Annotated in this window: 51 protein-coding genes and 3 pseudogenes; 19 read left to right on the top strand and 35 right to left on the bottom strand. The window is 35.1% G+C overall.

What is annotated here, in order from left to right; translation table 11 throughout:
• Positions 1-97 precede the first annotated feature (97 nt).
• The 5 genes from lepB to dacB all read right to left on the bottom strand — a co-directional run bounded on the left by lepB (position 98) and on the right by dacB (position 4740).
• Positions 98-655: a signal peptidase I gene (lepB, locus tag QRN68_RS09980; RefSeq protein ID WP_285396722.1), complete on the bottom strand. Its 558-nt coding sequence runs from the start codon at positions 653-655 to the stop codon at positions 98-100.
• A 372-nt stretch (positions 656-1027) separates the two neighbouring features.
• Entirely contained in the window at positions 1028-1123 is a 96-nt protein-coding gene (locus tag QRN68_RS09975; RefSeq protein ID WP_285396720.1) for a transcriptional regulator, read from the bottom strand.
• Between the two features lie 327 nt (positions 1124-1450).
• On the bottom strand, positions 1451-2386 hold the full coding sequence (locus tag QRN68_RS09970; protein WP_285396718.1) for an LCP family glycopolymer transferase: 936 nt from the start codon (positions 2384-2386) through the stop codon (positions 1451-1453).
• 237 nt (positions 2387-2623) lie between these two features.
• Complete coding sequence (locus QRN68_RS09965) at positions 2624-3058, bottom strand: MarR family winged helix-turn-helix transcriptional regulator (protein ID WP_285396717.1); 435 nt, start codon at positions 3056-3058, stop codon at positions 2624-2626.
• Positions 3059-3306: 248 nt separating this feature from the next.
• Entirely contained in the window at positions 3307-4740 is a 1434-nt protein-coding gene (dacB, locus tag QRN68_RS09960; RefSeq protein WP_285396716.1) for a D-alanyl-D-alanine carboxypeptidase/D-alanyl-D-alanine endopeptidase, read from the bottom strand.
• A 390-nt stretch (positions 4741-5130) separates the two neighbouring features.
• Here dacB and QRN68_RS09955 point away from each other — a divergent pair, with 390 nt between their 5' ends.
• Positions 5131-5499 carry a hypothetical protein gene (locus tag QRN68_RS09955; protein ID WP_285396714.1) on the top strand — a complete coding sequence of 123 codons (369 nt, stop codon included), beginning with the start codon at positions 5131-5133 and terminating at the stop codon, positions 5497-5499.
• Between the two features lie 100 nt (positions 5500-5599).
• Here QRN68_RS09955 and QRN68_RS09950 read toward each other — a convergent pair whose 3' ends face one another.
• The gene (locus QRN68_RS09950) at positions 5600-7333 is read right to left on the bottom strand and encodes an ABC transporter ATP-binding protein (RefSeq protein ID WP_285396713.1); all 1734 of its coding nucleotides are present in this window, start codon (positions 7331-7333) and stop codon (positions 5600-5602) included.
• Positions 7330-9072 (bottom strand): ABC transporter ATP-binding protein, encoded by a 1743-nt coding sequence (locus QRN68_RS09945; protein WP_285396712.1) that lies wholly within the window; start codon positions 9070-9072, stop codon positions 7330-7332. The genes QRN68_RS09950 and QRN68_RS09945 overlap by 4 nt, the downstream gene beginning before the upstream one ends.
• A gap of 750 nt (positions 9073-9822) precedes the next feature.
• Here QRN68_RS09945 and QRN68_RS09940 point away from each other — a divergent pair.
• The 4 genes from QRN68_RS09940 (at position 9823) to QRN68_RS09925 (ending at position 12366) form a co-directional block, all read left to right on the top strand.
• Positions 9823-10308, top strand: coding sequence for a YfbM family protein (locus QRN68_RS09940; RefSeq protein WP_285396710.1), 486 nt, complete (start codon positions 9823-9825; stop codon positions 10306-10308).
• 1000 nt (positions 10309-11308) lie between these two features.
• Positions 11309-11671: a fluoride efflux transporter CrcB gene (gene crcB, locus QRN68_RS09935; RefSeq protein ID WP_285396708.1), complete on the top strand. Its 363-nt coding sequence runs from the start codon at positions 11309-11311 to the stop codon at positions 11669-11671.
• Positions 11668-11997 carry a fluoride efflux transporter CrcB gene (gene crcB, locus QRN68_RS09930; RefSeq protein ID WP_285396706.1) on the top strand — a complete coding sequence of 110 codons (330 nt, stop codon included), beginning with the start codon at positions 11668-11670 and terminating at the stop codon, positions 11995-11997. Before crcB (QRN68_RS09935) ends, crcB (QRN68_RS09930) begins: the two co-directional genes overlap by 4 nt.
• A 21-nt stretch (positions 11998-12018) precedes the next feature.
• Complete coding sequence (locus tag QRN68_RS09925) at positions 12019-12366, top strand: hypothetical protein (RefSeq protein WP_285396704.1); 348 nt, start codon at positions 12019-12021, stop codon at positions 12364-12366.
• Between the two features lie 145 nt (positions 12367-12511).
• On the opposite strand, the gene QRN68_RS09920 is transcribed toward QRN68_RS09925, so the two are convergent.
• From QRN68_RS09920 to QRN68_RS09910, 3 genes are all read right to left on the bottom strand, one after another.
• Entirely contained in the window at positions 12512-12907 is a 396-nt protein-coding gene (locus QRN68_RS09920; protein ID WP_285396702.1) for a VOC family protein, read from the bottom strand.
• Positions 12908-13261: 354 nt separating this feature from the next.
• Entirely contained in the window at positions 13262-14098 is an 837-nt protein-coding gene (locus QRN68_RS09915; RefSeq protein ID WP_285396699.1) for a CbrC family protein, read from the bottom strand.
• Positions 14099-14129: 31 nt separating this feature from the next.
• Complete coding sequence (locus QRN68_RS09910) at positions 14130-14441, bottom strand: antibiotic biosynthesis monooxygenase family protein (RefSeq protein ID WP_285396698.1); 312 nt, start codon at positions 14439-14441, stop codon at positions 14130-14132.
• Between the two features lie 163 nt (positions 14442-14604).
• On the opposite strand from QRN68_RS09910, the gene QRN68_RS09905 reads away from it, so the two are divergent.
• Together QRN68_RS09905 and QRN68_RS09900 are read left to right on the top strand one after the other, a co-directional pair.
• Entirely contained in the window at positions 14605-15276 is a 672-nt protein-coding gene (locus QRN68_RS09905) for a response regulator transcription factor (protein WP_285396696.1), read from the top strand.
• Complete coding sequence (locus tag QRN68_RS09900; protein ID WP_285396695.1) at positions 15276-16511, top strand: sensor histidine kinase; 1236 nt, start codon at positions 15276-15278, stop codon at positions 16509-16511. The genes QRN68_RS09905 and QRN68_RS09900 overlap by 1 nt, the downstream gene beginning before the upstream one ends.
• A gap of 41 nt (positions 16512-16552) precedes the next feature.
• On the opposite strand, the gene QRN68_RS09895 is transcribed toward QRN68_RS09900, so the two are convergent.
• The 4 genes from QRN68_RS09895 to QRN68_RS09880 are packed head-to-tail and all read right to left on the bottom strand — an operon-like array spanning position 16553 to position 18916.
• Positions 16553-17107 (bottom strand): ferric reductase-like transmembrane domain-containing protein, encoded by a 555-nt coding sequence (locus QRN68_RS09895; protein ID WP_285396693.1) that lies wholly within the window; start codon positions 17105-17107, stop codon positions 16553-16555.
• Complete coding sequence (locus tag QRN68_RS09890; protein ID WP_285396692.1) at positions 17108-18007, bottom strand: FAD:protein FMN transferase; 900 nt, start codon at positions 18005-18007, stop codon at positions 17108-17110.
• 13 nt (positions 18008-18020) lie between these two features.
• Positions 18021-18263 (bottom strand): hypothetical protein, encoded by a 243-nt coding sequence (locus QRN68_RS09885; RefSeq protein ID WP_285396691.1) that lies wholly within the window; start codon positions 18261-18263, stop codon positions 18021-18023.
• 11 nt (positions 18264-18274) lie between these two features.
• Positions 18275-18916, bottom strand: a complete 642-nt coding sequence (locus tag QRN68_RS09880; protein WP_285396690.1) for a copper amine oxidase N-terminal domain-containing protein — start codon at positions 18914-18916, stop codon at positions 18275-18277.
• 302 nt (positions 18917-19218) lie between these two features.
• Here QRN68_RS09880 and QRN68_RS09875 point away from each other — a divergent pair, with 302 nt between their 5' ends.
• The 3 genes from QRN68_RS09875 to QRN68_RS09865 all read left to right on the top strand — a co-directional run bounded on the left by QRN68_RS09875 (position 19219) and on the right by QRN68_RS09865 (position 20731).
• Complete coding sequence (locus QRN68_RS09875; RefSeq protein WP_285396688.1) at positions 19219-19686, top strand: LytTR family DNA-binding domain-containing protein; 468 nt, start codon at positions 19219-19221, stop codon at positions 19684-19686.
• Between the two features lie 81 nt (positions 19687-19767).
• Complete coding sequence (locus QRN68_RS09870; protein ID WP_285396687.1) at positions 19768-20280, top strand: DUF6622 family protein; 513 nt, start codon at positions 19768-19770, stop codon at positions 20278-20280.
• 64 nt (positions 20281-20344) lie between these two features.
• Positions 20345-20731: a DUF3021 family protein gene (locus QRN68_RS09865; RefSeq protein WP_285396686.1), complete on the top strand. Its 387-nt coding sequence runs from the start codon at positions 20345-20347 to the stop codon at positions 20729-20731.
• Positions 20732-21084: 353 nt separating this feature from the next.
• On the opposite strand, the gene QRN68_RS09860 is transcribed toward QRN68_RS09865, so the two are convergent.
• From QRN68_RS09860 to QRN68_RS09845, 4 genes are read right to left on the bottom strand one after another with little or no spacing between them, the layout of a single operon-like run.
• Entirely contained in the window at positions 21085-22548 is a 1464-nt protein-coding gene (locus tag QRN68_RS09860) for a sodium:solute symporter family protein (protein ID WP_285396728.1), read from the bottom strand.
• Positions 22549-22555: 7 nt separating this feature from the next.
• Positions 22556-22762 carry a DUF3311 domain-containing protein gene (locus QRN68_RS09855; protein ID WP_285396685.1) on the bottom strand — a complete coding sequence of 69 codons (207 nt, stop codon included), beginning with the start codon at positions 22760-22762 and terminating at the stop codon, positions 22556-22558.
• A gap of 30 nt (positions 22763-22792) precedes the next feature.
• Positions 22793-24082, bottom strand: a complete 1290-nt coding sequence (locus QRN68_RS09850) for an amidohydrolase (RefSeq protein WP_285396684.1) — start codon at positions 24080-24082, stop codon at positions 22793-22795.
• Entirely contained in the window at positions 24079-25302 is a 1224-nt protein-coding gene (locus tag QRN68_RS09845) for a MalY/PatB family protein (protein ID WP_285396682.1), read from the bottom strand. The genes QRN68_RS09850 and QRN68_RS09845 overlap by 4 nt, the downstream gene beginning before the upstream one ends.
• A 225-nt stretch (positions 25303-25527) precedes the next feature.
• Here QRN68_RS09845 and QRN68_RS09840 point away from each other — a divergent pair, with 225 nt between their 5' ends.
• Positions 25528-25989, top strand: coding sequence for a MarR family winged helix-turn-helix transcriptional regulator (locus QRN68_RS09840; protein ID WP_285396680.1), 462 nt, complete (start codon positions 25528-25530; stop codon positions 25987-25989).
• A 331-nt stretch (positions 25990-26320) separates the two neighbouring features.
• Here QRN68_RS09840 and ltaS read toward each other — a convergent pair whose 3' ends face one another.
• Positions 26321-28273 (bottom strand): lipoteichoic acid synthase, encoded by a 1953-nt coding sequence (gene ltaS, locus QRN68_RS09835; protein WP_285396678.1) that lies wholly within the window; start codon positions 28271-28273, stop codon positions 26321-26323.
• A 469-nt stretch (positions 28274-28742) separates the two neighbouring features.
• On the opposite strand from ltaS, the pseudogene QRN68_RS09830 reads away from it, so the two are divergent.
• Positions 28743-28975 (top strand): annotated as a pseudogene (locus QRN68_RS09830) (MarR family transcriptional regulator); the annotation flags it as partial.
• Between the two features lie 81 nt (positions 28976-29056).
• Here QRN68_RS09830 and QRN68_RS09825 read toward each other — a convergent pair.
• The 3 genes and pseudogenes from QRN68_RS09825 to QRN68_RS09815 form a co-directional block, all read right to left on the bottom strand.
• Entirely contained in the window at positions 29057-30322 is a 1266-nt protein-coding gene (locus QRN68_RS09825; RefSeq protein ID WP_285396676.1) for an MFS transporter, read from the bottom strand.
• Positions 30323-30583: 261 nt separating this feature from the next.
• Complete coding sequence (locus QRN68_RS09820) at positions 30584-32005, bottom strand: anion permease (protein WP_285396675.1); 1422 nt, start codon at positions 32003-32005, stop codon at positions 30584-30586.
• Positions 32006-32463: 458 nt separating this feature from the next.
• Positions 32464-32745 (bottom strand): annotated as a pseudogene (locus tag QRN68_RS09815) (VOC family protein); the annotation flags it as partial.
• Positions 32746-32900: 155 nt separating this feature from the next.
• On the opposite strand from QRN68_RS09815, the gene QRN68_RS09810 reads away from it, so the two are divergent.
• On the top strand, positions 32901-33800 hold the full coding sequence (locus tag QRN68_RS09810; RefSeq protein WP_285396726.1) for a LysR family transcriptional regulator: 900 nt from the start codon (positions 32901-32903) through the stop codon (positions 33798-33800).
• Positions 33801-34008: 208 nt separating this feature from the next.
• On the opposite strand, the gene QRN68_RS09805 is transcribed toward QRN68_RS09810, so the two are convergent.
• Together QRN68_RS09805 and QRN68_RS09800 are read right to left on the bottom strand one after the other, a co-directional pair.
• Entirely contained in the window at positions 34009-34998 is a 990-nt protein-coding gene (locus QRN68_RS09805; RefSeq protein ID WP_285396673.1) for an aldo/keto reductase family protein, read from the bottom strand.
• A 1144-nt stretch (positions 34999-36142) separates the two neighbouring features.
• Positions 36143-37090: a bile acid:sodium symporter family protein gene (locus QRN68_RS09800; protein WP_285396672.1), complete on the bottom strand. Its 948-nt coding sequence runs from the start codon at positions 37088-37090 to the stop codon at positions 36143-36145.
• Positions 37091-37238: 148 nt separating this feature from the next.
• Between QRN68_RS09800 and QRN68_RS09795 the strand changes: the two genes are divergently transcribed.
• Positions 37239-38264, top strand: coding sequence for an S-layer homology domain-containing protein (locus QRN68_RS09795; protein ID WP_285396671.1), 1026 nt, complete (start codon positions 37239-37241; stop codon positions 38262-38264).
• Between the two features lie 298 nt (positions 38265-38562).
• Here QRN68_RS09795 and QRN68_RS09790 read toward each other — a convergent pair whose 3' ends face one another.
• Positions 38563-39453: a LysR family transcriptional regulator gene (locus QRN68_RS09790; RefSeq protein ID WP_285396669.1), complete on the bottom strand. Its 891-nt coding sequence runs from the start codon at positions 39451-39453 to the stop codon at positions 38563-38565.
• Positions 39454-39565: 112 nt separating this feature from the next.
• On the opposite strand from QRN68_RS09790, the gene QRN68_RS09785 reads away from it, so the two are divergent.
• Together QRN68_RS09785 and QRN68_RS09780 are read left to right on the top strand one after the other, a co-directional pair.
• Positions 39566-40123 carry a flavodoxin family protein gene (locus tag QRN68_RS09785; protein ID WP_285396668.1) on the top strand — a complete coding sequence of 186 codons (558 nt, stop codon included), beginning with the start codon at positions 39566-39568 and terminating at the stop codon, positions 40121-40123.
• Positions 40124-40556: 433 nt separating this feature from the next.
• Entirely contained in the window at positions 40557-41021 is a 465-nt protein-coding gene (locus QRN68_RS09780; RefSeq protein WP_285396667.1) for a DUF4429 domain-containing protein, read from the top strand.
• 219 nt (positions 41022-41240) lie between these two features.
• Here the strand turns inward: QRN68_RS09780 and QRN68_RS09775 are convergent, their stop codons facing one another.
• Positions 41241-41393, bottom strand: a complete 153-nt coding sequence (locus tag QRN68_RS09775; RefSeq protein ID WP_285396666.1) for a hypothetical protein — start codon at positions 41391-41393, stop codon at positions 41241-41243.
• A gap of 376 nt (positions 41394-41769) precedes the next feature.
• Between QRN68_RS09775 and QRN68_RS09770 the strand changes: the two genes are divergently transcribed.
• On the top strand, positions 41770-42900 hold the full coding sequence (locus tag QRN68_RS09770) for a CamS family sex pheromone protein (RefSeq protein WP_285396665.1): 1131 nt from the start codon (positions 41770-41772) through the stop codon (positions 42898-42900).
• Positions 42901-43310: 410 nt separating this feature from the next.
• Here QRN68_RS09770 and QRN68_RS09765 read toward each other — a convergent pair whose 3' ends face one another.
• Complete coding sequence (locus QRN68_RS09765) at positions 43311-43733, bottom strand: pyridoxamine 5'-phosphate oxidase family protein (RefSeq protein WP_285396664.1); 423 nt, start codon at positions 43731-43733, stop codon at positions 43311-43313.
• Positions 43734-43894: 161 nt separating this feature from the next.
• On the opposite strand from QRN68_RS09765, the gene QRN68_RS09760 reads away from it, so the two are divergent.
• Positions 43895-44521 carry a YczE/YyaS/YitT family protein gene (locus QRN68_RS09760; protein WP_285396663.1) on the top strand — a complete coding sequence of 209 codons (627 nt, stop codon included), beginning with the start codon at positions 43895-43897 and terminating at the stop codon, positions 44519-44521.
• Between the two features lie 531 nt (positions 44522-45052).
• Here QRN68_RS09760 and QRN68_RS09755 read toward each other — a convergent pair.
• The 7 genes from QRN68_RS09755 to QRN68_RS09725 all read right to left on the bottom strand — a co-directional run bounded on the left by QRN68_RS09755 (position 45053) and on the right by QRN68_RS09725 (position 54293).
• A complete protein-coding gene (locus tag QRN68_RS09755; RefSeq protein ID WP_285396662.1) occupies positions 45053-48259 on the bottom strand; it encodes an AAA family ATPase in 3207 nt (1068 codons plus the stop codon).
• A complete protein-coding gene (locus QRN68_RS09750; RefSeq protein ID WP_285396661.1) occupies positions 48256-48885 on the bottom strand; it encodes a hypothetical protein in 630 nt (209 codons plus the stop codon). Before QRN68_RS09750 ends, QRN68_RS09755 begins: the two co-directional genes overlap by 4 nt.
• The gene (locus QRN68_RS09745; RefSeq protein WP_350224345.1) at positions 48878-50302 is read right to left on the bottom strand and encodes a hypothetical protein; all 1425 of its coding nucleotides are present in this window, start codon (positions 50300-50302) and stop codon (positions 48878-48880) included. The genes QRN68_RS09750 and QRN68_RS09745 overlap by 8 nt, the downstream gene beginning before the upstream one ends.
• Entirely contained in the window at positions 50281-51519 is a 1239-nt protein-coding gene (locus tag QRN68_RS09740) for a DUF2399 domain-containing protein (protein ID WP_285396660.1), read from the bottom strand. Before QRN68_RS09740 ends, QRN68_RS09745 begins: the two co-directional genes overlap by 22 nt.
• 160 nt (positions 51520-51679) lie before the next feature.
• Complete coding sequence (locus QRN68_RS09735) at positions 51680-52306, bottom strand: 50S ribosomal protein L25/general stress protein Ctc (RefSeq protein ID WP_285396659.1); 627 nt, start codon at positions 52304-52306, stop codon at positions 51680-51682.
• Between the two features lie 208 nt (positions 52307-52514).
• Positions 52515-53429: an S-layer homology domain-containing protein gene (locus QRN68_RS09730; RefSeq protein WP_285396658.1), complete on the bottom strand. Its 915-nt coding sequence runs from the start codon at positions 53427-53429 to the stop codon at positions 52515-52517.
• Between the two features lie 159 nt (positions 53430-53588).
• The gene (locus tag QRN68_RS09725) at positions 53589-54293 is read right to left on the bottom strand and encodes a YjjG family noncanonical pyrimidine nucleotidase (protein WP_285396657.1); all 705 of its coding nucleotides are present in this window, start codon (positions 54291-54293) and stop codon (positions 53589-53591) included.
• A gap of 258 nt (positions 54294-54551) precedes the next feature.
• Here QRN68_RS09725 and yfkAB point away from each other — a divergent pair, with 258 nt between their 5' ends.
• Positions 54552-55664 (top strand): radical SAM/CxCxxxxC motif protein YfkAB, encoded by a 1113-nt coding sequence (yfkAB, locus tag QRN68_RS09720; protein ID WP_285396656.1) that lies wholly within the window; start codon positions 54552-54554, stop codon positions 55662-55664.
• 156 nt (positions 55665-55820) lie between these two features.
• Here the strand turns inward: yfkAB and QRN68_RS09715 are convergent.
• Positions 55821-56044: pseudogene (locus tag QRN68_RS09715) on the bottom strand (hypothetical protein); the annotation flags it as partial.

The raw sequence follows: 56044 nt of genomic DNA, 5'->3' as shown, positions 1-56044 counted from the left end.
CACATCAGAAAAGCGCGAGAAATCAACGTTTCTAAAATTGATTTCTCGCGCTTTTCTAGGTTTTGACCAGTTATGTTCCAGCCTCTTTTTCACTAATTTATTTTGGACCGAAATGGAAATGACTAAATGGATATAGTGTTACTTTAGCTTCACCATAAATGGCATCTTCAGAAATTAAACCATAATGACGGCTATCGTAACTTTTCAGACGGTTGTCCCCTAGTACAAAATACATACCTTCAGGCACTTTTTTCTCTTTTAGTAATTGCTCTAACGTGAAATTTTCTGTAATGCGTAATTGATTAGGATCATCTGTTTGACGATTTACATAATCTTCTTTATAAGCTTTACCATTTACATACAATACGTCGTCCTTCATTTCAACTGTATCACCTGGCAAGCCAATTACTCGTTTAATATATAGTTCATCTTCTGTTGGTGATTGAAAAACAATTTGATCAAAGCGATCAATTTTACTCATTTTACTTACAATAATAATATCCTTATCATGATAAGTCGGGTACATAGAAGCACCCTGCACTTTAATCGGTGCAAATAAAAATTGCTTACAGCCTAAAACAACTACAGCAGTAATGACAATAATTTTAAGATAAGATAGTAATTCTTTTTTAAAACTTGTTTTCTCTTCTTGCATGTTCATTCCCCGATACTGTTTTTTTATAGTATAACATTTTCTACAGTATATTGACGAATTAATCACATAAATTGTTTCAAGTTCAGAAAAATGGTTTATCACCATATCCTGAGGTTGATTTCCTTCAGTGGGGCATCCGATAAACCGCTTCGCTCAATCAACTTATATATGGCTCATCACCATAACGAGGGGTTGATTTCCGTTCCGCCTGTGGGCCCCCAGGCGGAACGAAGATCAACTAATATACAGCGCATATATTTCAAAAAAATGTCAGCCTTAACTTTTGATAATTAGCCAAAAAAATAGACAAAGCTACATTAACTTTGCCTAGATATCTTCTATTTTTTTGTTTTCACGATTATGAATGGTTTTTTACGTAGTAGAGTGATGCTGCTCATTCCATAAATCTACTGCTAAAACAATACCTGCATGTAATGCAACTGCTAATAAAATTGTGCCTATAATCATCACAATCACTCCCTCAACCATTTCTAAGATGATTATACACCTAATTTTCTGATATTTCAAATAAAATAAAAAATCATTCAACTAGGCATGCACCCTACCTGAATGATTTTTTATATTTCACATGAAAATTTTCAAGCACAATAGTTGTAAATGTCGGATAGCTGAACTGACTGGATTTTTTTGAACTTTGCGTTTAGGCACATAGCTTTGCATGCAATTATTGAGAGCTGTATACCTAAGCACCTGGGTCCTCCCATTCATTCATCTCCCTCCCTTCATTGCCAAAAGTTTCACAACTATTATGCTCAAATCCTTACTTCTTACAATTTATTGCAAATGGGCTTTTAATTCCGATTGAATTTTGCCGAGCTCTGTCTCATCAGGAACGTAATACCATATGTTATTAACTCTTTCGCCACCCTCTGCTTCAAATGATAGCTGATCAATATTGCCATCCATTTTTTTATAAATACTTTGTAGCTGGATTAAATCCTTCATCGTAAAATTCATACGGACATTATCGCCTACTACATCAAGCATATCTGTAGCCTTTAATAATATTGATGGTGTCGTCGAAGCTTTTTTCAGAACTGCCTCAATAATTTGTCGTTGGCGAATTTGACGACCAAAATCACCGCGGGGATCTTCATAACGAATACGTGAAAAAATTAGTGCCTCCTCACCGTTTAAAGTAATCTCTCCCTTTGGATAATGATGCTTATCATAAGTTAATTCCATGTCATTATCAATCGTTATCCCACCAATTGTGTCGATAATTTGCAGGAAGCCCTCCATATTAACATACACATAATAATCAATGGGAATATCTAAAAAATGCTCCACCGTATCCACAGCCATTGGGACGCCTCCAAATGCATAAGCATGATTAATTTTATCAACGGAATCATGGCCGATAATTTCTGTACGAGTATCTCGTGGTATACTAAGCATCTTCATTGTTTGTTTTTCAGGGTTCACCGTAACGACAATCATCGTGTCTGAACGTCCACTATCATTTTTACGTTCATCCACTCCAAGCATTAACACAGAAAATGGTTCTTTTTTTGTCACTGTTTTTTGTTCTTGTGCTTCACCATCTGTCGTTTCTAATAATGGTGTATTTATTTTATTCATCGTTTTCTGGATTGTATAATAAGCAGTACCAATAAAAATTAAAAAAATTGCTAATAAGCTGCCTACTATCCAAAGCCAGATTTTTTTCTTACTCTTTTTTTCCTTAGAACGCTTCATATTTTTTTCCATACATAAGTCCTTTCTTGCTTATCAAATTTACCCCTCTTTTTGACGTTTTAAGTTGGAAAAAAGTTTATATAGTCTATTTATATGCATACTGGACGAAAAAAAGACGTACACTAGTATTTACTATATGTACAACAGACTATTCTTTGATTGTTAACTTATATAAAAGACATACATTTTAACAAATATCGTCATTTTATCTCCAACAAAAAGCCGTTTCACACCGAAACGACTTTTAATTTACACGCCTTTGTCTTGTATTCCTTGCACTAATTTTTCTTGAATCAGCAAATATTGTGCGATTTCTTCATCATTCAACACTTCAAAAAGCTGTATAAAAACTTCTTGTCCAATTGATTGAGCTTTCGCTAAGGCTTTTTCACCTTCATCCGTTATTTGTAAACGAATTGTACGACGATCAGATGGATCATATAATCTTTCTGCTAAACCGAGCTTTACTAATTTTTCAGCAATACTCGTCATTGCCCCTTTTGTATAGCCAAGCGTTCCTGCTAACTCAGCCTGCTTCTGCGGACCTTTTGCGTGTAACTCACTTAATACTAAAATGGGTGATATCCCTAACGGATATGGAAACGCTTTTGTAAAACGGATAATATTAGCATTATTCATCTGTTCAATCATATGGATAAGCTTAAAAATATTTGTTTGTGTCAAAAAAATCCTCCTTGAACCCTAAGAAATTAGTGAAACATCACTAAACCCCGTTCAGTATAATTGACATTGAGAATTATCTGGAGCTAAAAAAACAGCTGCACGTCTATTCTTATTGAAAAAGCGACTAAGCGGATTTTATTTTTAGCCGCTTCATAATACTTAACCTTGTACACCTATGAATTAGCAGGTGATTAATATGCATTTAGTTTAACATTAACCAAATGCAATAAAACTACGCTGTTCAAATCTTACATTTCATTTGCAATCTGCTTGACAATCTCGTCGATGGATGGGATAGCTGAAGTTTTGTTGGCTTGTGTTAAAATACTAAAAATATACCACTTGCCACTTTTACCTTTTACGTAACCACTCAAAGAATAAGTTCCAGAAATATAGCCCGTTTTTGCAGATACACTATAGCCCTTCATACGATTTTCTAAAGTTGCACCAACAAGCGCACCCTTTCTCCCTGCATGCGGTAATGCATCTAAATATGAGTAATACCAGGGTTTACTTCGAACTTTATATAATAATAGACTTTCTTGCATACTACTTACTCGATTTTGATGACTTAAACCTGAACCATCTTCAAAATACCATTGATCCATATTGAGCCCAATATCATTACCGTATGTACGAATTGCTTGAATGCCTGCAGACCAGCTTCCTTCACCAAGTAGTTCTCGTCCGATCTGTTTTGTAAACATATCACCCATACCATTAAGACTTAGCTTTAAAAATTTAAAGTTAATATCCTGTAATGGCTTTGAATAGGAAATACCTACTCGTTGTGCATTTTCAGGTACCTTCCCAATTTCAAGTGGCATTGTTTGGATACCTTTTGCTACTAATTTTTCCCGAAATACATCAAGTGTATACAGAGTTGGATCAAAGACAGTTACATATGTATTCTTCTGAGAACCTGCTGGTAAGTTACCTGTTATAATGATTCGATCTGTACCATATTCTCTTGTAATTTTCACAGTACTTTTCTCGCCCTTTTTAACAATTTTTGTTTTGTTAACAACAGGAATGGTACTTGCAAACGGAACAAGCTGAACATTAGCCGTATTGCCAACCTTTGAGCCTGTCACTTTCACTTGCACAGTTGCAATATCATATTGCTCATTTGGCGAAATCGTTAATGCCGAAATACGTGAAGCATAAGGTAATGCCTCTTCTTGCGGTACAATTCCCTTCGGTAAACGATCTGTATCAAACCACGTATCATCCGCAATTAAGGAACCTGTAACTTTCGATATCCCCATTTTCTTCAGTCCATTAGCAAGTGATTCTAAATGGATAGGCAAAAGCGTTGGGTCTCCCCCGCCCTGTAAATAAATATTGCCTTGAAGTACACCGTCTTCAATTGGACCATCGACATAGACTTTCGTTTCAAAGCGATAATCAGGTCCAAGTAAATCTAATGCAGCAGCACTGACCAAAATTTTATGAGAAGAAGCAGGACGTATCATTTTTTCACCATTTTTATTGTAAAGTACATCCCCTTTTTCCGTATCTCGTACGGTAATGCTGTACTCGTTATTCTTCCAATTTTTCGCAATGATGTTATTCACTTTTGTTGTCATTGTTTGCTCACTTGCTTCAGCCTTTTCAAGAAAAGTTATTGGTAAGCAACAAACCATAATAGTCATCGTTAAAAAAATTATTTTCCTTTTCATAGACCCTCCTAATAGCAAATTTCTACATGGTTTTATTTTACGGAAAAATTTAGCATTTTTCAACAAATCAATTATGCCTAGGCATAATTACGTCCGCTTTCGCCACAAAAAAATATTTACCAAAATAAGTTAAACTCATTTTTCTACGCAAAAAACTTTCATGGATTGGGTTTACAGCCCGAAAATCCATGGGTGTTTTATTTTACAAAGAGGCACTTCACAAAAATATGTACGCGTCGAGAGTCGGCATGGCCTAAATGTCTTTTATACTAGCTTATTTTTTTAGATTTTAGTATGAACCCTGACAAATAACATGGCATCTTTTTATTCGATAAGAATAAACTGTAATAGCTAGCTAGCAAATCACTTTCAGGAAAGGAGTTGGTTACAATGGGTGCTAAATGGATAAAGATTTCTGTCATGTATTTGGTGATTGTTTTGGCTTTTGGACTGTTTATGCATTATACAATTCAACTTCAATGGACGGCTACACATGCCCACATTGGTGTGTTAGGTTGGCTGACAACTGGTTTTATTGGTTTAATTTATTCAATTTATAAGAATGCAGCCGAGACCGGGCTGGCCAAGGCACAATATTGGCTTTACAATATTGGATTGCCATTCCTCTTAATCGGTATGATGATGGTTTATCTTGATGTGCCACGCTGGTTATTTGAGCTCTTCGTATCAGGTGGGGGCATCGCTGTAGCAATTTCAGCACTATTATTTGTTGTCAATGTCTTTAAACATGTAAAATAGTACATTTTAAATAGCAAGGCCCCACTTTTTTAGCAAAGTGGGGCTTTATTCATACCATTAGTAAGTGTTAATAACGATTTCGCAACAACTATTCAACTTATTATTGCAATGAATTCGCCTGCATTTGATACATCTTTTCGTAAATACCGCCCTGTTCTAAAAGTTCGTCATGTGTGCCACGCTCAACAATTTTACCTCGGTCTAAAACAAGAATACGATCCGCATTTTTAATAGTAGAAAGTCGATGAGCGATAATAAATGTTGTACGTCCTTTTTTCAACACATCCATTGCATGTTGAATAATCTCCTCTGTTTCCGTATCAATATTAGACGTAGCTTCATCTAATATTAAAATAGCCGGGTCAAAGGCAAGAGCACGTGCAAAGGAAATTAACTGACGCTGCCCAGATGACAATGTGCTCCCCTTCTCAATAACAGGCTCATCATAGCCATTTGGCAAATTCGTTAATACACGTTCCCCACCAACAGCCTTTAATGAGGCTTCTATCTTTTCACGTGAAATTTTAGGGTTGTTTAGGCTGACGTTTGAAGCAATAGTACCTGTAAATAAGTATGGATCCTGAAGAACAATGCCCATATGTTCACGCATTGTTTGACGAGGAACCGAAGTAATATCAATTCCATCAATCGAAATTTTCCCTTTAGATGGGTCATAGAAGCGGAACAATAAGTTCATAATCGAACTTTTCCCAGATCCTGTATGGCCTACTAAAGCAATTGTTTCGCCTTGATGTGCCTCAAAAGATAGATTTTTCAATACATATTCATCATTTTTATAAGCAAAGGAAACATCTTCGAACACTACATTTCCTTTATAACGAGGTAAACTTTTTTCAGATACAGGTTCCCCGTTAATATCTAACACCTCAAACACACGCTTTCCTGCAACAAGCGAGCGCTCAAGCTGAGAAAATTGATTGACGATATTCGTTATTGGATTAAATAATCTCGTTAAATAATCAACAAAGGCATATAAAGTCCCTGCAGAAATAGCTTCTGTTGCCGTAAATGACTGTGTACCAAAGTAGAGAATAAAGATCGTAAACATAATGAGTCTTAATGTATTAACAAGGTTGAAGGAAGTTGCAGAATCAAGGAAAAGTAGCTTGCGTTCATATGCATAATGCTCATTATTCATGTCATCAAATTCCTTCGTCATTTGTTGCTCACGGCGGAATGCCTGAATAATCGTCATTCCTTGAATAGATTCATTTATCATTGCGTTAATATCGGCAATTTTCGTTCTGATCACATCATTATATTTCGAGGCAACTTTACGATATAAAATCATCCATAAATAAACGACCGGTACCATCGTTAATGCTAGGAATGCCATTTTCCAGTTTAAAATGAAAAGTGCGATATAAACACCCACAATAGAAATTAAGCTCGTAACGAAGTTTGAAAGTACCTGTACATATAAATTACGAACAGCCTCCGTATCATTCGTTACACGTGCGACAATTTTCCCCGCTGGTAAATTATCGAAGTATTGAATTGGCAATGTTTGAATATGCTCAAAGACATCCTTACGTAATTTTTGTACAACACGGTTCGCACCCATTTGTAAATAGATATACATAAAATAGCGTAAAACAGCTGTAGCTATTGCTAAAATTAAATAGACAAGTAACAGCCAAGTAATTGGTTTTAATTTGATGTTTCCAATTGTCATGTAATTATCAATGATGTGCTTTGCAATAAATGGTCCAACAAGCTCCGTAAAAACGGCGATTGTTAAGAAAAATAATCCAAGTAATATCGGTTTTTTAAAATACATTGCGTAGCGTATTAAACGTTGATTCGTACTCATGAGGCACCTCCTTCTAGCTGCTGACGGTCAAATTGCTCTTTATACCATCCTTGTTGTGAAAGAAGCTGCTCATGTGTTCCCTGCTCTACAATTTGGCCTTCATCTAGCACGATAATTAAGTCAGCATGCTGGATTCCTGATAAACGGTGTGTTGTAATAATCGTCGTTTTGTCTTGTCGTTCTCGCTGTATATTTTCAATAATTTTTGCCTCTGTCTTTGCGTCTACGGCCGAAAGTGAGTCATCAAGCATTAAAATTTCAGGGTCCTTAATAAGGGCGCGCGCTATTGACACACGTTGCTTTTGACCACCCGAAAGAGATACACCCTTTTCACCAACAAGTGTCTCAAGACCCATCGGTAAATTTTCCAAATCCTTTTCAAAGTATGCTGCACGAATCGCCTGCTGCAATTCAGCTTGTGTCGCATCTTCTTTCCCAAATAAAACATTTTCACGAATGGTACGTGAGAATAGAACATGATCTTGTGGTACATAACCAATCCAGTCGAGTAACTGCTCCTTCGTCTGTGCAGTAATATCGACTCCATCAATCGATAGCTGCCCCTCGCCGATTGGATACTCGCGTAATAATTGTCGTAGGAAGGTCGTTTTCCCCGCTCCAGTTTTACCAACAATCCCAAGTGTTTGCCCCTTTTTCAACGACAACGAAATTTGTTGAAGGTTTTTCACCTGACTCATTGGATATTTGAATGTTAAATCATCAAAGCCAATCGCATTTGGCGTCGCAATCGTTTGTGGATTCGCAATATTCCGAACATCTGCCTCGTAGTTTAGCGTTTCCTGTACACGATCAAGAGAAGCGCTTCCTTGCTGCATCACATTGATCAGTTCTCCAATTGCAAATATTGGCCAAACTGCTAGCCCTAAGTAAACATTGAACGTTACAAGCTGCCCAACTGTCATAGCCTCAGTCGCTACTAAATGAGCACCGTAGCCAAGGGCAACAACATAACTAATCCCAGTACCGACCTTTGTAATCGGTCCAAATAAGGCGTTTATTTTTGCAGTATGCATATTTTTTTCATACACAATCTCGCTCATCTCTGCAAAATTTGCCTCATCCTTTTTTTCTTGCACATATGCGCGCACAACTCTCACACCTGCAACGGACTCTAGAACACTGTCATTCAGCTCACCAAAAACATCCTGTGCCTTCATATAACGTTCATGCACAATTTTCCCTAAATATTGAATAAGGATGGCCATGACCGGCACTGGCAACATTGCAAAAAATGTAAGCTTCCACGAAATCATATAACCCATGGCAAAAATAATACAACCCATATAGATTGTAGAATCAATTAGTGTCATAATTCCGAAGCCCGCAGTTAGTGACACTGCGTTTAAATCGTTCGTCGCACGTGCCATTAAATCTCCAGTACGATTTTTTTCATAAAACGTTGGCGTCATGCGTAGAAAATGCTGCATAAGGTTCCGACGTAAAATTTTCTCTAGGTTAATAGCCCCTTCAAATAGTCTGAATTGCCATACAAAATTAAGGGCATAACCGCTAATAATGATGCCAACAAAAATCAAAATATACTTTGTTAAAATAGCTGGTGTCATTTCTCCAGCAGTCAATATATCAATAATTGACCCTAGTAAATACGGTGGAACAACTTCCAAGCCACTGGCAATTATTAAAAGTACAATTGCTAGAGTATATTGCTTCCAGTACTTCTTAAAAAACCAGCCTAATTTACTTAAAACATCAAACATACATTATAACCTTCTTTCTCCATTGCTGTTGAGGCTTTACTACCCACTATCTAGACATTCCTTTTTGAAAATCATTTTTAGTACTGTGTTTCGCATACTACATACACTCCTTTTTTTGTTATCACTACAACCTTTTTTGCAATAAAAAAGACACATACCCCTAAAAAAGAGCATGTGTCTCTTAATAAAAGGCAAGGTGTAACCCATACCTTTTGCTGCAATGTAAAATATGAAGCTAGAAGACATGGACAATGTATGTAGTTGTTTGTTTATATGATACTGGTAAAACTAACATTGTCATGACCTCCTTCGCTTAGTTTGTTATAGTGTTCTTGAAGATTATCACACTTTAGAAATATCTGTCAACTAACCCACTGTTATTTTTTACTTTTTTCAGAAAATTATTAGCACTTTAAAGCAATGAATTACTACAGCATAATCTTATGTTTAGCATGTTAATTCTTCATAAACAAAAGGTGTGTTAATTAACCATATCTATCCAAAATTATAGAGGTTGATTCTGCCAATCTGAAAGTCACTCAATGATGTGCCATTACTTTAACTAATTACTTTTTTATCCTACCGCATTTCTTAAAACAAGAACATATATTTCGTTTACACAAAAACATGCTTTGATTATTTAGCAAGAAAATTAATTGGAATTTTTATAAAAAATGCTTAAAAACTTCCTATGTTCAAGTTATAGTATTAATAACACAAGCGATAGCGCGTATAAGGAGGAGATCACAAATGGGAATGATCGGCTACTACATGGCTTTGCCAGAGGAAGAAATACAGCAACTTGCAGCCAAAACCAAAGTGCTAGAAGACCTGGACCCCTATAACAGAGAATATCTTGATATTGACAAATCATGGCAGGCACTTTATTACATGCTCTGCGGAGATATTATCGGCGGTGAACCACCGCTCAGTTATGTCATTCCAATGGATCAAGACAACCATATAGAGTTTGGAGAGTTTGGCGCCTTTTATTTAACACCCCCGCAAATTCGTGAGGCCTATCAAGCCATTGATGCCATGACACGAGACGAGCTCCTAGAGAAATACAACTATAACGAGATGCTTGAGGAGGACATTTACCCTCTCTACGGCGACGCGGAAGAGGGAGAAGCAGAACAGTTTTTCGACTATCTATACAGTTATTTTAACGACATTCGCAAGTACTATTCTAAAACCATTGTCGAAGGAAAAGGACTTGTATTCTATATTTCATAATACGATGCATAATACAAAGTCTGGCATACGATAACATTCCAGCTGCCAGACTTTTGCCAAATAGAGAGTTATCTTCGTTTACTTATTTAATCCGAATTTGTTGAAACATAATATACTCCCCTACTAAACGATCAGTTGTTATTGTCCCATTTTGCAAATCCATAAAATGTAAAGCATTAATACCTATACTGCTTGTACAATAAAATTTCTGTTTCCATAGCTGGGGAATCAGGATTCCAATTTGTGTTTGTTACTTTTTATTTCCCCTTTCTATTTTCCACAATTTCACTGCTAATTGGAACGATTACCTGTACTTCTAGCCCCCCTCTTATCATCATCATTATTTATATTTAGTATTTTATTAATTAGTAATTTATTAATTAGTAGTGGCGGGTTTTCCGTTGACGGTTTAACCGTATTCGGATTTTCCGTTAACGGATATTCAGTAAGCGGTGGTACCTGTTTTGTATTGAATACAAAAAAATTTCTGTCTGACTAATCTTCCCTCGTTCTCCTTACTCTTTGCATCCAGCTTTCGTTAACGCTATTCACGACATTGCCCATGTCCATATACACCTCTCCCTTTATAAGTTATATACATATTTAACCATGAAATAGGGACAATAATTCCCTCAGTACGTGGCAGAACATTAATTTAGCTGAAGGAAATATAATCTACGTCAGCGAGATGTTATAAACTAAAAAAGTATTCAAGAATAGCAATAGATGAAAGTTTACGCTCACTTTTAGAAAGCTATAGGAAGAAATCATTATGATGACGTGACAAAATTGTTTGACGCTACACCTAAAACGTTTTAAATTAAAGTGCACACTTTAGTTCACTTTAGTTAAACTCATTACTAAAATAATTATTCTAAGTAATGTAAATCCCCCTACATCCCTTAATATATTTGAATCCATATAACTATTGAAATATATCTAAAATTCATTTCTCGTGATACACTTTTCAGTATAGACATTTTAATAAGGAGCTATTACTTTGAAATCATTTTTAGCTGTTGGGATTGGCGGTTTTTTGGGCGCCATCTGTCGATATAGCTTTAGTTTACTACTTCCGAACTCAGGTGGTTTTCCATTTGCAACACTTTGTATAAACTTAATTGGCTGCTTTTGTTTAGCGTGGCTTTTTACTACTTTTACAACGCGTACGCCTGTTGTTTTAGGGATTGGTACTGGCTTTTTTGGTGCTTTTACAACCTTTTCAACATTTTCTTTAGAAACATTATTACTTTTGCAAGATAGTAAATGGCTACAGGCCGTACTTTATCCTTTAATGAGTGTTTTTGGCGGTTTAGCTTGTGCATGGCTAGGATTTAGACTAGCAAAGGGGCGCATCGTATGATCGTGATTGGACTTGGTGGATTTTTAGGTGCACTAACGAGGTTTTATCTAGGGAAATGTATTGTTCATACATATCCATGGGCAACGTTTTTGATTAATATAACGGGGTCCTTTGCACTTGGCTTTCTATTTGCTTTACAGCTAAGTGATTGGCTTTGGCATTTTATAGGGATTGGTTTTTTAGGAGGCTATACGACTTTTTCAACGTTCGGTTTTGAAGCCTTGCAGCTCTTAGAACAGAAAAAGTGGAGACAGGCTATTATTTATCTATGCTCTACAGTATTATTTGGTATACTTTTCGCAGCACTTGGCTTTCTACTCGTGTAACAGCATTTATGAGGTGATTTTTTGACACAACCATCAAACGAACAATTACAAGCACTCGAAGCTGAAATTGAACAAACATTATATACATTAATCGACCTTGAGCTAGAAGAAAACTTTCCAGAAATGAATACTCATTTTGCACAATTACTTGCAAAAGTACAGGCTGCTCAGTTAATTGATTATAAGCTTGACGTCCTCGTTGACCCTCAAGCATTGCCAACAGAAACATGTATTCTGCTACAAAGTTTAATAGAGGCAAAAGCTAGACCACATAAAAGGCAACGACTCCTCACACATCGAATGATTTTGAAAATATGGCTGCGTAAAAATCAACGTTTTATGAAGGAATTTTTACCACAAATGTTTTAGGCGCCACTCGATTTCTCAAGGGGCGCCTCTTATTAAGAAATATGCCGGAAACCGTCGATAATTTCACAGTTTCCGGCAGTGTAAGACAGATTTTGTGTTGGTTCAAGCATGCTGATCGTGTATTTTTATTGACCTATCATAGATTCTATTTTGCATTTTCATCGGGTTGATGAATTCCGAATATATTGCCTTCGGTATCAATATAGTATCCTTGCCACGCCATTCCTGGTAGCGCATACTTAGGCATTGCGACCTTGCCGCCATTCTCAATAATTTTAGCTTCCGTTATATCATAGTTTTCCACGCCCATTGTACAAGCAAACCCATTTAAAGCTTGGTTTGTTTCCGGAGGAGCACTTTGACGTTGCATTAAAGCACCATTGATTCCAAGTTCATCCTCATTACCAGTCACTGCTCCAAAGTAAGGCATTCCAGCATAATCACTCCAGTCTTGAAATGACCATCCGAATACTTTCCCATAAAACTCCTTCGCTCTTTCCATGTCACTTACATGAATTTCGAAATGAACTAATCTTCCCATGATATCCTCCTAATTATTCAAGAATGAACCATTCTTAAATTAATGACTGTATTCAACTACAATTATTATTATAAGTTAGGAAGGAAAAAAAAATCAATTTTATGAAACCAGAAAATATACCATTCAATTCGCTCCGATTTATCTATGATTAACTATTTTATTAAAATGATTTCACTAATGAAAAGACATCAATCGTATCTTAAAATAGTTAAAATAAAAAGAATCTACTCAACGCTAATAACGACGCCTAAAAAGATATCATGGACAAGCCAACCATTAAAACCCCACGAATCATTTAATCATTGAAAAAAATTGGCCAACTTCCCTCTTCTCAAGTTTTAATGACATATTCATTTAACTAAAATCAGAATAAAGAACATAACGATCACATTGTAAACATTGAAATAAATACCCTTGATGATGCCCATTATTCACGAGGGATTCTGACAACTCTTCATTAGAAAATCCAGTATAATTTTCAAATTGTTCTGTAATGCCCAACTCCACTAACTCACTCCAGCCAACATAGCCAATAAACGCACAATAATCTGAGCAATGGGCCATCCAATTATTACCTTGCCAACTAACATAACCTGGTGTTCTACACATCACTTCCTCAGTAAAATCTGAATTGACAACATTCTCATTATTGATTAAATATTGCTGGAAAGAACCGTCGTATTTTTTAGCAGCTGCACCACTGTGTATACATGTAGGACAGAGATAATCAACCTCTTCAATAGCGTAAATACCTCCAGTATAATAAACATCTACTTCCTGTTCGCAGCAATCACAAGTTACAACTTCTTCCGCTTCAAAGATTTTAGATTTTAATGGGTCTGGCAAATATTTAAATGTAGGAATGACCGTTTTAATTGTTTTATCCTCTCTAATTTCACGAGGATACAAAGGCTTCACACAATTAGGATTTTCTATGTAATATTTTATTGATCTAAATTTTTTCTGATCTTTCTTGTTCCCTAAATCCATTATAGAGGTAAAAATTTTATAGGCATCAGAATACATTCGAAGCATACAGTAGATGTCTACTAGTAGCCTTAAATTCCCTTCAGTTTGTTCCTCAAGTTTCAGCTTTTCTTTGAACTCATGCATTTGATTAATACTAATGGGTTTTGAAGGGTTGAAATTTTCTCTTACCTCATGCCATTCTTCTAAAATAATTGTAGTCATATCGTAGCTCCTTCTATAAACGCTCCTCGATTTAATTCATTGTAAAAGAATAATCTTTCATGACTTTACAAATTTCCACATTATATTGCGTATACCATTTGTCTTTGCCGAATTGCTGTGCTACTAGATGTTTTGAATTCTCTTTCCATGCCTGAATAGCCTCTAGCGATTCCCAGTAGGATATAGTAATCCCCTTCCCTTCAGCATTTCTAACGCTTTCTACACGGAGAAAACCAGGCTGCTTTTGTGCTAATTCATCCATTGCTTCTGCCATTTTGGCATAGCCCTCTCCGTCCTCATCTGTTCTCTGTGATGTAAAAATCACGGCATAATATGTTTCCATATCATCTACCTCCTCATTATGTATTATTGTAAACGATAAACACTTTTACTAAAATCAAAATATGGAAATAGATAATTTATTGCAAGCGAATGGAACTTTTTCAGTTTCATTTCATTTTTTACGCGTATACTTGGCTGAATATAGTAAATAGGAGGAAGCTGCCTTGAAAATATTATTAGCAGAAGATGATGCACGACTAAGAAGAAATATCGTTCATATTTTAAAGAAAGAATTTCATAATGTGACAGAGGCGGAAAATGGGCAGGAAGCCCTAGACCATACTCTTATCGAGCAATATGATCTTGTTATTTTAGATTGGATGATGCCGAAGCTTACTGGAATAGAAGTATGTCAGCAACTACGGAACAATGGATTCAATGGGAGTATTTTAATGTTAACAGCAAAGGATGATACTGAAGACATCATTAAAGGGCTTGATAGTGGCGCAGATGATTACATAGTAAAACCATTTAAAATAGAGGAACTGTTAGCAAGAGTTCGCGCATTACTACGAAGAAAAGATAAAGTCATTGAACAGGTTATCGAAATAGATCATTTACAACTGAATGTAGATTCCCGTGTATTTTTGTACAATAATGAAGAAATTGACCTTACTAAAAATGAATTTTCACTTTTAGAATATTTATTTATCAATAAAGGACGTGTACTTACAAGGGAACAGATTTGTATTTATATATGGGGCTACGATTACGATGTTTCGAATAATTCCTTAGATGCTTTGGTCAAACTTGTTCGAAAAAAAATTGATGATGGTCAATCCAAATCACGTCTTCAAAATGTCAGAGGTATTGGCTATAAACTGAGGGAAAATTAATGTTTCAAAAAACAAGAAAAAAATTATCCTATTTGTATGCAACGCTTTACTTTTTATTATTTTCATTATTCGTTATTGTTCTATACTTTTCACTCATTAAATTAATGGAAAATCAGCAAATAAACGAATTAGAAGACTTTTATGTTAAGCAAGAACACGATTTTTTTGAGCACGTCAATGCAAACACAAAAACTTTAAATTATAATCCAAATCGCAATTTTTTTTACTATATTTACACGAAGGACCATAAGTTTGTTCACGGCGACGAATCTTACAAAGGGCTCAAGAAACAGATTGAAAAAGAATTTGGCAATCGCAACCCAAATGAAGAACTCATACAACATTATGAATGGCAGGAAGAGCATTTTCTTCTTCTAAAAAAGCCAATTTTAAACAACGATACGGTAGTCGGATATATTTTCGTTGGTAAATCAGTAACATCACAGCATCACTTTTTCCAAAATGCAAAGTATTTACTAATACTATTAACTTGTATCTCGACAATCTTAATTGGACTACTGAGCTATTATATGGCAGGGAAAGCGATGATCCCTATTCAATGGTCGTTCGATAAACAAAAAAAGTTTGTATCCGATGCCTCTCATGAATTACGAACACCACTAAGTATTTTTTATAGTTCACTTGAAATTTTAGAAATTGAGGAAGCAAAACAATTAAGCCCCTTTGGAAAAGAATTAATTGTAGATTTAAAGGATGAGGCTGAAATAATGAAGGAGCTCATAGAAAAACTGCTGTTCTTAGCAAGACACGATCAGCAGCAGGCTTCCATTCATAAAGAAATAATATCATTATCTACTTTACTCAATAAAGTGAGCTCAAAATTTCAAAAGATTATGCCTCCTGACATACAGTTTTCTACTGAAATTCAAGAAAACATCGAGCTTCTTGGAGATGCTTCAAAAATACAAGAGCTGCTTTATATATTATTAGAAAACGCGATAAGATATACAAATAGTGGAAAAATCACACTTACACTGTTAAAAAATCAAGGCTTTGTAAAAATTATTGTTGCTGATAGTGGCATTGGGATGACTGAACAGGAATTGCCTTTAGTGTTTGAGCGATTCTACCGAAGTGATTCTGCTCGTCAACGAAATGGCACTGGTTTAGGTCTTGCCATAGCGAAAGCAATAGTGGAGCAGCATGACGGAAAAATTTATGCAACAAGTAAAGTAGGTAAAGGTACTACATTTCATATTGAATTTCCTATATAAATATAAAGGAATCGAGGCTTTTTAAACAGCCCCGATTCCTTTTAATTATTGCGTGATGTTGAAATATTTACTTTTTTCATGAACTGGCTTATTGTTCTTGCTACTAGTACTAACATGGTAAGCCCTCCAGAAACTACATAAAATATTATAATCAACATATTTTCTGTATCCGTTCCAATTAACACTCCATGAGCAAGTGATATTACCCATGCTGGTAACACAAGAAAGTGAAGTTTTTTCCATAAGGTGCGATTCATCGTTCGAATCCATAAATCAGAAGTCATGAGTACCATTATAAACAAATAAAATGCGATTGTTCCAAGTGCTGATGGTAGAGACTCATATTTTGCCGAAAAAGGGATTAAAATCTCAACTAAACTGTATGGCTTATACTGATCGATTACAAGCACTAACAAATGCCCTATCACAGTGATTAACCCTAGCCATCCCGCATTTTGATGTATCTGATAAATTAAATTTTTATGTGATTTTACAAATGATGATTTTCTCAATAAACCAAATATAATGGAAATTGTAAAATAAAAATACGCTAAAAATCCTAATAATCGAATCCATTCCCATGTGCTTATTAACATTTATCTCACTCCTGTCATCCTCCAATTTGCTACTTGTCCTTCTTTAACAAGATAGCGTGCACTTTGCTGGCAATTTTTTTCGAACCACTGCTGCAGCTCATCTTCCTTCATAAGAAAGCAAAGTTTTGCACCAACCTCCGCATCACATAAAGAGGATGTTACGACTGAAGCTTGTAGCACATCTGTATCAGCAATTTCACCTGTTTGTCCGTTTAATAAATGATGCTTCTTCTTTGTTCCTTGCATCCAACTTCGATAAACTTGATTGGATGTCGCTATGGCACCTGTTTTCATTTTAATGGAGCTAATTTCCTTGTCGATATTCCAGGCATCTGCAACACCGATTGTCCAAGTCTTTTCCCCAGAAGACCACATTTTCATATCCCCTCCTCCGTCTATTAGTCCGAAATCAGAGGATACCTCTTGTTCAAGCCAAATAGCCAATTTTTCAATGGCATACCCTTTGGCAAATCCGCCTAAATCAATTTCCTGTTGTGCTACCTTCATTACTTGCCCATCGCCTAAAAATTGAAATGGTTGATCGGCGATAAAAGATTTGTTTTGAAATGAATTGCTTTTAGCTGTTTCAAATGGGAAAGATTGATTGTAGCCATGCTGTTCTAGTTGCAATTTAAGATATGGTGAAAATAAACCATTTGAAAGTTGATAATAATGATCTGCTTGCACTAAACAATCATATAATAACGAACTAATGCGTAGCGTTTCTCCCATTTTCAAATCATTAAGTTGTGATAATTCGTTGTTTGGTTGAAACCTTGACCACTCTTTCGCTACGTATTGAAGCCATTTCTCTGTTTTTGCTTTCCATGTGAAATGAACACCTTTTGGCATAGCTATATAAAATTCTGTATTCATTATTGGTAAAGTTAGTGTATCCACACGACCAACTCCATTAAGTTCTTTTCGTTTTTCGCTCGCTTTTGACAGGCGCCTGATTTGTCACTTCAAAATTAGTCCAATCAAGCTGCACTAGCTCTTTTTCTCTTTTTGTCATATTGTCCTGATTTACATCCTGACTATTATTTGCGCGTGTCGTTTCGGCTTCTGTTGGGCTGTTAATTTGGGTTAAGATCGCTGCGGATAAAAGTATCCCCGACGCTCCTAATACCCACTTTGCCTTTTTCGGATCTTTCATAATACGTCCTCCTAATTCGTAATTGGCTGGCATACAAATGTTTGATTACTTTCTTGCCATTCAGCTATATAGCCTAAGCCATTCGTTATTGTACTAATAGGTACATATAATTCTTCATTTACATAAAAGGCTTGTGCTGGAGATGGTGTTTTGACGTTATTATCATAGACAACGTTTGTTCCAGCACGGAAAAGTAATTCATTGTCTTGATATTGGATGGCCAAAATTTTACTTTCTTTATAAAAGGTCGCTTTTGCTCCTAAAACCTGTGCTACTGTTTTCCCTGGTACAAAAAATTCTCCGTCTTTTGGTATCACAGAAAAGTTAAGCTCCTTATTTGTACCTTCTACTTTTAACGTGACCTTTTGAGAGTTCGTAAAAGGTAATACTTCTTTATCCGTGACAACTGTTCGTGTCCAAATATTCCAACTACCTTTTTCACTTACCGCATCTTGAAAATAGTAAGTTTCTTCCCCTTCTTCATCCTCATCGTAGTATTCCTCATCGTGCTCGTCATCGTCATCATCATGGTCTTTATACTCTTTATGTTCTTTATATTCATGCTTGTCATCATCTGCATGTACGACAACGCCATTTGGTATAAAACTCGCCAATAATAGAACTACAATAAGACCAATTTTTTCCTTATTCACTTGCAACACTCCTTTCCTTTGACTTCATTTTAGGTTTTGAAAATGATAGGAGACTGAATTTATCAAACAAATTTTCACATTCGAAAAAGCCATTTCTATAGACAGATTCCTCTGCACTAAGAAATGGCTTGGTTCATATAATCTCTATTCTTTTGCATCTTAGCAAACTATCCTACAATTATAAGCTGGGTACTCAAAATTAGAGTAACTTTTTTGATATACTCTTTACAAATATCGCAGTAACTTTTAATGTAAATACATAAATTACTAAGAATCCATTTTGAAAGGAATCTATGTCTTAAATGAAGGTAAACATTAAAATTATTGAAAAACTTAAAGAAGAATCATGTACGTTTAACATCCACAAAGTAACGTCTTTTATTCAAGATATTGTATCAACTCTTGAAAAAAGCTCTGACAACTATTTACTAGCAAAGTCTACATCAAAAGACGAACAAGAAAAAGTTCCTTACTCAAACATATTTTATTTGGAATATCTTGAACGAAAAATATTCATTTACACAAATGACACTATATTTGAAACAAAGAGCCCTTTATATAAATTAGAACATGATCTTCCCAATCACTTCTTCAGGATCTCAAAAACTATAATAATCAATATTCATTTTTTAAATAAATTTTCGGTTCAACCTAATGGTAATCTTGAAGCAATTCTCTCGAATAGAGAAAAAGTAATTGTATCAAGAAAATATGTATCCTCTTTAAAAAAAGCACTAACAAGATATTCCAAAAGTCCACTTATGTATTGATTTTTACCACATATGTTTAAACGTATTTCTTTATTCCCTCTTTGATGCCATTATGTATAACATCAAAGGAGGCATAAAAAAATGTATAACAACATTATAGAAATATTTTTAAGAACGCCATTGTGGGTATGGATATTATTATTTATTTTAATAAAAAGAGGCATTGCTATTTCCCAGGAAAGACCAATCCATTTATCTAAAATGTTTTTAGTTCCTTTTATCTTTATGATATGGGGATTTGAAAAAATGATCACTCAATTTTCGTACTTAGAGTTATGTTTAACAAGCTATTTCCTCTCCATACTTCCTGGCACATTAATTGGTTACTTGTTGTATAAAAAATATCAAATTTTTTACAAACAGGAATTAGTAATCATGAGAAAGAAATGCTATCTTCCATTAATCATTATCCTGATTAATTTTATGGTGAAGTATGTTTTAAATGTAACCTTAGGCATCTCTCCATCATTTTATAATGACATTTCATTTAATATAATTTATTCTGGCATAAGCGGGCTATCTATAGGGCTTTTCTTTGGGGGAATTCTTTATACATATTATGCACAAAAAAAAATCAATTTTGCCTCGGCATAATTGCGTCACCCACTGAAAGAAGTTTATTTTAAAATCATAAAAATTTTGAGAGGAAGACATTTCATTGCAATTAAAAAATAGACTACTTTCAGGTTTAGGAACTGGTGCATTTATTTATATGCTAGTTTTACTATCGAGGAGAACTATCATCTCTTCAGAAGCTGAGATCATTGGTGTGTTAATAATCTCAGCTTGCGCAGGTATTTTTACAATCATCTTTGAAATTGAAAAAATCAACTATTTGTTTGCGTTAGTCATCCATTTTATCATGATGTTTCTAGTAGTCTTCTCAATATCTTTCTATAACAAGTGGACAGATAATTTTCTAAGTGCAGATTTTCTTGGTAGTTTTTTATTAATCTATCTATTTGCTTGGATCATAACACTGATTAAGACTAAAAAAGATGCGAATGAACTCAATAACTTACTAGAACAGATAAGAAATTTTTAAAATAAAAGAGTGTTTAAAGAGACCCAATCATAATTACCGATATTAATCAGCACATCCAATCTCTGAAGGATTAAATGATACAGAAGATCACTCCCTTTTGTAGAGTGGTTTTTTGTATTATCTCCTACTACCCCATTCACCCATAGCGATTATCATTCCAACCAATTAGATTATGTTATTAAGCACAGGAACTATTTAAATAAACTTTTAGATCGTGTGACCCTATTACTTATTCGTTCCTCTAATATCATGTGTGTTCCTACATTACGATACCTGATGTTTTTTCAACAGATACACTCAAAGATGCTATTCCGAAATATAATATAAAATCCCATGACACTCAGATTTTCTTTCTAAATGCTTTCTATAGTTTCATCATTTTTAAAAGTTGCTTTCCTTGTAAACACACTAACCATTAAACTTACTAAAATATTTACACTTAATGCTAGGAAACCAATGTTAATATCTTGTATGTAAGATGGCCAGCTTGGGAACAGTTTACTTAGATTAGCTCCTGTTGCTGCTTGCCAGCCTACAATCGTAACACCCACAACAATTCCAGCAAACACTCCTTGTACAGTTAATGGATTTTTCTTCATAAAGTTACTGACAACTGCTGGTACAAATTGAGTAACTAGACCATATCCCATTAAAAATAATAGCGTAATTGCTCCACCACCACTAAAAGTAAAGTAAAGTGCAACAAGTGCAATCACTGGAACTGAATAGCGAGCAATGATAGCAATTTGTTGATCGGTAGTTTGAGGGCGAATAGGTTTTACGACATTTTTCGCAAGCAATGTAGCTGCCGACATCAAAATCAATGAACCTGGAACAATTGCAGTTAATAACCCTGCTGCTCCAATAAAGCCAACGATGACTGGATTAAATGTTTGTGTGGAGATTTTAAATAAAGCTAAATCCACAGCCCCTCCTTCTAACCCAGGAACTTGTAAAATTGCTGCTGCTCCAACAAATAAGATAAATAATAAAAATAATGCATAGATAGGAAGCATAATCGCATTTTTTCTTAGGGCATTTCCACTTTTCGCTGAAAAAGTAGCAACAAATGTATGTGGCCACATATAAAACCCTAATGATGTTAACATGATCGTTGAAATATACCATGAGGCGCTAAAACCTGAGTCTGGAAGTGTTAAAAATCCTGGTTTAACAGTTTCAATTGCTTCCCACATTGGTTGAATCCCGCCATAATAATGAATAGGTAAGTAAATACCAAGGAATAACACAACACCAAGAATAAGAAAATCTTTAATAACAGCTGTCCAAGCCGAGCCATGAATTCCTGAAACCATAACATAAGCAATCATTGCAATTGTACCAATCCAAATTGTTAATTTCGGATCAATCGCTCCATAGGAAGCTTCAGAAACAATAATGCCAAGACCTTTTAATTGAATGACTAAATAAGGAATTAAAGCTGCTAGCCCTACAATAGCTACAAGTGTGCCGAGAATTTTACTATTATATGCCTTTTCAAAAAAATCAGATTGCGATAGTAGACTATGTTTCTTTCCATAAGCCCATATTTTAGGTGTCAACCAGTAAGCAATTACATAGTTCAGCATTGCGATATTGAAAAATGCTACGCCACCCTTTCCGTACATCCAACCACTTACCCTTAAAAATGCATTAGTTGTATAAATTTCACCAGCCATTAATAAGAAGATGAAGATAGAACCAAATCCACGGCCTCCAACACTCCATTGTTCTAGGCTCATATCTTTACCTCTACTCGCCATAATGCCTAAAAATAAAGCAATACCTAAGAAAATTGCAATGATTCCAACTGAAATTATCATATTATTCCGTCTCCTCTTTTGCACTAGGATTTATACGATGAACGATAAACATTAACCCTGTTCCTAAAAAGATCCATAAAACCATCCAAAATAATAAAAACGGAAGACCTAAAACATATGGTTCGGCACTTTTAATAAAGGGAACTCCAAAAGGCATTCCAAAATAAGCAATGAACGTGAGTAAATAGCAGAGCCTTTTTTGTGTCATTCTTCTTATCTCCTTTGTATTCAATGAATTTTATTCATTTATTAATTGCTGGAATCCATTATCAATAAATAGACTATTTATATCTCTTTTATCAGGAGTAAAATGAACTTGTTTTTCAGTATCTAGAAAATCAATTGTGTATTGTACAGTAGCCGCCACACCTAGCTTTAAAGCATCTTCATCTAAGTCAAAGAAAACATTATGGTGTTCAGCTCCAATCCCTTCTTCGAGGTTTTGTATGCCAACGAATGCAAACACACCTGGGAAGTATTTTTCGTAAAATGCAAATGATTCTGATGCCATCCAAGCGGGGATTGAATGTAATGCATCTGTACCAATTGCATTTTTCACTGCATCCATTGCAATTTGTGCACAATCTTGTTGATTGTAGACAATTAAATCCGATTCTTTCGGTTCTATAATAAATTCATAGGTGCAATTATGCAGGTCACAGACTTTTTCTAGAATTCTCTTAAATTCTTTTGCTGCATGGGCACCTTGATCAACATCTAAATATCTGGCTGTTCCTGAGAATTGTAAACTTTCTGGAATAATGTTTGCTGCAGCACCTGAAATAATCGTTCCAATTGAATAGGTAATTGTTTTAAAAGGATCTAAAGTATTTAACCGCATCGCTTTTAAATTGTTATAAAAATCGGTAAAGCAATCTAATGGAGAAACTGACAAATCTGGTCTTGAACCATGTCCACTTTTTCCTTTTATTAAGACATTGAAAACAAAAGAAGCTGCCATTCTTGGGCCTGGATCAACAGATATTTTCCCAGTCGGAAGATCAGATTTTAAATGAATACCCCAAATTCCGTCTCCTCCGATTTCGTGTAATCGTTTACAGAGATTATAAATTCCTCCGCCCATTTCTTCCCCTTGTTCAAATGCGACAAGCACTCTTCCTTTGATTTTGTCTTTGTGTTGAGTCAAAATTTTCGCTGCACCTAAAAGCATCGCCGTATGTCCATCATGTCCACAAGTATGAGCAGCTTGGTCAGTCTCAGAAAATACCACTTTTTTCTTTTTTAAATTATTTTCCTCTTCCTTCATCGGTAGTGCATCTAGATCTGCCCTAAGAATTAAAGTTTTTCCTGCTTGATTCCCTTGAATATAACCAATAATTCCGCCATCAGAGACAATTTCGTAATTAATACCCAATCTAGTTAACTCGTCTGTCACCACTTTCATTGTTCGTACTTCTTGTAATCCGATTTCAGGATGTCTATGGAGATCTCTTCTTATATCAATTACATAATCCTCAATTTCTTTTGCAGCTTTTAATGCATCAAGCTCAAATTCGATTGTTTTCATTTTCTATACACCTCTTCTAATAGGTTTTTAGATTCGATATCTTGAAATTCTAAAGCGATTCTTTCAAGTGCTTCTTTTATAAGGGATCTCGGTGAAGGGATACAGATTCTTTGGAAGTCTTCACCTTCAATTCCAAACAAGTGACCATCTTCAAGTAAGACATTGGCTTTGTTATAGATACGATCATGAACCTCTTGTGCTGAAAGACCATATCCACTAAAGTCCATCCACATCACGTATGTTCCTTCAGGGATCCTAACTTTGACTGTAGGCAATTTTTCAGCTAAGTAATTTTTCACATACTCCATTGTGTCGTCAATATATTCTGTTATTTGCCCTAACCATTCTTCTCCTTCGTTGTAAACAGCTATAAGAGCTGCAATGGTAAACGGTGATGGTAATTGCATCCCCATTGTGTCGCTAAAGTTTTTTCTAATTTCTGAGTTTGAAATAATGACATTTGTACAGTGCAGACCTGCAACATTAAATGTTTTGTTGATGGCTGTGCACGTGATGATATGGTCCGTACTGTTTGCAACTTTTGCGATTGGTATAAATTTTTGGTTTTTTCTAATGAGATCCCCATGAATTTCATCAGCTATAATAATCACATTATTTTCCGCACAGATATCTGAAAGTCTTTTTAATTCCTCGTTTGATAAAATCCTTCCAGTCGGATTGTGTGGGTTACAAAGAATGAACATTGTTGTATTTTCTTCTTTTGCTTTTGCTTCAAAATCCTCAAAATCAATTGAGTAATATCCTTCAGCATCACATTTCAACGCATTATTTCGAACAACTCTCCCATTTCCCTCTATCGCAACTGTGAACGGTGGATAAACAGGACGTTGAATGATGATGCCCTCATCAGGTTTAGTGAATGCTTTTACAGCTATATTCAAGGCATGTACTGTTCCAGGGCTATATATAATCTCTTCTCTTTTGATTGTCCAATCATGTCTTTTTTTAAACCAACGCTGAATTGCTTCATAGTAAGCCTCTGGAAAAGTAGAATATCCAAAAATACGATGATCCACCGTTTTATGAAGTGCATCTATCAATGGTTGCGGTACAGGTAAATCCATATCTGCTGTAAATAGTGGAATGGTCTCGTAGTCATACCTTTCTGTATAACCCATTGTTTTAATGAAATCTTCGCCATCCCACTTTAAAGAGTACGTATTTCGACGATTAACCACTTCATCAAAATTATATTTCAATGCTTCCACTCCTCTTGATCGTGTTCAAATTTTCTATTTAATCGAGGTTTTCAAAACCCTTAAGGTAAATTTTTCTCAGTTTAACACCTTAACTGTAAAACGGTCAATAAAAATTCTGAATTTTTTAAAAATTAAACGTATTCAAAACGAATGGTTATTTAAAGATTTCCTATATGTTAAAATAAAATTAAATTTATCTTCTAATTATGGAAAGGATGCTGCATTGTGGATAAAGAGAAAGTTTTTTATGAGCTAATGGAAACGATTTACGAGACATCTCGGCTAATTAGTTCATACGAAAATATTCCAAGAAAATATGGAACAGAAGATGAATTGTATATGATAGAGGTACATACACTCAATTTAATTGGAGATCAGGTAAAAACTACTACTTCTGAAATTGCAAAAATTAAAAATTGCACAAAAAGCGCTGTTTCTCAAATGGTTGATAAACTAATTAAAAAGGATTTAGTAGTTAAATATAGAAATCCGGACAATTATCGAGAATTGAATATTGAATTAACACCAAAAGGCAAATTAGTTTATAAATATCATAAGAAGCTAGATCTAGAGGAATATAGGAATTACCTAAAAAACCTCGAGCAATTTACAGCTGAAGATTTTCAAAAGTATATTACAGTCTTAAACGTAATCAATCGTAGAACACAAAGCGTGCTTAATGACTAAAAATCAACGGTGTATTGATATCCTACTCCAGATTAAGGAATTATTTATTATTAGTTATGGGAGTAAAATTGAAAAGAATGACATCCACCAGAGACTTGGATAACACTGGTCAAAACCATAAAAAGCGCGAGAAATCAATTATAGAAACATTGATTTCTCGCGCTTTTCTGATGTAAAATTTTCAATTTTGCTTTAAAAATATACTTGTTCTATCCTTACTATTACATATAAAAAGACAATTCAAGATAACGGTAAGATACCATAAAGCAATCGGATAATAAACTCTATGATATCAAACACATCTTCTTGAATTGCCAACAAATTACAACTGTTAATTAGATTCTCCATTTGCATCTTTGGAGTAATTATACTTAGAAGGATCAACTGGAGTATAACCATTTGGCGTATAGAATCTCAATAAGTCACCATTCACGACTTTATCAGATAATTCCAATTTGTGATCCACTTCATTTTTGATAGTTTTTGCAAACTCTAATTGACTATCATCTAGTAGTAAACCCGTTTTATTATCGTAATATTTTCCATTAATTGAATAAATCGTAGGGCTGACAAAATCGCTATTTCTAAATGGTACAACTTCATCATGCTCTTTTGATAATAAGTCTGAACCAAATTGAACAAATTTTTGCGTATCAATTCCTAGTAAATGTAATAACGTTGGAAGAAGGTCTGTTTGGCCACCATAAGTATGGTTGGTTCCACCTTGCATTCCTGGAACATGGATAAATAATGGTACGCGTTGTAAATTAGCACTTTCATATGGTGTAATTTCTTTTCCAAGGACTTGTCCCATCGCTTCATTATGATTATCTGAAATACCGTAATGATCACCATAAAGAACAATCATCGTATTATCATATAAGCCTAATTCTTTTAATTGATTGAACATTTGTTTGATTGCTTCATCTGCATAACGTGCTGTTTGGAAATAACTATCTACACTTACATCTCCAGTATTAGCTTTATCAATTGATACTAAGTCTTGATTCATTTGATATGGGAAGTGGTTCCCTACCGTAATAAATTTCGTATAAAAAGGTTGTGGTAACGAACTTAAAAGACTTTTAGATTGTTCAAAGAATGGTTTATCTAACAAACCATATTCAGCCATGTTTTCTGAAGAACCCGTGTCATAATAACTAGCATCATAGAAGTGATCGAATCCAAATGATTTATAAATCTCATTTCGATTCCAGAAGCTTCCGTTATTACCATGGAATACAGCCGATGTATAACCATAATCTTTTAAAATACTAGGCGCTGCTTGGTACGTATTTTGTGCTTTTGTAATATAAGCAGATCCTTGTGGTAACCCAAACAAAGAATTTTCCAGCATAAATTCTGCATCGGAAGTTTTACCTTGACCTGTTTGATGGAAGAAATTATCAAAATACATTGTATTCTTATCTTTTGCTAATGAATTTAAAAATGGTGTAACTTCTTCACCGTTTAATTTATAGTCGATAAGAAAGTTTTGGAATGATTCTAAATGTAAATAGATGACGTTCATTCCTTTTGCTTTACCAAAATATTCTGCATTAGGTTTGGCGTAGTTAGCTTTTGTATAGTTTATCACTTCTGTAATATCACTACTATCCGCCAAAGCTCTCTGTGAAGATGCTTTTATAGTTTCTACTGAATCATAAATCGTATAGTTATAAATTCCTAAATATTTCACAATATAGTTTCTATCAAAACCTCGAGATAATAGTTGCGGACGATCAGCTTCAGCTAGTCCTAAATTTAGGAATGATACTACTAATGCACACGCAATGATTGCCATTCCTTTTTTATATCCAAAACGATTGGTTTCTTTTTGTATTTTTTTGGAGAATCGTAAGTAAAACATTACAAATACATCCACAAAGAACAAGATATCATAAGGCTTTATTAAAGAAATAACACTACTACCTAGATCTCCGAAGTTCTGCGTTTGGAAAACTGTGGGCAGTGTAATGAAATCACTAAAAAATCGGTAATAAACAACATTTGAATATAAAACAATAGACATCAGAGTGTAAATTACAACTAGTGATGTATATTTTCTCTTACCTTTAAATAAAAATGCAAATCCTAGAAATAACATTGCTGAACCTAGTGGATTTATTAGTAAAAGGAATTGTTGAAGGAATCCTTCTACGCCTAGTTTAAATTGTGTTGTTTGAGTGATGTATGTTTTAATCCATAACATTAAAACAGCTAATAAATATATCCCTAAAAAGTTGTTTAATAGGTTATCTTTTTTACTTAATAAATTTTTCATTTTTGCCCTACCTTTTACTTAATCAATTATGCCTCAGCATAATTTAAATCTAGATGTATATTAACTTAGATTTTAAGTATTTCATTTTAAAAAAAGTTTCATCACAATAGCTTTTTTCACAGCTTTTCACAGCTTTTCACAGCTTTTCACAGCTTTTCACAGCTTTTCACAGCTAATGTAGCTTACTCCCCATTTAGACTTCTGTCAAGTTGTTAAATATAATTGAAGACAGTTAGTAAGTTTAACTATTACATTCGTCTATCGATTGCAATCTTCAGATGTAAAATATAATTGTTTTACTTTACTCTTACCTGTTTTTAGTTGCGGGTCAATTGGGGCCAAGTGACCTTTAATAAAGTTTTTCAACAATAGCTATTCTAAAACACAATTTTAGTTTTAACAATTAATTTTTGTGACATGTACCTTATAATTTTGTAAGTTTTAATTAAATCTCGGCGTAAATCTTTTAGGCATAATCGAAAGTTACCAGAAACCGGACAAGTAAGAAGAAATCTATTTTAGGTTTACTGAACAAGGGGGAAAGTAATTTACAATGAAGAACTGCACCAAGATATTCAAGAGCGAGAGAAAGACGTATTTAATAGAATGACCGAGGAATAATTTGACAGTATACTTAGCTTCGTAGAAAAGTATAGTAGGCATTTGGATTTAGAAATAAAGAAACAAGGTATAGATATTTAACCGGAATAAATTCGGGATATAAAAATACAGCCCTACTCTACCGAGAAAGGCTGCAAAAACTTTAGTGTCATTTAACTTCTCTCAAGCTTTTCTTGACCAAATGACAACAGGAATCAGAATTAAGGATAAAAGCCCCCCTGCTAATGATAGTGTCGCATAACTCGCATTAGCTACTACCATTCCTGAGAGAGCACCACCAGAAGCTCCTGCTAGTGCAATTAAAACATCTATTTTCCCTTGCGTTTTTGCACGTGTGGAAGGCTCTGTCGAATCTACTATTTGAGCAGTACCACTAATTAAACCAAAGTTCCAGCCCAATCCTAGTAAAGAAAGAGCAACGATTAATAGAACCATAGAATCGCTCGGTGCGAATGCCGCTAATAAACCAGCAAATAACAAAGTTACTCCTGAAGCAATACTCATGGCAGTCCGTCCAATTTTATCTACAAGAATACCTGTTACGAGCGATGGAAGATACATAGAACCTACATGAAATCCTATAACAATTCCTACTTCCGCCAATCCATGCCCATGATGTTTCATATGTACAGGTGTCATTGTCATAATTGCAACCATCACAATTTGAGTAAGTACCATAACCGTTGCACCTACTGTAAGACCTCTTTTATTGATTGCTTTATTAAAGGATTCCGTCTTATTTTCTTGTTTATTTTTTTGTTTATGCGCTTCAATCCCTTTTGCAATCTCTAATGGATCAGGACGCAACATAATAAAAAGAACAAGCCCTGCTAAAATAAAGGCTGTAGCTGATAAAATAAAAGGCCCAGCGAGAGACGGAACACCAATGGAAGTCGCAAATTGACCCATTATTTCTACTAGATTCGGACCTGCAACAGCCCCGAATGTTGTCATAACCATTGTCGTACTGATAGCGGTTGCTCGCTGTTTATTATTGGCTAAATCTGTCCCTGCATAACGAGCTTGTAAATTTGTCGCAGTCCCTGCACCATAGATTAATAGAGAAGCGAATAATAAAATTACACTATTCATCATGGCAGCAATCACTACTCCAATTGCCCCTAGTCCACCTACAATAAACCCTGTCGATAACCCTATACGACGTCCATACCGTTGAGAAAGTTTTCCTACGATTAAAGCTGCTATTGCTGACCCTAAAGTAAATAAAGCTGATGGAACACCTGCATAGGCATCCGTTCCAAGCATTTGTTGAGCTAAAAGAGCACCAACTGTAATACCTGCTGCAAGCCCTGCTCCACCAAATATTTGGGAAAGACTAACAACAATCAACACGCGTTTATATAAGTTTTTTAGCTTTTCAGGTGAATCTATATAACTCTCAATAGAATCTTGTGATTGAACAAACACTTATTAAACACCTTCTTTCTATTTTTATCTCAATGTTTACAACATTAGTTGGCAGCACTTCGACAACTTTAGTACTACCCATTAACGCGGGAGAGAATTATTTTTAGTTTATTATTTAAAAACAATGATGATGATGTGCCCCTCTAAATACCAACCAAATTATATCCTTAATTAAGTATACTATTTACTTCTCCTTCGAACGTCAACAATAAAAATATCCGGATAGAACTTATTTCTATCCGGATACAGAAGCTAATTATTTTACCAATAACCAAGAAGCTTCCACCATAATCCTCCTACGATAGTAAAGATCAGAATGGAAACAACGGAAACTACAAATCCAACTGTCCACCATTTTTTCTGATCAATATAACCTGCACCAAAGAAGACCGGTGCTGGACCAGAACCATAATGAGTAGTGGCGCCAAATAAATTACTAAATGCCGCTAATAGTATAGCTGCTAGCATAGCTGGTGCTCCTGCTTGCAGCATAACAGATAAAAATGCTGCATACATCGCACTAATATGCGCAGTGGAACTCGCAAAGAAATAATGGGAATAGAAATAGACTAATGCTAGTATTAAAACAGCCCATATCCAACTATACCCAGATACAAGTCCACCAACTTCATTACTAAACCATGGAATTAGCCCTAGTTTGTTCATAAAAGATGCCATCATAAATAATGTGGCAAACCAGACAAGTGTATCCCATGCCCCTTCTTCCTTTTTAATATCTGCCCATGTTAACACGTTTAACAGTAAAAGCAAGGAAAGTCCTATTAGAGCTGATGTAGTGGCACTAATTCCTAAGTAGTCTCCACCTATCCATAACGACAATACAACAACAAATACTACGATCATTCGCTTTTCAGAACTTTTTAGTGGACCAAATTCATCCAGCTTCTTTTTAGCAATAACTGCTGCTTCTGGTGTTTGCTTGATTTCAGGCGGATAGATTTTATAAATAATATAAGGAACAACAATTAAAGCTGTTAACCCAGGGACAATCATAGCCATCGCCCAACCAAACCAAGTAATAGTTACTCCAGCTGTATCACTTGCTAGCTTTACAATTAAAGGATTCGCTGCCATCGCCGTCATAAACATAGCAGACGTTATTAAATTTCCTTGAAAACCAACCGTCAAGAGAAAAGCACCCATCTTACGCTCTGTCCCGTCTTCTGGTTTAGATCCGAAGGTATGAGACAATGACTGGATGATTGGAAAAATTACACCACCAGCACGAGCTGTATTACTAGGAATAGCCGGCGCTAATATTAGGTCACTCGCTAGTAAAGAGTAAGACAGACTCAAGGTTTTTTTCCCAAAAAGACGAACAAATAGATAGGCAATTCGTTCTCCTAGTCCCGTTTTAATAAATCCACGTGAAATAAAGAAGGCAATGACAATTAGCCAAATTGTTGAATTGCCAAAACCGCTTAATGTCTCTTCAATGGTTAATGTATTTGTTATTGCAATCACAGCCATAGCAATAATGGATACAGCTCCCATTGGCAACGGTTTAGTGATAAATCCTATAATTGTCGCAACAAAAATAGAAAATAGATGCCACGCCTTTTCATCTACTCCTGAAGGTACTGGACAAAACCAGATAGCCACGCCAACAGCAAGGGTAATTAAGAAAGGAACCCATTTGACTGCACTTTTTTCTTCTTTCATGATGTAAATGCTCCTTTACCCCAATGTATTTTCAAAAGTGATTTCTCCCATGATTTTATATTTCCCCATTATCCAAAAAACATAAGTATTATATATGCTTTATGTAATAGATGAAAAGAGTTTTGTTACATTTCTTAGAAAAAAATAACCTCGAGTTAGAAATATTTCTCTATTATGTAAAATTAACAATAAAAATGAACTTTTTTATAGGATATTTTTTACAATATAACAAAGAAAACATGTTTGCCACCGGGGATAACTTCCCACAAAAATCGTTCTTTGTGAGACACTAGAGGATGTAATTCGAGAAATCAAAAGTTATATGACCTATTACAATCATTATCGAGGTTAGTGGAACCTAAAAAAGATGACACCTGCACAATGCAGACTATCATCTTTCCTAGAGCTTTTTTTAAATGTTCTTTACAAAGCGTACACATTATTTTGAATAGATTCTTTCATAATTCAAGAAATATTTTATGTTCCCATCTATGTTGATCTAAAAGAATAGGATTACCATCCGGATCTTCAATTGTTAAACTTGCAGGACCCTCGCTTGTTTCATCTGCTTCAGATAAAATTTTAATTCCTTTTGCTTTAAGGTGTTTCTGAATATCTCGAATGTCTGTAAACGAATTTAGATTTTCGGCATTTTCATTCCATCCTGGATTAAAAGTCAGCATATTCTTTTCGAACATTCCTTGGAATAGACCAATTATACAGCTTTCGTTCTTCATAATTTCCGCTACGTGCTACTCGCTTTCCTGCGAGCGCGTCACAGATGAGACCCTGCATCGAAGCGGCTCATCGGACACCACCAGGAAGCGTGCAGTCTAAACGGAAATTAACCATACGTTATGGTGATGAGCCATTTTAATAGAAGGGATGGATGAAAATAGATATTAGGAAAATGCGATATTTCATAATGGTGGCAGAAGAATTAAATTTTAGTCGTGCAGCAGAACGTCTTAGGATGGCACAACCTCCCCTAAGCCAAGAAATTCGTAAATTAGAAGACGAATTAGGAGTTCAACTTTTTCATCGAACAAAAAGAATGGTTGAACTTACAGATGCTGGGAAGGTATTTTTAGAAGGATCTCAAAAAACACTGTTTCAATTAGAAAGAGCCATAAAAGAAACACAACTTGTAGCTGAAGGGAAAATAGGAACCTTAATAATCGGTTTTGTCGATTCCACAGAAATCGTTATAGAAGTTCTTAATAAATTTCGAGAACGCTTTCCTAAAATCCAACTCATATTACGTGAAATGACAACGGAACAGCAACTAAAAGCACTCTATGAAAAACAAATTCATATCGGATTTATCCGTTCTAAACAGAACAACGGGATCCTATCTTCTGAAGTTTGTTCTGAAGAATCTTTAAGATTGGTTTTACATAAAGATCACCCTTTCGCCTCATTGCCCAAAATTCCATTCCAATTGTTAATTGATGAACCATTTATTTTGTTTCCGCGTCATTTGGGTTCCAATTTTTATGATTTAATTATTAGCTACTTTCGGGATCATGGTGTAAATTTAAATGTTGTTCAAGAAGCTATTCAAATGCAAACTATTGTTAATTTAGTTGCAACAGGAATGGGAATTTCGGTCGTTCCATCGTCGGTCGAAAGTTATAAACATCCTGGAGTTATCTATAAAAAAATCCAAGAGACCACACCAAAAGTAAATCTATATGTTGTATGGAGACAAGATGAAAAATCTGCAGTATTAGATCATTTCTTAACAGTTGTTAGAGAAGTGTCTTCGATTTTACAACTTGATCATCAAGAATAAAGAGGCTAGGAAATAACTGATTAAAACCTTAAAAAGCGCAAGAAATCAATTTTAATAAACGTTGATTTCTCGCGCTTTTTTAATGTGAAATTTTAATTTTGCTATAAAAATATACTTATGTCCCAGCCTCTAGGTAGTGGAAGAATTCTAATTTAACTAAGACTACAAAGATTTTGTATATATTTCTGGTTAAATCACGTGCAAAAACTTAACCTGTTTTACTCGGATCGTACTCAACGAAACCTTCTAGAACTTTGTCAATTTGATTCATTATTTCAGGTTCTAGTTTGACACCAGAAGCTAACGCATTCTCTCTTACCTGTTCCGGGCTCGAGGCACCGATAATTGCTGAGGAAACATTCTTGTTTTGTAGTACCCAAGCTACTGCAAGTTGAGCGAGGGTAAGATCAAGCTCTTGTGCGATGGGTTTGAGATTCTGGATTGCCGTGAGCACATTGTCGTTCATCCAACGTTGTGCCAGTTTATGAAAAAATGGTTTGCCTGCAGGAGAATTAGCACGTGATTGAGTTGGTACTGGTTTTTGAGGTAGATATTTTCCAGTGAGAATACCTTGTGCAACAGGCGACCATACTACTTGTCCAAGTCCCTCACGTTGACAGGTTGGTATCACATCGGTTTCGATAACTCTCCACAACATTGAATACTGGGGTTGGCTAGCGATGAGCGGAATATTCAATTCCCGTGAAAGTGATGCACCACGAGTGATTTGTTCTGCCGTCCACTCACTTACACCGATATAAAGCACCTTACCTTGTCTTACAAGATCTGCGAAAGCTAACATCGTTTCTTCAAGAGGAGTAGTTGGGTCAAATCTGTGTGCATAATAGACATCAATATAGTCGGTCTGTAACCGTCTCAAAGATGCATGACAATTTTCTAGAATATGTTTTCGTGATAAACCTTTATCGTTTTGCCCATTACCAGTCGGATGGCACACCTTTGTACATAGTTCAATGCTCTCCCGTCGTACACCTTTTAAAGACCGGCCGAGTATTTCTTCAGCTTTAGTGTCTGAATAAACATCAGCAGTATCGAATGTTGTTATACCGACATCTAGTGCTGCTTTAACGCACTCATTTGCAGTTTCCTCATCTACTTTACCCCCGTGATTTATCCAGTTTCCGTATGCAATCTTGCTTATTGTTAATCCGCTATTGCCAAGTTTACTAAACTCCATTCCAGTACCTCCTTTTAAAAGTGATATCTTCATTATAAAGAGCAGATTTTAATACGGATAATATATAATTAATAATGAATTAATATAAAATTTATATAAGACTACAGTGCCCTTTTTGTGTATTCAGAAGTTTGCAAGGCTGTGAGTATTACCACATTGCTATCGAGCAAAGGTTTCGCACTATCCATAAAACAAAAATACGTTATTCTTTTTGTTTTCGTATTCCCAGATAAGACGAGTTGAATAATTAGCAAGTCTTAAAATATCGTTAATGGATCTCCATTTTAGGAGGAATTAGCTTGAGGAGTGTGCATGAGGATTATTTAGTAATACTAGTGGTTGCCGTTCTGGCGGGCAATAACGTTTCTTTTGTTATGCCCGCTCAAACCGTTCCTGTCAGAATCTGCTTACTATCAACTACTGCCTTTATTTATTTTATTTTTCTTACAAGCCAGCGCCAGCCTATCCAGAAAACTATTATCATTATTCCTACTCCAACAGACTCTGTCAGTATCCACAAAACGATAAGAATCAACAAAATAATTAACGGAAGAATCGTCAGCTTCAAATCGTCCAACTCTTTCATTCACTCACTCTTCTTTCTTGAATGATATTTTGTTCCCCAAAAGAAAGACAGATGCTTAATACAAACCGATTTCAACTATTTTATGAATTGTCCGTAGAGAAAGTTTCTTAATTCGAGAAAAAATGGTGTTCATAAAACTTCGCCTAACATAAAAAACACCAGCATTGTTAGTACAAAAAGTGCTGGTGTTTAGGTTAAAATATGATTCGTACGCATTGTATGGTCTATATAATTAATAGCATTAAATACCTAAATATAAACAAAATGATTTTATTTATCTTCATTATATTCTGAAGGTAGCATAATGGAACCTCATACTGTGTTATTTTTACTTGATGATGTTGCATAATAATTTAAAGCCTGGATTTCTTTTATAACGATTGCACCACAAATGTATGTAGACAAGCCGATTATTCTAGGCCAGGTGTGTTGATTAACCATTTTTATACATTCGAAGAGGCTGATTTCCGCTACGGGCTATTTTAACGTTCGATGGAGCAACATAATAAGTCATATGCCTCCTTCCAAAGAAGTGAATATTTTTGCATCAACAGATATTTAACCTTTGCTATATTTCAGCTGATACTTTTCCATTACTCGACTAAAGAACGAGGCTAGAATTTGCTGAAAAAGCATGCCAAACACGACAGGCATGACCGTTTTTGCTGGAAAGTATGTAGTCGCTATAACTACCCCTACCGCAATATTGCGCATGCCTCCTGTAAAAACGAACAGCGTAATAATACTTATATCCTTCCAAAGAAAATGACCTAGCACTAAACATAGTGCATACCCTGATACCGCAAGTGCAAATACAACCAAAATAACACTAACTAGTTCCCAGTTAATATTTTTAATGTACGGGGCAATTGCACTACTATTAATCATTACAATGCTAAACAAGCTAAGCTTTGAAAAGGGGGCTAATTTCCTTCCTAATGTCACCGTAATTTTGCCTTTAGTAAACTCGTTCAACGCTACGCCTATAAGAGAAGGCACAACAATCATCCATAGTAAATCTACTATCAGACTAACCGTATCAATTTCGATTGTTTGCCCCACAACAATATGTAATAAAGCAGGAATAACAACAGGAGATATGAGTGTATCGATTAAAATGATCGCAAGACATAACGCAAGATGTCCCCTACAAATACTCACCCAAATAAAGCTCGTTACCCCTGTTGGCAAAGCGACCGCTAAGACAAAGCCAATTGTTAGTAAATGATCCTGAAAGATAACGGTTGATACAAAATAAGCCCAAATTGGCATTAGTACATGTAAAAATGCAATGACTATAAAGATAACTGTTGGGTATTTTTTCAAACTTTTTATCCCTTCAACATTCATACTTAAACTACCCGCAAACGTCATAAAGGCAAACAGCCACGGTACTAAAAATAAAAGCTGATGCCCTACATTCTCTAACAGCACACCTATCACTAAGCTAAGCGGTGTCAAAATAGGCATCCATTTTTGGAGGTATTTATTTAAACTATTCAACATTGTTTGCTCCCTCTTTCATAAAAGCATCACCTATCTTTAACAATTTTTGCAATCGCCCTTTCTAGTAAAACATACTAGAAAAATTTGCAGTTTTTAACCATATCCTGCAAACTATTAACATAACTAGCTAGAAAGGATGACTAGATTAATGAAAAAATTAGTGTCCACTTTATTGCTTTCCATACTTGTTATGGCAAGTGGGTACACGGTACAAGCTGCTGGCTTTAAAGATGTGCCAGCAGATCACTATGCCTATGAAGCCATCATGTGGGCTGAGGAATATGATATCGTTAATGGCTATGCTGATGGTACATTTAAGCCCAATGCAACCATTACAGAGCAGCAATTCGCAAAATTGCTTGCTAATTTTTTTGAGCTTGAATCACCGTATGATGAGTTAAAAAAACAGACCACTGCTGCAAACTGGTCTGATGAATATTACAACCGACTTGCAAGCTATGGTGTACCATTAAACGGATATTTTGATAACAATATTCGAGCAGCTACCGTGAAGCGTGGTGTTGTGGCACAGGCAATTTCACATTTAGTTAATGGTAAAAGTGGATTAGACCAATCCATTCAGTTCTTAATTGATTATTACATTTCTACAGGACAAAACCCACAGTATGAAAATCGCAATTTGCAAAAGTTTTTTGGCGTTACAAACAGTATGACACGTGCTCAAGTCGTTACGATGCTCCACCGTATGGATGAAAGAAATTTTTATGAAATTTCAGAGGATGCACAAGCAATTCATGAAAATACTAGCAATGCATCTTTAAATACACGAGCGAAAAATGGCCAAAATCAGCTAGATAAAACAATGCAGCTCACAACACCTACTAACAGTGTTTGGGAAGGTAACTATTCGTACTATTATAAATGGGGTAAAGGCGCCACTGATTTTAATCGCCGTGATGCCATCATTTCCAATGCAACAAGTAAAAGCTTTAATATTTTCATTACTGCCAATGATGGAACAGCAGCAGGGAGTGTCGATGGGACAGCAACGATTACTTCCAGCAATAAGGCAGTGATGAACAAATCTTCAAACGGCAATCGCTGTGTACTAGAATTTGAACGTCTTAATAATGCACTAAAAATTACCGAGGTTGATTGTAGTGCAGAGCATGATGAAGGAACCAATTTTTCTGGAACTTTAAAGAAACAATAAGTTTTACACGGGTCCGACTGAAAATCTCCAAACTTATAAAGGGGCATCAAGGTGTTTGAGTTATTGCACCGTTACGATACTTTTATAAGTCACCATAATCCCCTTCCTTAGGGAAAATGGCTAAAAAGTGCGAAATGGATTAAAATATTCATTCGCACTTTTTTATGTTTCGTCAACTCTTGGTAGACTTCTATCACTGTAATCGTATCCCTAATAGTGAATCAAGCTAGTTTTTTAGCGGTGCTGCCGATTTCAATGACCAGCACCTTTTTTCTAGTCATTCGTCAGTTAGGCGATCTTAAAACTTCTTATACCACTCCATGGCAATCTCAATAAAATCAGCGAGATACGGAGATAGATGTTTATTTTTATGCCAAGCAATATCCGTAAAAATATCTGCTACATTCATTGATGTAGTCAGTTCTTTTAAACGATGGTTTTCTAACTCCTTCTCCACCACCATTTTCGGTAAGAATGAGATCCCTAAGCCTGCCATCACACATTGCTTAATGGCTTCAATACTAGCAAATTCAATCATTTGTAATGGATGGACACCTTCCTGTTGTAGCTCTATTTCCAATTGATTACGGTAGGAGCAACCACTTTCCGTTAAAAGCATCGTTTCTTTAGATAGTTCCTGTAAAGAAAATACATTTTCTCCCTCGTAACCCTCTGTTAGTGCACTTATAAAAACCAATTGCTCTTGAATAAGTCGCTCTCGCTGTAACATAGGTGTCTCCTTATAAACATCCGTAATAAATGCTACATCGAGATTGCCTGACTGTAATAATTCTTTGGCGATTTCGGTTGTGTGTACAGGCTTAAAAATGATTTTTACTTGGGGATGAGATTTTTGAAATTGTTGTAAAATAATTGGAAGACGATAGACACATTGACTTTCCTGTGCACCTATTTTTAATACCGCTTGTGCCTGTTCATTTAACACTACTTTTTTCATTTCCATATCTAAATCGAGCATTTTTTGGGCATACTGTTGTAATCGCTTGCCCCCTTCTGTAAGAGTAATGCGTTTTCCAAGCCTCTCAAAAAGGATTACTCCTAGCTCTTCTTCAAGCGATTTAATTTGTGCTGTAATACTTGACTGTGCATAACCTAATAACTGTGCTGTTTGCGTAAAGCTTAACATTTCTGAAGCTGTTAAAAACGTTTGCAGCTGTTTTATATCCATATTCTCACCTCTAAATCGTTTTTTTCGATACATCCCATCGAAACATTCATCTTTATCGATAACAAAAACAAGTTTACACTAGTTATAACCTGAAAGATAGAGGAGGATTCCTATGAAAATCACCGCTTTTATCGGTAGCTCTAGAACCGATAGTAATAGTGAACAATTAGCTGACTATGTATTAGAAGAGATTCGTCATGAAAAAATAGATTTAAAAAAATTAAAGATAGAGCCCATTCACGATTTACGCCATGATGACAATGGCTTTCAGTTTGTAGATGATGATTATGATCAAATTATTCATGCATTTTTAACAAGTGATATCGTTATTTTTGCCACACCGATTTATTGGTACAGCATGTCAGGAATTATGAAGAACATGGTGGATCGACTAAGCCACGCTATTCGTGATGAGCGCTTTCCACAGCTAAAGGAAAAATTACAGACAACGGAAGCAATTGTTCTTGCTGTCGGTGGTGATGCCCCCTATATAAAGGGCCTACCAATGATTCAACAATTTCAATATATCTTTGATTTCTTAAAGATGTCGTTCTCCTCGTATATTATTGGAGCAGCAAACAAGCCTGGTGAGATCAGTCAAGATGAACAGGCATTAGCACAGGCATCCATATTAAATAAGCAGCTAAAAGCACGCATCAATATCAAATAAGAAAACGACCTGAAAGCGGCTATGCTTTTAGGTCGTTTTTCAATGTTAGACTTCTGCCTCTATCGGAATATGTTTGAATGTTGTCACATCAAATAACCATGTATCTTTAACTTTAAGGTAGGAATAACAGTTAAATTTCAAAACAGAAAAATTATCCATTTTAATGAAAACTAATATATCCTATTCAATAAACAATTTTTGCGTAAATTTATTTTAAATCAAGCTTTGAAAGCGGCTCAATTATAAAGTTATATCTCTAATATAGTTTGTCGTTCTCAACAGTTTCCATTGTCCCTATTTTTCCTCAAAAATTTTTTAAGATAGATAGCTAATAATGGTTGGCCATCTTTTTTCATTTTAATACTGACACAATTTGGACTATTTGGTATAGTTTATTCGATAGAAAACAAACTTCAAAGGAGGTATTTTAGCTATGTCAAAAGTATTTGAATTTAAATCAAATGGCAAATTTATAGTAACAGTAGATGACTATAATGTAAAAATTCAACCAAAAGGTTTTTCAAACTTTATTAACAAGGGCGGTTCAAAAGGTGAGAAATCAATACCTATTAAATCTATAACTGCAATCCAATTCAAAGAACCTGGACTTACTACTGGATATGTTCAATTTGCTTACTCAGGTTCTAGTGAAACAAAGGGCGGTACAATGGCAGCCGTTAAAGATGAAAATACAATTACATTTGTAAAAAAAGAATTGAAACAAGCACGTGAAATGGTAGACTTGATTGAATCTAAACGTCAAACTGAATCTACTCCTTCTAAAAATTCATCAGTTAGCGCTGCAGATGAGATTTTAAAGATGAAAGAACTATTAGATGCAGGTATCTTAACTCAAGACGAATTTGACACTAAGAAAAAGCAATTGTTAGGAATCTAAGTCACTTAAAATGTAGTGAACCCGATAAGTTAGACTTTAACCAGAATGGATTTCTCCATTCTGGTTTTTCTTTTATGCGTCCAATCTTTCACAATAGCTGACTGGACTACATCCAAATTTCTCTTTATTCGCTTGAAATTGTAGTAGAAATATACTTTTCAGTCGCTTGTGTTATTTATTCAAAACTAGTATTGATAATTACGAGATGCATTTCTTGTTTCAGTAGGCGAAGAAGTTTCCATTAGCTAATTGTTTAAGCGGTTTCCTTTTCGAGACATGCATTGTAGCAGGATTTTCATGACCTAGTAGGTGTTGTAAATCTGCAAGTTCAATCCCAACATTCATTGCCAGTGTTGCGAATGGATGACGCATCACGTGTGATTATTGCGAAGGTATTACAAGCGAAATATGAGGCGCACTTCGTCTTAAAGGATGGACGAAAATTTTAAATGACAGATAACTAATTTGGTTGTCTGTCTTTTTCATATGTACTTTTAACAATTATTTCCCTACAATGGAAATACAGAGGAGGAATTTGATAAGAAAATTATTTTATGTTAGAGCCCTTTAGCATTTTCACTTGCTACATGCGGTTGGGAAAAAATTGTTCCTAAAGAAGAGCCTGTAGCAAAAAAATAGCCCCTGAATTTTTAACATCAATCATGAGAACAGTAAGTTATAGTAACCATTGATACACAATGTTGTTAAAGGTTCAATTATACATAAATTAGTAAGGAGTATCTAATAAATGGATATACGGAAGAGTATGTTGTTTTTTATATCACCACTATTATTTTTAGTTTCTTGTAGTAGTGATGATCAAGCTGTTAAAAGTGATGAGAAAACGTATATATCACCAATTCAAGAAAAGGAAATATATGAAATTAAACAACCCGCAAAGGTTAATGTTTCAAGAGGATTAATACTGAGTAATATGAACAATTCGTTAAATATAAATGAAATTGAGAAAGGGTTAATGAATTTATCAGTAAATCACTTTTCTACAAAGAAGTTTTATATGCAAGAAGGTCAATATTTAGATAAAAAGATTATTAGTCAGTGGTTAGATCGAAAATCAAAAGAAGGTTTTGGTTTAAACCCGCCTATAAAAAAGAGCACTGGAGATGTTTTAGAGGATGAAAAAAATAATCCTAAGATATTATCTCATATATTAGAACAAAATTTTATTAACAAAGAAAATGGAGAAATAGAAGGAATGTCTTTAGCCATATCCTTAAATGAATTTTATGACATTAAAGTAGCTGATGATAAAGGTTTAATTTATACTGGTCAAGTTAAAGTAGATTCTAACGATGATAATGTTAACGATGTAGAAAAATATGGTAAGGAAATAACTGAGATAATAATAAAAGATATTAGAAATAATAAAAAAATACCCAATGTTCCTATTTATGTAACTTTGTATCAAGAATCAAATAAAAATGATATAATTCCAGGAATATTTTTAGCTGAAACATTTATTCCTGAAGGAGAGTATAAAATAGATGAATGGACTGATATAAATATAAAAAATTATACATTCCCTTCAGATTCATTATACAGTTTAGACAAAGATACTTATGAAAAATTATTAATTTTTAAAGAAGATATTCAAGAAGGTTTTAAACATTTAAATCCTAAAATAATTGGTAAAATTAGATATAAAGATGGGAAATTAATCGATTTAAAAATAGACGTTAATGTGCCTTTAATAAATGATACCGAATTGATTGCTCTTTTACAGTTGGTTGGCACTAGAATAAATACTATTTTATTTGATTATGTCCCTGTTACTGTTCGTATTATAGATCAAAAAAAAGATGTTGGGATTGTCATATGGGATCCAACAGAAAAACAGATTTATGCAACTCCAATATAATTTCTCAAACTTCGCAGCGAGATAAACCAGCCCAAAACATATGCCTGTAAGTTACACTATAATGGATTCATGTTTCTTGACACTATTTTTAGGTATATAAAAAGCACCTCATTCTTTGGTATAGTGAGATGACTAGAAAACACTACCAAGCAGAAGAGGTGCTTCCATTATGGTAGAACAGAATGACCAAAATAATCAACTACCAAAAGAAATTTATCACGTCTTTCGTGAATTTGAAACATATCGATCACAAAATTCAAAAACTCATCAAAAGTCAACTTCAGCAATGGATTACCAGCCTTCCTAGTTAAATCAAGGCTCATTTACCGATTTCATTGTGCGAAGTTTGAGTTAATAAATAATGTAGCCCAATGTATAGTTTCTATTATCATCGAAAAAACGACCACATCTTAATGGTCGTTTGTAAATTCGAGCTCTTTAGGTGGTTCCCCTTTTCTATTCATCAAGCGCATACGAATTGGCTCGATTTTTAGCGTAATCATTTCATCTTGATTACCAACAAAAATACTTGTGAAAAACTCAGCTAACCTATTTTTTAATCCTTCCTCTTGAATTTCTGTTAACTTCCCTTCAATTTCAACATACGAATCACCAAAGCCTCCATTTTCGTACCCATATAAAATATGTGTATACGGGTTTTTGCGAAGCTCTTCCATTTTTCCAGAATGTTTATTTGTCACGGTGTATAATACAAAGTCTTCATTTTGGAACGTCATGTATCTAGAATAAGGTTTGCCGTTCTCAACTGTTGCCATCGTTCCAATTTTTTCTCGATTTAATACTTCTAATATTTCATCGCGTACAGAGCTCATATTATTCCATCCTTTCTTTTATCATTATATTTTGTCCTTATTTAGCTAATCTAACCGCCATTTTTTGAAAAATACGAAATGTCAATCTTCAAGGATTATCCTCAATCTATTGTTATAATAACTTTTTAGACACACGAATTTTTAGAATGAGGGTTTTAATGATGAAGCAAGCTTTTTTCACAAGATGTCTATTCTTCCTTTCAGGCATTTTGGTTTTATCTTTCGGTATAACGTTAACTATTAAAGGGCAAATTTTTGGTGTTGGTTCGTGGGATGTTTTGCATATTGGACTAACTAAAACGTTCGGGTTAACGATTGGTACTTGGTCAATTTTAATTGGTCTAGCCATTTTAGCTGTTGATATGGTAGTAACGAAGAAGTTTCCACTGCCAGGCACATTTATAGATATGTTTTTAGCAGGTATTTTTATTGATATTTTCAACTATTTACTTCCGGATATAGATGGCTTTTGGATGCAACTACTAGCTTATGTATGTGGCTTAGTATTACTTGGTTGGGGCTGTGGTATGTATATGGTGGCGAATTTAGGCATTGGTCCTCGTGATTCATTAATGCTTCTTATGGTCCATAAGTTTGGCTGGAGTGTTACACGCGCTCGTACAACGATGGAAGTATCAGTAGCTATAGTTGGTTTTTTACTTGGCGGACCTATTGGGGTTGGAACAGCTCTAATGGCCTTTGGACTTGGGCCAATTGTACAATTTGCTTTAACATACAACGAGAAATTATTTACAAAATGGACAGGCGTGAAGAGCGCTGTTATATAAAGTGAAAGTTTAATCACCAATCGGGCTTTTACAGGATAAACTCAAAGAGGCTGGGACATAACTGGCCAAAACCTAAAAAGCGCGAGAAATCAATTTAGAAACGTTGATTTTTCGCGTTTTTTGATGTTAAATTGAATGTTGCATGAAGATAGATGTCGGTATTTTTCAAAAGTTGGTTGATAAATTAAAAGCTGGTTGATAAATCGATAAAATTGGTCGATAAACAATCAAAAGTTCTCGACAAACCTCAAAACTGCAGCTAAATTAAAGATTTCTGTCGCTGCCGTTGCGCTCCGCTCCAATTTCGCTGCAGAAAAACGAGATTTTGTCCCAGCTTCTTTTTTGCCTTTTATTCGAAACACCCTTTGCCTTAATGCGTTTTATTATCCCATGGCTATTTATTGCAACAAGTATTATTTATGCTATAACTTATATTCGCTTTCGCAAAGCAATTCAGGATCTCATTCAATAGTGAATGCTAAAAAGGAACCATTTTACAGATGTAAATTGGCTCCTTTTTTTTCTTTTGCTCTAATGTGTGAGCAATCGAATCGTTTTTGTACGACTAATCGGTACAGCTGAATCGTGCTCGACGACAACAACTGTTGAAAATTTATTATAATAATGGTCATCGTGAGCCTTAGGAGATAAAATAATGAGCTTTCGTTGTAATTCGTTTACATACAAATCAAACACTTTTTCTTTACGTTCCTCATCCAATGCACTATCAAACTCATCTAGGACGATGAAGCTTGGTGAAGTATTTAAATTTTGTAGCAAGGCAAGTGCAAATAATAGTGAGCTTAATGACTCTTCTCCGCCTGACACACCTTTTCCAAGCTTACCATGTCTGGCCTTTGTGCCCACATCTTCTAAACGCCCACTATGTCCGATTTTTCGTGCTTTAATATACAACTTAAAAATTGTACGACCTTTTTTATCTTCAAAACGTTCATATTCAATTTTTCCTTCAAATTGGAATTCATCCATATATTTTGAAAATAAATTATTAATTTTAAGAACATTCATATTGATGGTCGTTTCAAGACGATTCTCATTTTCTAATGCTCGATTTCTGTGAATTTCTAAGTATTCCTGTGTTTGATCTACTGTCTCTTTTTTTAGGTTAAAATCATCTTTTACTGCAATATAATTACGCTCTGCCTCCGGATTCACCTTTTCTGCTCGTGCATTCTCAAAGTTGATACGGGCTGTGGTATTATCACTCTTTAACTTTGGAATAGTGCTATTTAATGATAGAGGTACTTCTTGCACTTCAGCAAAAATATCTGGAATAATTGTTGCCAGTTCCTCCAAACAAAGCTGTTCTTGCAAAATAGAGGCCTCCGCCACCTCAAATTCTTCTTGATATTTGAGAAGTAGTTTCTTCGTACCATATACATCATTTTCTGCATCTCTTAAATCACTCTTAAGTAACCTTATATCGCTTTCCTTCTGTCTACAAACATCATGAAGTTTGTAGCTCTCATCCTTTAATTGATTAAGTGTGCTATTCGACTCATCAATAATAGCATTCAATTCTATTAACTTTAATTTCGTTTCTGTAAGCTGTTCTTGAACTTTCTTTAAAGCTCCAAGCTGTTCATAAATGTCTAACTCGGTTTTTAGCTTTTCTAATTCAAATTGGTTGGCTATTTTTTTCTCTTGCTCGTTTTGTAGTGCTGTTGTTAGCTGGATTTCTTGTTTCTGAAGCGCTGTAAATTGTTCGTCTAGTTTTGTTTTGTACTGTACCTTATGATGCTTAAATTCAGCATCTACAACACTTGCTTCTGCCTTCTGTACATCCTTTATAATACTATTTAGCTTTTGCAAATTAATTTGGTCTTCTTTAAATTGTGTTGTCGCCGCTAATAGCTGTGATTCGAGCTGAGCTCTTAATTGGCGCATTGTGTGTAACTGCTCTGTCAGCATTTTATCATTTAAAATAACTGTATTTTTTTCTTGTGTACCTCGATAGCCGTGCTCGTCGACTAATAATTCACCTTGGATCTTTGGCGCTTGAATCTCAAAAAATTGCTGTGCCCACCATAATGCTTTTACGGCAAAATTCTGTTCTTTTTCCGATAATCCTTGTCGAATAACTAATTTTTGCACTGGTAAACTAGTTGTCAAACGTTCTGGTACAATTGAACGTAATGATACATGATATAAATCATTAAACGCTATTCTCTCTTTTGCATCGTAAAAAATGGTGTATTTAATTGAATTCAAACGATTTTCATGCTCTATTGTGGCACCTTCAGCTAACGTAACTAAATCTCGGAATGTATAAGCCGAGATGTCTCGTTGCTTGAATTGTTGTAAGCCCGCTAATTGACGAGCTGAATATATTTGATTGTTTTCACGTTGTGTAATTTCAATTGTTGTATTTTCAAGTTTCTGCTCTAAGGAAACTTTTTTCTTATAATAATCTTGAATTTGCTCTTCAAGATGTGTAATTTTTTGTTGTACTTGGTGGGCACTCGTATGCTCCGCAAGAAGTGCGATTGCTTCCTGTTCCTCTTTTTCTATTTTCTCTAGTTCCCATTTAAGGGTTAATCGATTTTCATTCAGCTCATCCTTTTGCATAACCAAATTTGTAAATTGCTGCTGTAATTGTTTATATTGCTGTTCAATTATAGCTATTTTTTTCTGTGCATCATTGAATTTTACTTTTGTTATATCTTCTGTAAAACGAAGCTGTTTACGCTGTTCTTCTGTCTGAATGAGTTGAACCTTTAATTCTTGCTCAGTCAAAATTAAGGTCTTTCGTTTCTTGGAAAACTGTTCAAGCAATGTTGATTTTGATCGCTTTTCCTCATCCATTTGCAGCTGCTTTTTATTCAGGTCTTGTAATAAAAGTTTTGCTTTTTCGATTTGTTTCTTTATTTGCCCAATTTTTCCTTCTGTATCTTGATGAATGTCTGTTTGCTTTTTTTGTTTTTCTACAAGTTCTAGCTTTTGATTGTTGTATAATTGTACAAGTGACATGGTATTAAGGATATGCGCTTTTCCTGCTTCATATAAACGAGCCTTGTTATTTTTCAAACGATCAAATTCTTCTTTTGCTATTTTCAGATTAAATTCAGCTTGCTTAACAACAGTCTTTGCAGCTACAAGCTCTTGTTCTAGCTCTTTAACACCTTCAATTGCCGTTTCCCACGATTGCTGGATTTCAGTAATATTATGCATTTCACTAAATCGACGAAAACGCTCTTCAGGCGGCATCACAGCAAATTGATTCACTTCTTGCTGATACCAAATTAAATAAAATAAATCTGAATCAATTTTATATTTAAACTGTAAATCTTCTTTATATGTTGTAAAATTACGTTGGTTCGCATCACCTGAACGATAAATATCGCTGACAGTCAATTCGTCCTCTGTTTCTCCAGTTAGGACATGATATTCCCGCTGTAATACGCCTCGATTTGCATCCTGCTCAATCATTAATCGAAATGACACAAAAGGTGCTGCGTCAATTCGTGATGGCCCTTCATTTTTAAAGGTCAGCTCCACCATCGCTCTCCATTTTTGATGGCTTGGTAAATTATTTGAACGCAAGCCCTCTAAATCGATTTTTGACGAATATAGTACCGCTCCCATACAAAATGATATCGTTGATTTTCCTGTACCATTTGGACCCGTGATTAGGATATGATCATTAGCTTGACCAAATAAAATGCGCGTTGGTTTATAGTCACGTATACCACTAAACTGCAGACGATAGGGAATCATAGTGCATCCTCCCGAATATACAGATTATAACGTTTGAAAAATTTCAATACTTCTTCTTTATTTAACTGAGTAGATTGTGCAAATTCTGCAGTTCTTCGTAAAAATGAATCTGAAAACATATGAACACCAATCGCTGTTAACGAGTAAGCTTTTTCATTTTTTGAAATTTCATTTTCTTCTACTGCACCGATTTTTTTCAGTTGGTCGATATTTTTCAGTAATTTAGCACTCGCATTTAACAGTTCATGGCCGAAATCTGTTAATATTTGCTGTAATAGTGTATATTCATGGTTTAGTACTTCCTGCTGATAAAACATATACAGTAAAATGGCAAGTGCCTCTTTGCTTAATGTCGACTTTGCATCCTTGGCGGAAACTCGCATCATAACGATCACGCGCGTTCTTTTTTCATCATAAATTACACGAAAGTAGCGATGCACCGCTGCATTTACACGTTCAATAAAAGAATAGAAAGCCTTGTCATCATTTTTTATGTTAAGTAGCTTTTCTAAATCCTTACGACGCAAACCGTAGTTGCTTCCTAGTACACTTGCAGAGGATGAAAATAATAGCTGCATGAATGCTAGCTCTTCCTCCGTCGATAAGTAGGCGCGTAAATTACTCATTGTCGCGAGTTGTGCGTTTATGTCGTTGTAATGTAAATCGTCTGTCGTCATCTTCTACCCACTCCCATCGTTTATCGAATTGTTTTGTATCTGATACTTCTTTCATATTCACCTTTTGTTTACTCGTTAAAGCTGATACAGCTAAAAGGGAGCGAATTGAGTCTGCCCATTCAGCAGAGCTTGATTCAATCATCACTTCTTCTAGTTCACTTTCACCATGTACATCCAAGTAATGTTCGATTACATCTGTATTAATAACCGCCTTCGTCATTTGCCAAGCTGCATCATCAAACAATTGTTGAACTGATTCACCTTCAACAACTGTTTCTTCAAAGTCGATTTCCTCTTCAGCCTCAATTGGATCGTTCACTTTTGGCTCGTAGGTTTCTAAATAGTGAATAGCTTCATCAATATCTTGTCCACCTATTGGAGCTGCAAATTTAATAGGTAACCAAATACCGTCCAGTTCCTCATCCTTATACTGTGCCTGCTCCATAAAACTAAATAAATCATACGCATTTGGGATATTCGAATCGATTGGTGGGTTGTACATATTTACGATAAATGTGCGTACCTTTTCAGGTGAAATCGAATCGGAGAGAGGCGTATCCTGCATCGTGACAAAACGAATATATTTCGTAAGCATTCCTAGACTAAGAGCTGTTCCCTTTGATAAAACGGCTGTCCCACGTTGTACTAATTCACTCATCACTAAGCTCTCTTCTACCGTTTGGAACTGGCTAAGTCGCTCTTGCATTTTTATTTCAAGTTCCTGCATTAGCTGATGGATAATTTCAAGCTGTGGTAAAGCATTTCGATCCGCAAAAAATTCCAATTGACGAAGTTCCAGTTTTTGAATGGCATCTTCAACATTGTGAATCATAGATGCAATTTTATTGCCTCCTGAGATTCCATTATCATCATAGGCTGCACTGAGCTCCGCATCTCGTCGCGCTTGGAAAAGCGAACGCCCAATATCATCCTGTAAATAATAGGCTAATGAATCGTTCGCAAGACGAATAAGTGCATCCATCATCCGTTTACCACGGTCTAATAATTTTATTTGACGCGTTTGCTTAGTAAGCCAGCTATTACGCGCCAAAATGTAAATTAAGTGATCAAGTTGCTTGATGGTTGGTGGTGCATCATCGATATATGTATTACGATAACGATAATACAGCATTTCTGTATCCTCAATCACATCTGTTAAGCCTAAAGATTCTTCATATAAAAGCTGAATCGTATTTAGAAACCGCAAAATTTCAAGCGGTGACTCATAAATTTGCTGGCTCCCAAGCTCGTTTAATACTCCCGCTAATGAGGCAATATCGCGCATTGATGTTTTAAGCTCAGCTGTGTTCGATTCAACATTAAAAATAGAGATTGGCGCTCGCTTTACTGTATCCATTTCATCCATTGTTCTATATCTCCTAATTGCTGCTCTTGTTCGTGTTCAGCTATTTCAAGTTCGCCAAGTAGCCACTTTTTATAGGCTTCGATATCAGAAAAAGTCTGATTATCCCTAGCAATGATTTTATATGGTGTATGAATCATTTGTACTGCATGCATAGCTATTATTAAGCCTGCAACATCAAAATCTGTCCAAACAATCACTGTTTGCGTGGTGACAAGCTGACGAATCAACGTTTTATGCGCAGACCTTATTTGACCATCTAAGCATAAAATAAAGGAATTAGTCTGCTGTAAAAAGCTCGTTTCCTTTGCCATTCGTGTAAGGATTGCTCTATTTTCGACAAGCCAAATAATGCTCGCATCTGTTTTATATGTATCCTTTAAAATGGCATCATCTGTTAATGCATGGATAACACCTTGTTGATAATGGCTAAATGTCCCCGTTAACTCACCAGAAAAAAAGACTGGTGTAATTTTCCCTAAACTAATTAATCCGCAATCGCTTGACTGTACAGAGAAGACACGTTCCAGCTCCTCGATAAATTCTTTTTGCTCACGGTCGAAAACTTTTGAGCCTCCAATCTTATCAAAAAGCGTAGCACCTATTTCTTTAAAATCAAATAGTACTCCTTCATTTGCCAATTGGAAAAAGCCGATTGAAAAATGCAAAAAACGTAATCGCTTTTCAATCGACCAATGGGACAATAATTTTGTCGTATGTGCTAATTTTTCGATCGGCATTGCTACAAACTCATTTAATTGTTGGACAGCTTGTTGAAGTTCTTTTATAGGTTGTATGTCAGCACTTTTTTGCAACTGCAATGAATAATCTTCTAACCTTTGTGTCTGCTGCTCTTTCTGCGCATCATTATAGCACTTTAAACTTGGTCCAATTCGGTAATGAATTGCTTTTGCGGTACGCCCATCTTGTGCAAAAACAATCTCTTCTATAATCCACCCTTCCTTAATCCAACTTTGAATTGTAGAATAATCTTCTGTTAGCTTTCGCTTTGCATTTTTTGTGAATTTATAATTTAATAGCCCTTGTGGTGGCACAGTTTTTATTAGTTGACCAACCTTTAAAAACGATACAATGCGGTAAGTTCGTGCAGTTTGTTTTGCTACCGTATACTGCTTAATTGTATCTGAAATATATTTTGGAGGTACTTCAAGGTGTTCACCATTTTTGACAAAATACGAAGTCAAAAATTGTTCTATCATACTATCACACCCTTTCTCTCTTCATTATACAAAACTAGAGTATTGAATGCAGTATACCTAGTTTACTTATATAAATTAAATCCAAAAAATCTGATAAACCTATCAAAAAAACTACATCATCCATTAGGCGAATCTGATGGATGATGTAGCTTTTTTCTTTTTAAGCTTCTTCTGTATTTTTTCCAGTAGCTTCGATGACTTCAGGGACTGCATCCACTGTATCTTCCTGAACATTTTCAGCGGCAGGTGGTGTGATCGTAACTAATGTATAGTCATCTTCCTGTAAAATTTCAAAGGAAAACTTTTGACGAATATCTCCTACATACAGTGATGTCCCGATTGCTACATCAGTGACATCAACCTCTATTGTTTCAGGAATTTTTGTTGGATTTACTTTTATTCGAACTTCACGATTAGGCTGTAAGAGAAATCCACCATCTGCAACTCCAATGGCATGACCGGTAACCGTTACTGGAATATCGACCTCTAGTTCCTCTGACATATTAATGGACTTGAAGTCTACATGCTTAACATTGCCCTTTAGTGCACAGCGTTGTACTTCTATTAATACTGCGTTTATTCTTTGACCGTCAACATCTAATTGAAAGACACTTTTATTTCCGAATGCCGCTAATATTTTTGCAAATATTCTCGCATCAAGCGATATCGCTGTTGGCTCCATTTGATAACCATAAACAACTCCTGGAATTGCACCATTCTGTCTGAGTTGAGTTAATGATGATTGACGCCCTTTTTCGCGTTTAATTGCAGTTAAAACAGTACTCATCGTCATTTTCCCCTTTCATGGAAACTAGTCTCATAAAAGGTTTTGCCCGTTCTATAGATTTTTATACATTTTATCAATTTCTACAAGCAAAATGCGAAGCTTCCGAAATATTTCGGCGGCTGTCTCTTCATTTAAAAAGAAACTCCAACAACAAATTTCAGGAAGATTAAAAGCCGAGACGTATTTATGCTCGGCTAATTTTAAACTATTATAATCTTCCAGCAGCACTCAATGACACCGCTAGCATTTTGGCAAACTCTCCGCGTGTAATATATTGATTTGGTGATAGATTTGCATTGTAGTCTAGAGCGCCAATTGCATACAATGTCTCCGTATGACGCAAAGTTTCCCCTTGAAGATAGTAAGTATCTTGGTAAGGTAAAGCGGCATATTCTTCTTGTACAAAATCAACAGCATCTAATGTTCGACCAAGCATTAAAATTGCCTGCTGGCGTGTTATTTTTCCATTTGAATCAAATATTTCTGGCGATTTCCCTTTAATAATCCCTAGAGAATGTAAGGCACCAACATATCCACCATACCAAGATTTTTTGGCATCAATGTCTTTGAATTGTGTAGTTTGTACTTGCTGAAAGCTGAATGCACGTGCTAGTAATGCACTAAACTGAGCGCGTGTTAAGGAATCATTAGTGCCAAAATGATCAGCTGTTCTTCCTTGAATAATCCCCCGCTGCGCTAAAGTACTAATATACGTACTGTATGCTGAATTACCTGTATCACGAAAATAATTTGGCTGTGGATTTACGAATTTTAAATCTGCATTATGATGAAGCGTTGCAACTACTCTGTCCCCTAAATCTCGATAAGCAACTGGCTCCATTACGCCTTTTTTAGCAACTTGTTTTAAAACTCCATCCTGACCATTTTTAAAAATTTCCACTTCAAGAGGCTGTCGGTTATCGACAATACTAGCTTTAACGCTAAATATATCTCCTTTTTCAGATGCATTAATTGTAGCACCATATGCAGAGTAAACCGTCATATTCGGTGTTTTCATATGTACATAATTCGTTGGCTCTTGATAGGCATATGCTTGTATGGGGGTAGCGAGTGATAAACCTAACATTCCTATTAACACTACCTTTGAAAATTTCCCCTTCATATTGCTCCTCCTTCTTTTCATCTAAAACTATCATACTAGATTTCGCTATGTAAAAATATAGTATTATTTGCACATACTCGAACACTTTAGTTCTACAAAAAACTACACTTTCAATTGTTCAGACTTACGAACAAATGAAAGTGCAGCTCAAACATGCACCTACAGAATTGTTATTTTATTATCTAATAATACATGTAACTCATGAAGCTTTTTAATTTCAAAATGCGGTTGAATATCGCTTGTATTTTCAATACTACGTATATTAAACCAGCATGTATCTATTCCGGCCTGTAATCCGCCTTTAACATCCGAAGTTAAAGAATCCCCAATAATTAGAGTTTTATCTTTATTTATATCATCGATACGTTCAAAAACATAATCGAAGAAAGCTGGCATTGGTTTTTGATAGCCTGTTTGTTCCGAGATAAAAATGCCTTTGAAAAATTGTGCTAAATTTGCATCCTCTAGTCGTTTATTTTGGGTAATTGTTTTCCCATTTGAAACAACATATAAATTATAGTTATCTGCAAGCTGTTCGATTACTTCGTAAGCACCGTCTACATAATGATGGGCCTCTTTCAAATATTTTTGAAAGATTGCTTCAAAGTACTCCCCATCTACATCTATGCCGAATTCCTTTAAAGCAATAGAAAATCGAGTGTTATGTAGTGTATTTTTAGACACCTCTCCACGTTCAAAAGCACGCCACATCGATTCATTAATCTCTTTATAACGAGCAATCATCGCTGGGGTTGCTGCAATATTTTCCTGCTTAAATAAACGATCAAGTGCTGCGTTTTCAGCTAAGTCAAAATCTAATAATGTGTCATCCACGTCAAATAATAATGTTTCATATTTAGTCATGTCATTTCCTACTTTCTTTGGTGCATTGTTACCATCTTGTTACTTCTATCATAACTCTTTTTTTAAAAAATAACAGTAAATGTACCCATCCACCTCTTTTTTAAGAAATGTCTTTTTGAAGAAAGTTGTTAAAAATATTCCTTAATTGCGTAAAAAATATGATCATCTAACCTAAAAATAGCCCTTTCGACAATTTCGTATTTGAAATTTTTAGCGAATGTGAGACAATAGAATGCTAGAAAGGAAGATGTACGAATTATGACGACCCTACAAAAAATTACGCCTGTCTTTGATCCATGGGAAGCGTACTTAGATGTTGAACAACATGGGCATATGACCTTATCTAATATTGAATTCACAACGACAAATCTTTGTAATATGCGCTGTGCACACTGCGCAGTGGGTTATACATTGCAGACTAAAGACCCTGAGGCATTACCAATCGACTTGTTAACGAAGCGTTTGGATGAAATTCCACACCTTAAAACGATCTCAATTACTGGTGGAGAACCTATGATGTCTAAGAAATCCGTTCAAAACTATGTATTGCCTTTATTGAAATATGCACATGAACGAGGCGTGCGAACACAAATCAACTCTAACCTAACTATAGAGCCGGAACGTTATTTACTGATTGCACCGTATTTAGATGTGCTACACATTTCACATAACTGGGGCACGGTTGATGAATTTGTGGAAACTGGCTTTGCGATGATGGAGCGAAAGCCAACGTATGAGCAGCGTGCTGCTTTATTCCAACGCATGATTGATAACTCAAAAATGCTAGCAGAACACGGTGTAATGGTATCGGCAGAAACGATGTTAAACAAAAAAACTTTACCATACTTAGAACATATCCATAACCAAATCATTAACGAAATGAAATGTGCACGCCATGAAGTGCATCCAATGTACCCTTCAGACTTTGCAAGTTCCCTAACGTCTTTATCACTTGAGGAAACTCGTGAAGCTATTCATCATCTACTTGATGTTCGTGATGAAAACACTTGGATGCTGTTTGGCACGCTACCTTTCTATCCATGTAGCTTGAATGCAGAAGATCAAAAGCTTTTAAAACGATTAAGAGAAGCAAAAAACGTTACGATGCGTAATGATCCAGATGGGCGATCTCGCTTGAATATCAATATCTTTACAGGTGATGTCATTGTGACAGACTTTGGCGATACACCAGCACTTGGAAATATTGTGAACGATGAACTACCTGCCATTTTTGATAAATGGATGGCAACAGATTTAGCGAAATCACTAAACTGTCATTGTCCAGCCGTAAAATGCTTAGGTCCAAACGTTCTTGTTAAAAATATGTATTATAAAGATGCACAGTTTGTTAGTGGCTCTGCTACTGTGTAAAAATGAAAAATGTCCAATGCAATAATCTATATGCATTGGACATTTTTCATACTATATTATTGTTAAATAATTATTTCGGTTGCATTGAAAATTAAAAAGCATCATGTAGCTTCAAATTTTATAAAAAAGTGAATAAATACAAGATTTATCCATACTTTATATGTGGTTATCTTGAGGTAAATTTAGACTTTTTATTCTCTCAATTTCTTCTCTCGATAAGCCTACTAAATCCATTATTTCTTCAACCGTTTCATGTCGTTTCAACAATTTTTTCACTAATTCTATTTGCTCTTGTTTACGCCCTTGTTCTAGTCCTTGCTCTAGTCCTTGCTCTAGTCCTTCTTTTATTCCCTCTGTTTTTCCTTGTTCTCTTCCCTTAT

It is taken from the genome of Lysinibacillus sp. fls2-241-R2A-57 (genome assembly GCF_030209535.1).
GTDB lineage: Bacteria > Bacillota > Bacilli > Bacillales_A > Planococcaceae > Lysinibacillus.
Note: the sequence above shows the minus strand (reverse complement) of the source record. Positions and strands in the feature narration are given on the sequence as shown.

What these genes read in the sequence shown, in the direction of transcription:
- lepB (WP_285396722.1), bottom strand. Translation starts at nt 655, where the DNA reads ATGCAAGAAGAGAAAACAAGTTTTAAAAAAGAATTACTATCTTATCTT.
- QRN68_RS09975 (WP_285396720.1), bottom strand. Translation starts at nt 1,123, where the DNA reads ATGATTATAGGCACAATTTTATTAGCAGTTGCATTACATGCAGGTATT.
- QRN68_RS09970 (WP_285396718.1), bottom strand. Translation starts at nt 2,386, where the DNA reads ATGGAAAAAAATATGAAGCGTTCTAAGGAAAAAAAGAGTAAGAAAAAA.
- dacB (WP_285396716.1), bottom strand. Translation starts at nt 4,740, where the DNA reads ATGAAAAGGAAAATAATTTTTTTAACGATGACTATTATGGTTTGTTGC.
- QRN68_RS09955 (WP_285396714.1), top strand. Translation starts at nt 5,131, where the DNA reads ATGGGTGCTAAATGGATAAAGATTTCTGTCATGTATTTGGTGATTGTT.
- QRN68_RS09950 (WP_285396713.1), bottom strand. Translation starts at nt 7,333, where the DNA reads ATGAGTACGAATCAACGTTTAATACGCTACGCAATGTATTTTAAAAAA.
- QRN68_RS09945 (WP_285396712.1), bottom strand. Translation starts at nt 9,072, where the DNA reads ATGTTTGATGTTTTAAGTAAATTAGGCTGGTTTTTTAAGAAGTACTGG.
- QRN68_RS09940 (WP_285396710.1), top strand. Translation starts at nt 9,823, where the DNA reads ATGGGAATGATCGGCTACTACATGGCTTTGCCAGAGGAAGAAATACAG.
- crcB (WP_285396706.1), top strand. Translation starts at nt 11,668, where the DNA reads ATGATCGTGATTGGACTTGGTGGATTTTTAGGTGCACTAACGAGGTTT.
- QRN68_RS09920 (WP_285396702.1), bottom strand. Translation starts at nt 12,907, where the DNA reads ATGGGAAGATTAGTTCATTTCGAAATTCATGTAAGTGACATGGAAAGA.
- QRN68_RS09915 (WP_285396699.1), bottom strand. Translation starts at nt 14,098, where the DNA reads ATGACTACAATTATTTTAGAAGAATGGCATGAGGTAAGAGAAAATTTC.
- QRN68_RS09910 (WP_285396698.1), bottom strand. Translation starts at nt 14,441, where the DNA reads ATGGAAACATATTATGCCGTGATTTTTACATCACAGAGAACAGATGAG.
- QRN68_RS09900 (WP_285396695.1), top strand. Translation starts at nt 15,276, where the DNA reads ATGTTTCAAAAAACAAGAAAAAAATTATCCTATTTGTATGCAACGCTT.
- QRN68_RS09895 (WP_285396693.1), bottom strand. Translation starts at nt 17,107, where the DNA reads ATGTTAATAAGCACATGGGAATGGATTCGATTATTAGGATTTTTAGCG.
- QRN68_RS09885 (WP_285396691.1), bottom strand. Translation starts at nt 18,263, where the DNA reads ATGAAAGATCCGAAAAAGGCAAAGTGGGTATTAGGAGCGTCGGGGATA.
- QRN68_RS09875 (WP_285396688.1), top strand. Translation starts at nt 19,219, where the DNA reads ATGAAGGTAAACATTAAAATTATTGAAAAACTTAAAGAAGAATCATGT.
- QRN68_RS09870 (WP_285396687.1), top strand. Translation starts at nt 19,768, where the DNA reads ATGTATAACAACATTATAGAAATATTTTTAAGAACGCCATTGTGGGTA.
- QRN68_RS09855 (WP_285396685.1), bottom strand. Translation starts at nt 22,762, where the DNA reads ATGACACAAAAAAGGCTCTGCTATTTACTCACGTTCATTGCTTATTTT.
- QRN68_RS09850 (WP_285396684.1), bottom strand. Translation starts at nt 24,082, where the DNA reads ATGAAAACAATCGAATTTGAGCTTGATGCATTAAAAGCTGCAAAAGAA.
- ltaS (WP_285396678.1), bottom strand. Translation starts at nt 28,273, where the DNA reads ATGAAAAATTTATTAAGTAAAAAAGATAACCTATTAAACAACTTTTTA.
- QRN68_RS09820 (WP_285396675.1), bottom strand. Translation starts at nt 32,005, where the DNA reads ATGAAAGAAGAAAAAAGTGCAGTCAAATGGGTTCCTTTCTTAATTACC.
- QRN68_RS09805 (WP_285396673.1), bottom strand. Translation starts at nt 34,998, where the DNA reads ATGGAGTTTAGTAAACTTGGCAATAGCGGATTAACAATAAGCAAGATT.
- QRN68_RS09800 (WP_285396672.1), bottom strand. Translation starts at nt 37,090, where the DNA reads ATGTTGAATAGTTTAAATAAATACCTCCAAAAATGGATGCCTATTTTG.
- QRN68_RS09795 (WP_285396671.1), top strand. Translation starts at nt 37,239, where the DNA reads ATGAAAAAATTAGTGTCCACTTTATTGCTTTCCATACTTGTTATGGCA.
- QRN68_RS09790 (WP_285396669.1), bottom strand. Translation starts at nt 39,453, where the DNA reads ATGGATATAAAACAGCTGCAAACGTTTTTAACAGCTTCAGAAATGTTA.
- QRN68_RS09785 (WP_285396668.1), top strand. Translation starts at nt 39,566, where the DNA reads ATGAAAATCACCGCTTTTATCGGTAGCTCTAGAACCGATAGTAATAGT.
- QRN68_RS09780 (WP_285396667.1), top strand. Translation starts at nt 40,557, where the DNA reads ATGTCAAAAGTATTTGAATTTAAATCAAATGGCAAATTTATAGTAACA.
- QRN68_RS09775 (WP_285396666.1), bottom strand. Translation starts at nt 41,393, where the DNA reads ATGCGTCATCCATTCGCAACACTGGCAATGAATGTTGGGATTGAACTT.
- QRN68_RS09770 (WP_285396665.1), top strand. Translation starts at nt 41,770, where the DNA reads ATGGATATACGGAAGAGTATGTTGTTTTTTATATCACCACTATTATTT.
- QRN68_RS09765 (WP_285396664.1), bottom strand. Translation starts at nt 43,733, where the DNA reads ATGAGCTCTGTACGCGATGAAATATTAGAAGTATTAAATCGAGAAAAA.
- QRN68_RS09760 (WP_285396663.1), top strand. Translation starts at nt 43,895, where the DNA reads ATGAAGCAAGCTTTTTTCACAAGATGTCTATTCTTCCTTTCAGGCATT.
- QRN68_RS09755 (WP_285396662.1), bottom strand. Translation starts at nt 48,259, where the DNA reads ATGATTCCCTATCGTCTGCAGTTTAGTGGTATACGTGACTATAAACCA.
- QRN68_RS09750 (WP_285396661.1), bottom strand. Translation starts at nt 48,885, where the DNA reads ATGAGTAATTTACGCGCCTACTTATCGACGGAGGAAGAGCTAGCATTC.
- QRN68_RS09745 (WP_350224345.1), bottom strand. Translation starts at nt 50,302, where the DNA reads ATGGATGAAATGGATACAGTAAAGCGAGCGCCAATCTCTATTTTTAAT.
- QRN68_RS09740 (WP_285396660.1), bottom strand. Translation starts at nt 51,519, where the DNA reads ATGATAGAACAATTTTTGACTTCGTATTTTGTCAAAAATGGTGAACAC.
- QRN68_RS09735 (WP_285396659.1), bottom strand. Translation starts at nt 52,306, where the DNA reads ATGAGTACTGTTTTAACTGCAATTAAACGCGAAAAAGGGCGTCAATCA.
- QRN68_RS09730 (WP_285396658.1), bottom strand. Translation starts at nt 53,429, where the DNA reads ATGAAGGGGAAATTTTCAAAGGTAGTGTTAATAGGAATGTTAGGTTTA.
- QRN68_RS09725 (WP_285396657.1), bottom strand. Translation starts at nt 54,293, where the DNA reads ATGACTAAATATGAAACATTATTATTTGACGTGGATGACACATTATTA.
- yfkAB (WP_285396656.1), top strand. Translation starts at nt 54,552, where the DNA reads ATGACGACCCTACAAAAAATTACGCCTGTCTTTGATCCATGGGAAGCG.